Origin of the sequence: Anthropogastromicrobium aceti (assembly GCF_020687335.1) — a bacterium.
GTDB lineage: Bacteria > Bacillota > Clostridia > Lachnospirales > Lachnospiraceae > Anthropogastromicrobium > Anthropogastromicrobium aceti.
In genome coordinates, this window is the sequence record NZ_JAJEQN010000027.1 from 1 (window position 1) to 54,192 (window position 54,192).

47 protein-coding genes, 2 tRNA genes and 1 other RNA gene are annotated in these 54,192 nt (G+C 41.8%); 5 read left to right on the plus strand and 45 right to left on the minus strand.

Annotated elements, in window-relative coordinates; translation table 11 throughout:
- Positions 1-183 (plus strand): hypothetical protein (locus LKD48_RS10640; protein WP_308732017.1); only part of this gene is annotated, 183 nt, incomplete at its 5' end.
- Positions 184-463: 280 nt separating this feature from the next.
- Here the strand turns inward: LKD48_RS10640 and LKD48_RS10645 are convergent.
- Positions 464-1,936 carry an alpha-L-fucosidase gene (locus LKD48_RS10645; RefSeq protein ID WP_308732018.1) on the minus strand — a complete coding sequence of 491 codons (1,473 nt, stop codon included), beginning with the start codon at positions 1,934-1,936 and terminating at the stop codon, positions 464-466.
- A 185-nt stretch (positions 1,937-2,121) separates the two neighbouring features.
- On the opposite strand from LKD48_RS10645, the gene LKD48_RS10650 reads away from it, so the two are divergent.
- Complete coding sequence (locus LKD48_RS10650; protein ID WP_308732019.1) at positions 2,122-3,048, plus strand: helix-turn-helix domain-containing protein; 927 nt, start codon at positions 2,122-2,124, stop codon at positions 3,046-3,048.
- A 23-nt stretch (positions 3,049-3,071) separates the two neighbouring features.
- On the opposite strand, the gene rnpB is transcribed toward LKD48_RS10650, so the two are convergent.
- From rnpB to dnaG, 6 genes are all read right to left on the minus strand, one after another.
- Positions 3,072-3,413: RNase P RNA component class A (gene rnpB / locus LKD48_RS10655), an RNA gene on the minus strand.
- Positions 3,414-3,678: 265 nt separating this feature from the next.
- Positions 3,679-5,364 (minus strand): nucleoside kinase, encoded by a 1,686-nt coding sequence (locus LKD48_RS10660; protein ID WP_308732020.1) that lies wholly within the window; start codon positions 5,362-5,364, stop codon positions 3,679-3,681.
- 2 nt (positions 5,365-5,366) lie between these two features.
- On the minus strand, positions 5,367-6,203 hold the full coding sequence (locus tag LKD48_RS10665) for a Nif3-like dinuclear metal center hexameric protein (RefSeq protein ID WP_066564207.1): 837 nt from the start codon (positions 6,201-6,203) through the stop codon (positions 5,367-5,369).
- 42 nt (positions 6,204-6,245) lie between these two features.
- Positions 6,246-6,962 carry a tRNA (adenine(22)-N(1))-methyltransferase gene (locus LKD48_RS10670; protein ID WP_262537088.1) on the minus strand — a complete coding sequence of 239 codons (717 nt, stop codon included), beginning with the start codon at positions 6,960-6,962 and terminating at the stop codon, positions 6,246-6,248.
- A 54-nt stretch (positions 6,963-7,016) separates the two neighbouring features.
- The gene (gene rpoD / locus LKD48_RS10675; RefSeq protein WP_408628576.1) at positions 7,017-8,069 is read right to left on the minus strand and encodes an RNA polymerase sigma factor RpoD; all 1,053 of its coding nucleotides are present in this window, start codon (positions 8,067-8,069) and stop codon (positions 7,017-7,019) included.
- 88 nt (positions 8,070-8,157) lie between these two features.
- Positions 8,158-9,909: a DNA primase gene (gene dnaG / locus LKD48_RS10680; RefSeq protein ID WP_308732022.1), complete on the minus strand. Its 1,752-nt coding sequence runs from the start codon at positions 9,907-9,909 to the stop codon at positions 8,158-8,160.
- A gap of 198 nt (positions 9,910-10,107) precedes the next feature.
- Here dnaG and LKD48_RS10685 point away from each other — a divergent pair, with 198 nt between their 5' ends.
- The gene (locus LKD48_RS10685) at positions 10,108-11,811 is read left to right on the plus strand and encodes a S8 family peptidase (RefSeq protein ID WP_308732023.1); all 1,704 of its coding nucleotides are present in this window, start codon (positions 10,108-10,110) and stop codon (positions 11,809-11,811) included.
- A gap of 42 nt (positions 11,812-11,853) precedes the next feature.
- On the opposite strand, the gene LKD48_RS10690 is transcribed toward LKD48_RS10685, so the two are convergent.
- The 16 genes from LKD48_RS10690 to LKD48_RS10765 all read right to left on the minus strand — a co-directional run bounded on the left by LKD48_RS10690 (position 11,854) and on the right by LKD48_RS10765 (position 24,966).
- A tRNA-Leu gene (locus tag LKD48_RS10690) sits at positions 11,854-11,937 on the minus strand.
- Positions 11,938-11,977: 40 nt separating this feature from the next.
- Positions 11,978-12,060: transfer RNA gene (locus LKD48_RS10695), tRNA-Leu, on the minus strand.
- Between the two features lie 250 nt (positions 12,061-12,310).
- Positions 12,311-13,153 carry an undecaprenyl-diphosphate phosphatase gene (locus LKD48_RS10700; protein WP_227101347.1) on the minus strand — a complete coding sequence of 281 codons (843 nt, stop codon included), beginning with the start codon at positions 13,151-13,153 and terminating at the stop codon, positions 12,311-12,313.
- Positions 13,154-13,189: 36 nt separating this feature from the next.
- Positions 13,190-13,867, minus strand: coding sequence for a uracil-DNA glycosylase (locus LKD48_RS10705; protein ID WP_308732024.1), 678 nt, complete (start codon positions 13,865-13,867; stop codon positions 13,190-13,192).
- Between the two features lie 16 nt (positions 13,868-13,883).
- Positions 13,884-14,648 (minus strand): imidazole glycerol phosphate synthase subunit HisF, encoded by a 765-nt coding sequence (gene hisF, locus LKD48_RS10710; protein ID WP_066564190.1) that lies wholly within the window; start codon positions 14,646-14,648, stop codon positions 13,884-13,886.
- Positions 14,648-15,265, minus strand: coding sequence for an imidazole glycerol phosphate synthase subunit HisH (gene hisH, locus LKD48_RS10715; protein WP_308732025.1), 618 nt, complete (start codon positions 15,263-15,265; stop codon positions 14,648-14,650). Before hisH ends, hisF begins: the two co-directional genes overlap by 1 nt.
- Before the next feature lie 52 nt (positions 15,266-15,317).
- A complete protein-coding gene (locus LKD48_RS10720) occupies positions 15,318-15,821 on the minus strand; it encodes a hypothetical protein (protein ID WP_262537081.1) in 504 nt (167 codons plus the stop codon).
- On the minus strand, positions 15,799-17,340 hold the full coding sequence (locus LKD48_RS10725) for a sensor histidine kinase (protein ID WP_308732026.1): 1,542 nt from the start codon (positions 17,338-17,340) through the stop codon (positions 15,799-15,801). The genes LKD48_RS10720 and LKD48_RS10725 overlap by 23 nt, the downstream gene beginning before the upstream one ends.
- A complete protein-coding gene (locus LKD48_RS10730; protein WP_118614423.1) occupies positions 17,337-18,011 on the minus strand; it encodes a response regulator transcription factor in 675 nt (224 codons plus the stop codon). The genes LKD48_RS10725 and LKD48_RS10730 overlap by 4 nt, the downstream gene beginning before the upstream one ends.
- Before the next feature lie 140 nt (positions 18,012-18,151).
- Entirely contained in the window at positions 18,152-19,015 is an 864-nt protein-coding gene (kduI, locus tag LKD48_RS10735; RefSeq protein WP_227101325.1) for a 5-dehydro-4-deoxy-D-glucuronate isomerase, read from the minus strand.
- A 58-nt stretch (positions 19,016-19,073) separates the two neighbouring features.
- Positions 19,074-20,909, minus strand: coding sequence for a translational GTPase TypA (gene typA / locus LKD48_RS10740; protein ID WP_262537073.1), 1,836 nt, complete (start codon positions 20,907-20,909; stop codon positions 19,074-19,076).
- Between the two features lie 157 nt (positions 20,910-21,066).
- Positions 21,067-22,026, minus strand: coding sequence for an SPFH domain-containing protein (locus LKD48_RS10745; RefSeq protein ID WP_066563498.1), 960 nt, complete (start codon positions 22,024-22,026; stop codon positions 21,067-21,069).
- 44 nt (positions 22,027-22,070) lie between these two features.
- Positions 22,071-22,538, minus strand: a complete 468-nt coding sequence (locus LKD48_RS10750) for an NfeD family protein (RefSeq protein WP_262537069.1) — start codon at positions 22,536-22,538, stop codon at positions 22,071-22,073.
- Between the two features lie 102 nt (positions 22,539-22,640).
- Positions 22,641-23,561, minus strand: coding sequence for an ATP-binding protein (locus LKD48_RS10755; protein ID WP_308732027.1), 921 nt, complete (start codon positions 23,559-23,561; stop codon positions 22,641-22,643).
- A gap of 26 nt (positions 23,562-23,587) precedes the next feature.
- Positions 23,588-24,304 carry a LytR/AlgR family response regulator transcription factor gene (locus LKD48_RS10760; RefSeq protein WP_227101309.1) on the minus strand — a complete coding sequence of 239 codons (717 nt, stop codon included), beginning with the start codon at positions 24,302-24,304 and terminating at the stop codon, positions 23,588-23,590.
- Positions 24,304-24,966 (minus strand): YigZ family protein, encoded by a 663-nt coding sequence (locus LKD48_RS10765; protein WP_262537063.1) that lies wholly within the window; start codon positions 24,964-24,966, stop codon positions 24,304-24,306. Before LKD48_RS10765 ends, LKD48_RS10760 begins: the two co-directional genes overlap by 1 nt.
- Before the next feature lie 228 nt (positions 24,967-25,194).
- On the opposite strand from LKD48_RS10765, the gene LKD48_RS10770 reads away from it, so the two are divergent.
- Positions 25,195-27,768, plus strand: a complete 2,574-nt coding sequence (locus LKD48_RS10770; RefSeq protein WP_308732028.1) for a transglycosylase domain-containing protein — start codon at positions 25,195-25,197, stop codon at positions 27,766-27,768.
- A 118-nt stretch (positions 27,769-27,886) separates the two neighbouring features.
- On the opposite strand, the gene LKD48_RS10775 is transcribed toward LKD48_RS10770, so the two are convergent.
- The 20 genes from LKD48_RS10775 to LKD48_RS10870 all read right to left on the minus strand — a co-directional run bounded on the left by LKD48_RS10775 (position 27,887) and on the right by LKD48_RS10870 (position 51,124).
- Complete coding sequence (locus LKD48_RS10775; RefSeq protein WP_308732029.1) at positions 27,887-31,639, minus strand: phosphoribosylformylglycinamidine synthase; 3,753 nt, start codon at positions 31,637-31,639, stop codon at positions 27,887-27,889.
- A 227-nt stretch (positions 31,640-31,866) separates the two neighbouring features.
- Positions 31,867-32,223: a 50S ribosomal protein L20 gene (gene rplT, locus LKD48_RS10780; RefSeq protein ID WP_066563479.1), complete on the minus strand. Its 357-nt coding sequence runs from the start codon at positions 32,221-32,223 to the stop codon at positions 31,867-31,869.
- A gap of 81 nt (positions 32,224-32,304) precedes the next feature.
- Positions 32,305-32,502, minus strand: a complete 198-nt coding sequence (gene rpmI / locus LKD48_RS10785) for a 50S ribosomal protein L35 (RefSeq protein ID WP_227101302.1) — start codon at positions 32,500-32,502, stop codon at positions 32,305-32,307.
- A 19-nt stretch (positions 32,503-32,521) separates the two neighbouring features.
- Positions 32,522-33,019, minus strand: coding sequence for a translation initiation factor IF-3 (gene infC / locus LKD48_RS10790; RefSeq protein ID WP_066563474.1), 498 nt, complete (start codon positions 33,017-33,019; stop codon positions 32,522-32,524).
- 217 nt (positions 33,020-33,236) lie between these two features.
- Positions 33,237-34,001 (minus strand): tRNA (guanosine(37)-N1)-methyltransferase TrmD, encoded by a 765-nt coding sequence (gene trmD, locus LKD48_RS10795; protein ID WP_308732030.1) that lies wholly within the window; start codon positions 33,999-34,001, stop codon positions 33,237-33,239.
- A 31-nt stretch (positions 34,002-34,032) separates the two neighbouring features.
- Entirely contained in the window at positions 34,033-34,542 is a 510-nt protein-coding gene (rimM, locus tag LKD48_RS10800) for a ribosome maturation factor RimM (protein WP_118614405.1), read from the minus strand.
- An 89-nt stretch (positions 34,543-34,631) separates the two neighbouring features.
- Positions 34,632-34,859, minus strand: coding sequence for a KH domain-containing protein (locus LKD48_RS10805; protein ID WP_066563466.1), 228 nt, complete (start codon positions 34,857-34,859; stop codon positions 34,632-34,634).
- A 58-nt stretch (positions 34,860-34,917) separates the two neighbouring features.
- Positions 34,918-35,160, minus strand: a complete 243-nt coding sequence (gene rpsP / locus LKD48_RS10810; RefSeq protein WP_066563464.1) for a 30S ribosomal protein S16 — start codon at positions 35,158-35,160, stop codon at positions 34,918-34,920.
- Positions 35,161-35,197: 37 nt separating this feature from the next.
- A complete protein-coding gene (gene ffh, locus LKD48_RS10815) occupies positions 35,198-36,550 on the minus strand; it encodes a signal recognition particle protein (RefSeq protein WP_227101298.1) in 1,353 nt (450 codons plus the stop codon).
- A gap of 33 nt (positions 36,551-36,583) precedes the next feature.
- Positions 36,584-36,928 carry a YlxM family DNA-binding protein gene (gene ylxM, locus LKD48_RS10820; RefSeq protein WP_118614399.1) on the minus strand — a complete coding sequence of 115 codons (345 nt, stop codon included), beginning with the start codon at positions 36,926-36,928 and terminating at the stop codon, positions 36,584-36,586.
- A gap of 322 nt (positions 36,929-37,250) precedes the next feature.
- Positions 37,251-38,750 carry an L-arabinose isomerase gene (gene araA, locus LKD48_RS10825; RefSeq protein WP_066563457.1) on the minus strand — a complete coding sequence of 500 codons (1,500 nt, stop codon included), beginning with the start codon at positions 38,748-38,750 and terminating at the stop codon, positions 37,251-37,253.
- 52 nt (positions 38,751-38,802) lie between these two features.
- Positions 38,803-39,786, minus strand: a complete 984-nt coding sequence (locus LKD48_RS10830) for a family 43 glycosylhydrolase (RefSeq protein ID WP_308732031.1) — start codon at positions 39,784-39,786, stop codon at positions 38,803-38,805.
- Between the two features lie 20 nt (positions 39,787-39,806).
- Positions 39,807-41,312 (minus strand): alpha-N-arabinofuranosidase, encoded by a 1,506-nt coding sequence (locus tag LKD48_RS10835; protein WP_227101295.1) that lies wholly within the window; start codon positions 41,310-41,312, stop codon positions 39,807-39,809.
- A gap of 102 nt (positions 41,313-41,414) precedes the next feature.
- Positions 41,415-41,600 carry a hypothetical protein gene (locus LKD48_RS10840; RefSeq protein WP_308732032.1) on the minus strand — a complete coding sequence of 62 codons (186 nt, stop codon included), beginning with the start codon at positions 41,598-41,600 and terminating at the stop codon, positions 41,415-41,417.
- A gap of 96 nt (positions 41,601-41,696) precedes the next feature.
- On the minus strand, positions 41,697-43,472 hold the full coding sequence (locus tag LKD48_RS10845; protein WP_308732033.1) for an ABC transporter ATP-binding protein: 1,776 nt from the start codon (positions 43,470-43,472) through the stop codon (positions 41,697-41,699).
- Positions 43,469-45,238: an ABC transporter ATP-binding protein gene (locus LKD48_RS10850; RefSeq protein ID WP_308732034.1), complete on the minus strand. Its 1,770-nt coding sequence runs from the start codon at positions 45,236-45,238 to the stop codon at positions 43,469-43,471. Before LKD48_RS10850 ends, LKD48_RS10845 begins: the two co-directional genes overlap by 4 nt.
- A 158-nt stretch (positions 45,239-45,396) precedes the next feature.
- Positions 45,397-46,305, minus strand: a complete 909-nt coding sequence (locus LKD48_RS10855; RefSeq protein ID WP_262537040.1) for a carbohydrate ABC transporter permease — start codon at positions 46,303-46,305, stop codon at positions 45,397-45,399.
- Positions 46,306-46,317: 12 nt separating this feature from the next.
- Positions 46,318-47,256 (minus strand): ABC transporter permease, encoded by a 939-nt coding sequence (locus tag LKD48_RS10860; RefSeq protein ID WP_262537039.1) that lies wholly within the window; start codon positions 47,254-47,256, stop codon positions 46,318-46,320.
- 123 nt (positions 47,257-47,379) lie between these two features.
- Positions 47,380-48,969 carry an extracellular solute-binding protein gene (locus LKD48_RS10865; protein WP_308732035.1) on the minus strand — a complete coding sequence of 530 codons (1,590 nt, stop codon included), beginning with the start codon at positions 48,967-48,969 and terminating at the stop codon, positions 47,380-47,382.
- A 355-nt stretch (positions 48,970-49,324) separates the two neighbouring features.
- On the minus strand, positions 49,325-51,124 hold the full coding sequence (locus tag LKD48_RS10870; protein ID WP_308732036.1) for a beta-L-arabinofuranosidase domain-containing protein: 1,800 nt from the start codon (positions 51,122-51,124) through the stop codon (positions 49,325-49,327).
- A gap of 249 nt (positions 51,125-51,373) precedes the next feature.
- Between LKD48_RS10870 and LKD48_RS10875 the strand changes: the two genes are divergently transcribed.
- Positions 51,374-52,234, plus strand: coding sequence for a helix-turn-helix transcriptional regulator (locus LKD48_RS10875; protein WP_308732037.1), 861 nt, complete (start codon positions 51,374-51,376; stop codon positions 52,232-52,234).
- 58 nt (positions 52,235-52,292) lie between these two features.
- Here the strand turns inward: LKD48_RS10875 and LKD48_RS10880 are convergent, their stop codons facing one another.
- Both LKD48_RS10880 and LKD48_RS10885 read right to left on the minus strand, forming a co-directional pair.
- Positions 52,293-53,060 (minus strand): ATP-binding cassette domain-containing protein, encoded by a 768-nt coding sequence (locus LKD48_RS10880; protein ID WP_308732038.1) that lies wholly within the window; start codon positions 53,058-53,060, stop codon positions 52,293-52,295.
- Positions 53,039-54,085 carry a hypothetical protein gene (locus LKD48_RS10885; RefSeq protein ID WP_308732039.1) on the minus strand — a complete coding sequence of 349 codons (1,047 nt, stop codon included), beginning with the start codon at positions 54,083-54,085 and terminating at the stop codon, positions 53,039-53,041. The genes LKD48_RS10880 and LKD48_RS10885 overlap by 22 nt, the downstream gene beginning before the upstream one ends.
- Positions 54,086-54,192: the final 107 nt, after the last annotated feature.

Sequence of the window (54,192 nt, forward strand, 5' to 3'; positions counted from 1 at the left end):
TGTGTGTCTTACTTAAAAGACTTTACTGTTTTTATAGGTTGTAGTTTATACTACGCTAAAAATTTCACTTGCCTGACTGCTTTCGCAATCTGGCTTTTTAAGAAATCTTCAGGGTTGGTTATACTGTTCAATTATCAAGGTTCTTTTTTATCAGTTTTAGCACTCATTCGTACTGTTCGCTGACAGTTTATTACTTTATCATATCATCTTGTATTTGTCAAGCACTTTTTTCAAACTTTTTTTAGTTTTTTTTGTACTAATCGACTGTCTCACAAGCGACTTTGCTATAATAGCACCTTTCATTCTTCTTGTCAACTGTTTTTTCTTAATTTTTTCATTTTTTTCGATTATTTCTATTCAGACTCCATTTTCCGCGTTTTTCAGTACTTTTGTAATCAATTTGTTTTCTAATATGAAGAAGGGGCACCTAAGCGCCCCTTCCCAAATCTGCGTATTGTTGCCATCAATCAATCGTAATACGGAACACAATTGGCTTATCGCTCTCCACTCCACACTCAATATGAAGACCTTCCTCGTCTCTTGTCCAAGCAAGCTCTCCATCTTTGCCAAGCACCTCTACCTTGCGAATGATTCCGTTAAAGTTTGCCTTCTTACTTGCATCCTGAATACCAAGTGATTTAATACAGTATGTATGGTCTGTGCTGCATTTTAATACAGTTGCATACAGTTTTCCATTTGCAGTTGTGAAACGAAAATCCTGTGAGGTAAAGTTTTTCTTAATACCATCTGAGAACTGGCCTTCCACAATTTCTGTTGGACCCTCTGCTGCTTTTCGCCATATCTGAGCATCATAAATTGCCTCATTATTTACCTTAAGCCAGCTTCCTATCTCTCTTAATACATACTGATCCTCTTTGGATATAGTTCCATCTGATTTTGGTCCCACATTTAAGAGCATACGACCATTCTTACTTACAATATCGACAAGATCACAAATTAAATCTGCCGGATTTTTAAACTGATTATTTTCTGTATAGCACCATGAATTCAATGCAATCGCTGTATCTGTCTGCCACAAATATGGCTTAACTTCTGCAAACTGACCTCTCTCTACATCCGGCACTGCTGTTCCAAATAAAAACGCATCATGCTTATAATTAAGAACTGCACCAGTTCCCCATTCTGCTGCACGATTATAATAATAAGCTGCTAATTTCTTTAAATATGGCTTTGCAGATGAATGCTGGATCCACCAGTCAAAATATAGAATCTGTGGATGATAGCGGTCAATAATTTCACAAGTACGTACCAGCCAATCTTCCAAAAATTCCTTTGTCGGCGTCGGCTCACTGTTAATATCTTGCAGATCTGCCTCCTTCATTGCCGGCCAATAGAAATCACCGCGCTCCATAGGTTCCTTAATGTCACTTTCAAACTCTTTTCCATGACTCATAAAAAACCAATGCTCAATACGGTGTGTAGATGCCCCCATGCGCATTCCTTTTTGGTTACAGCTTCTGCCAAGTTCACCTAATACATCACGCTTTGGTCCCATTTCATAAGCATTCCAATGAGATATCTCACTCTTGTACATTTGGAATCCATCATGATGCTCTGCAACTGGGACAACATATTGTGCACCTGCTTCTTCAAATAATGATGCCCATGCATCTGGATCAAACTTCTCTGCCTTAAACATTGGAATGAAATCCTTGTAGCCAAACTCACTATGCTTTCCATATGTCTTAATATGGTGCTCATATTCTGGAGAACCCTGAATATACATGTTGCGGGAATACCACTCACTTCCAAATGCCGGCACACTATACACACCCCAATGAATAAAAATTCCAAACTTTTTCTTCTGGTACCAATCTGGTGCCTGATACTGTGATAATGATTCCCATGTATCCTTATAAGGACCTTTTTTAATTACCTCATCTATTCTTTTTAAATAAGGTTTCATGTCATACATAAAATATGCCTCCTTTTTGTCCGTTTTGTTTTTATAAGTTGCTGATATCTGCATTATAAAAAAAGTCACCTGTATATTCAAGACAATGCCATGACCTATTTTTTTAATTTATGTCGTGTTTTCGCATTTTTTCATTGACAGAAATCATAATTTCTGACATACTGACGACAAAAGGAGGCTGTTTTATGCATTTAAATCATCTTTCCTACTGTTTTTCAATTGATAATGCGCACTTTCGTGTTTCTATGCTATCAGACGGTGTAATTAATTTTGTTATCCCAGGACACAGTCATGCAAAGGGCTGTTATGAAATTCACTGCATCACAGATGGCAATGGAAGCATTCTTTTAAATAATACACGATTTCCTGTTGCAGCAGGCAGCATATATATAACAGGGCCTCATATTTTTCATGAGCAAACTCCAGACCATGCACATCCCATGACAGAAATGTGTGTCTACATGCAGCTTATCGCATCCCCAGATCAGCATGATGATACACTTTTTGACAAACATCTTGTGCAGTCATTCTTACAGCAGACATGTTGGATTGGGACTGATACTACAGGTATTCTTCCAATTATGAAACAAATCTTTTCGGAAGCAGCTATGCCTGCGCTTGTCGGTCACCAAGCTTACATGTCTGGCCTGTTTATGCAACTTTTTTGTCTTCTTGTTCGCTGCTATCAGACTAATCCGAATACACCTGCTATACCACAGCAGCAAAGACAAATAACGCTAAATGAAGCAGCTCAAGATAAGACAAATTTGCTTCAAAATGCGATGTCTCCTCTTGCCATTGAGGAAGCTTTTTTAAACAATTATAAAAGCATCACACTGTCTGATCTGGCTGCTGTCTCCCATATCTCTACTAGACAGCTGCAGCGCATGATTCAAAAGCAGTATGGAACTACATTTCAGAAAAAAAGGACACAGGCTCGCATCAGCGCTGCCTGCATCCTCTTAAAAACTACATCCTACTCTCTTAGCGAAATTGCTGAACAAACAGGATACTCCTCTCCAGAGCATTTTTCCTATGCCTTTCGTCAGCAGATGGGCTGTACACCAGGCACTTATCGAAGAAGAAACAACACAAAAACCCCGAAGACATAATTGCCTTCGGGGTTTTTGTACACGATTTGACCAGAACGATAAGCCGGGTTATGTCTGGAGTGATCATCTATCTAGTCCTGATGTTGCCACCAGGCTCAAGCGACCTACCCGAAAGCCGGCGGGCAACCGTATGCTTTCTGTTCGGTCTTGCTTCGGATGGGGTTTACACAGCCTTCTCTGTTACCAGACAAGCGGTAGTCTCTTACACTGCCTTTTCACCCTTACCCTTGCGGGCGGTTATTTTCTGTTGCACTTTCCTGGGAGTCACCTCCACCGGACGTTATCCGGCATCCTGCCCTATAAAGCCCGGACTTTCCTCACCTGCAGCCTTTCGTTTCTGCAGCCGCGATCACTTGTCCTGCTCAAACCATGCCTAACTATTTTACCACATTTTTTGAATTTGTAAAGTGTTTTTTTGAACGGGCGTCCCATTATTACAGTTCACGGGACAGTTCACGGGACGCCCATTCGCAAAACCGCACGTCCCGTGCGTCGTTGCTAACCGCAAACAAGGTTTGCGCGCAACTTTGTTTTGCTCATGAACTGGCGTCCACTTCGTCATGCTGATCTGTCAAATCTTCATGCAAGCATGAGATTTATCCAGATCTAGCATGACGTGTGAACTGTAAATTACACATTAAAGCAGCTTCCGCCGATAAACTCTCTTAAAATTGAATTGATCGGAATTTTCTGGCTGTCAATACCAACAAAGTAGTCAAAGAATTTCAGCAGGCGTTTTGCCTCTGAATATTCTGGTGCGTTTCTGTCTATTCCAAATAACAGCGGCTCTGCATATGGCTTTAATACAGCCAGTTCATAAATAAGAGCGGAATTAAACACAACATCTGCTGTTTCCTGATATGGAAAAATATTTTTTTCTTCGCCTTTTCTGACATTATTCCACATTGCAATCGTATCCTGTGCTGATGCACCTCTTGTTCTTGCGTCGCGAACCATACGGCGAATCAGACGCCCATCTGTAGTTGGGATTCTATTGTGCTCATCAATATTTAACTGTGTAAGTGCACTGATATAAATACGGAAAATGGATTCCTTTGGCAGTAACGGATAAAGCTTTTCATTCAGGCAATGGATTCCCTCTATAACAAGAATATCTTCTGGACCGAGTCTCAAGAAATTGCCCTTATATTCGCGGCGTCCTGTAATAAAATTGTAAGTCGGCATGGAAACTGTCTTCCCTTGTAACAAATCTTCCATATCCTGATTAAATTGTGCCACATCAATGCACTCAAGATCTTCATAATTATAATTTCCATCTGCATCTTTTGGGCTTTTTTCGCGATCAACAAAATAGTTGTCCACACCAATTGGATGAGGACGAAGTCCTGCTGCCTTTAACTGCACAGACAAACGATAGGAAAAGGTTGTCTTTCCTGACGAAGACGGACCAGCAATAAGAATGATTTTTTTCTGTGGATCCTTTGCAATTGCATCTGCAATATGCGCCATTCTTTTTTCCATCAGTGCTTCCTGCACTAAAATCAGATCCGTAATATCTCTGCAGGAGGATTTTTTATTTGTCTTTCCTGTAATCAGCTCATTAAGCTCACCTACTGTCGCAACACCAAGCTCCTCTCCCCACTTACCAGTCTCTCTCATAACCTTAAAAAGCTTATGCTGCGGCTCAAATTCAGGAATTACCTCTGGTGCTTCCCTAACTGGCATTTGAAGCACAAAACCATCCTCGTAAGAATACAGCTTAAAATACTTTAAATAGCCTGTAGACGGCACCATATACCCATAATAATAGTCCTCCAAGCCATCAAGTGAATAAATATTAACCTTTGAAGCACGGCGAAAGCGAAACAATCTTTCCTTATCTGTCATTTTTGCTTTTCCAAACTGCTCTATAGCAGCTTCAGTACTAATGCTATATTTCTCAATTGGATAATTAGCTTCACGCAGTATCTCCATGGAAGTCTGAACCTGTTTTAATTCCTCTTCGTCTAAAACAAGGCCTTTATCAAAATGACAGAATAACCCCTTGCTCAGCGAAAATTCCACCTTTACCTGATTGCTGCCAAGGCGCTCCTTTGAAATAGTATCTTTTAATGCTTTTAACAAAAGAAGCACGACGCTTCTTCTGTATGCCATGATTCCAGCCTGACTTTGCGTTGTAAGAAAACTTACACTTGCTCCGTCCTTAATATATTTCCACAGTTCCTGAAGCTTGCCATTCACTGATGCCAGTACAATATCATGTTCAAACTGTGGCTGCAGTGTTCTTGCTAACTCTAAATATTTTGTGCTGTCTGCATATTGATACGGCTTTCCATTGTAATAAACAGTTATCATCCTTACTCCTTTCTGCACTTTAAAAAACGGCTCTTTCTTTGCATTGGAATCGTCAAAATCTCAATTGATGAACTCAATACCTCTGACAGATACTGTTCAACACACGTCTCAAATATATGTGCTGCTGTCTCACCAGGCAATTCCAGCACTGCTCTATGCTCACTGCAAGCCTTCATCGCCTCCTTACTGCTTACGCCGCAGGTAACAATCAATTGAACGCCTCGTTCCATAGCAGCCTCTATACTCTTTTCATCTGCCCATACAACAACTGCTACATCTGAAAACGTCAGTCCATCATCTCTTTTTGAGATATATGCATTGATCCCTTCCAATGAAAATAAATTACAGATCATGTCTGTAAGTTCCTCAAGTGACTTTTTCTTTTTGTAATATCCAATTCGTCCTTTACCACTTTGGCAGACTGTATCTTCCATTCCTGCATATGATGCCTGCGGCTCAGTGATGTACACACCAGAAAGTTCTAATCTTGAGGCAAGCCAATCAGCACTGCCTCCCTTACATTTATCAAAACTGCTTCCTGTCGCGTAACATGCAATATCATGGCGCAGCAGCTGCAGTAAAAGGCGGCCCTGATAATTGGTGCTTCCAATTGTTAAAATAGGCTCCTCAATTATTGGCTCGTAAGAAATAATCATATCTGCCTGTGCAGACACAGCGTAATCTATTGTTTCCTGATCAATGCGATAAGCAACTATAATCGTTGAAACATTTTTATCACTTCTGCCTACTATTAATCCCGTATTTTCTTTTTTATCAGTCTGTGCCAATCCTTTTGGAATAAAAAGTTCCAGCTGTTTTTCAATATCACTGCATTTCATATATGTATCATCCGCCTTTCTTAAATTTGTAACTGATCAAAACTATGCGAAGCAACCACAATCGTATACTAACTGTCTGCGCTTTTTCAGACAGGTGATATCCTGATGCAGCTGTGCAATTCGCTGCGCGGCACGATCGTTTTCTGGTGCCTGCTTCATTTTCTCAAGGATCTGCTCATATTGTCTTTCTTCCTTTTCAAGATATGCCAAAAATGTCTTCATATCGTCCTTACAGATATCTTTTCCATAACGATACTCTTCCTCTGACCACTCTCTTTCATCTTTTTTTACAAGAACATGAAAAATAAAATAATATTTTCCCTCATCACAAAGCATATGCTCATACTCAATCAAATAACCGTTTGATACAAGATAGCGACGCACATCAAAAAGCTCTGACTGCGGTGACAAAATCAATTCTTTAAAGCTTTTTGCTGTATGCTCCTCATCCTGCAGCAGACGCATCATCAAAATGCCGCCAATTCCCGACATAATTAATGAATCTGCCTCACCTGGCTTTATATTTGCCAATCCATCAGACAGCCTTGTCTGTATTTTTTCTTCTAATCTATGCTCTTTTATATGCTCCTTTGCGCGCGAAAGCGGACCTGGACGCACATCTGCCGCAACAGCCAAAGGTGATATACCCGACTCTACAAGAAAAATCGGGACAAAACCATGGTCACAGCCAACATCCGCAGCGCGGTTTCCCTTTGTCACCATGGATGCAACTGTTTCCAATCTCTTTGATAATTTCATACGTATATTTTATTTCCTCTCTATATTGTATTTCATATTATATTTCTTTACAAATCACTCTAAATAATCCCTTAATTTACGACTTCTTGTAGGATGCTTTAGTTTCCTAAGCGCCTTTGCCTCAATTTGACGAATACGTTCTCTTGTCACATGAAAGATCTGACCGACCTCCTCAAGTGTTCTTGCCCTGCCATCTGTCAGTCCATAGCGAAGACGAAGCACCTCCTCCTCTCTGCGTGTAAGTGTGCTAAGTGCTTCAGAAAGCTGCTCATTTAATAAAACACGTGTTGTCTCTTCAAGTGGAATCATTGAACCACAGTCCTGAATAAAATCACCTAGATGTGTTTCTTCCTCTTCTCCAATTGGCATTTCAAGAGACACTGGCTCCATATTCATCCTAATAGCATCACTAACCTTTTCCACAGGAAGATCGAGTGCTTGTGCAACCTCTTTAATGCTGGGCTCTCTTCCAAGCTCCTGCACCATACTTCGCGACTTTCGTATGATGCGGTTCATGTTTTCTACCATATGGACTGGAATCCTGATCGTTCTTGACTGATCGGCAATTGCACGCGTAACTGCCTGACGAATCCACCAGGTAGCATATGTTGAAAATTTATAACCTTTTGTGTAATCAAATTTTTCAACTGCTTTCATCAAGCCAAGATTTCCCTCTTGGATCAGATCAAGAAGTGCGAGCCCACATCCATTATAATGCTTGGCCACACTGACGACAAGGCGAAGGTTAGCCTCTGCAAGCCTTCTTCGTGCCTCTTCATCTCCTAGAGAAGCCTGCTTTGCAAGCTTTGTCTCTTCCTCTGCATCTAATAACGGCACCTTACCAATATCCTTCATATAAAGCTTTATCGGCTCATCCTCATCGTAATAAGTGCTTTCTTGCGTATCTATATCCTCTTCTTCCTCCTGACCAATTGAGATCAGGCTGCGTCCAAGAAGTTCTGTCACATGATCTAATCCCTTCTCTGTACGCATGGCTTCCGGAAATTTTTCCTCAATCTGAGAAAGTGCCACAAAACCTCCCTGCGTCTTTCCCAGATGAATCAATTCCATTACTCTTTTGTCAGATTCTAACTTTTTCATTTCAATGTCTGCCTTCATTTTCATGTCTGCCTTCATTCTGCCCGCAGGCTTTTTTGTTTTACTTGTTATGATATCTGACTATATTGTTGCCTTATTAAAAAGATATATTCAAATGATCCAATCCTTTTAACGCTTCCATTACCTCCTGAAGCCTCTTTATATCATCTGTCGTGTCGGCTTCCTTTTGCAGGCTGTGACGCTTTAAACGAATCACACATTCGCGTATTCCTCTTGTTTTTTCTGATCCGGATGTCTCCTGAACAAGTTCACCATTAAAGATTTTAGCCACTTCCTGATACTGACTTTCATCTTCAATAAAATTTGTTAACAACTCTGCCGGATTTCCTTTTCCCTGCTCGATCTGCTTGTATAAAAGGCGAGCCACCTCTTGATAAAGAGAATCAGAAAAATCTTCTGGCATAATAATATCTGCCAGCTGATTAAGCTGTCCAGGATGATCGCTAAGCCATGTTAAAAGAAGTCTTTGTGCCGCCTTTAACCCCTCATCCTTTTCTCTTTTTTTCTGTACCTGCTTTCTTTCCTGCTGCATAGCCTGAGGTGCTTTGTAGGCATGTTCCTCCACCTTCTGTTTTAAAATTTGATAATCTATGCCGTATGTTCTAGATACTGCCTCTATATAATTATTTCGTTCAAGCACATCCTCAAACGTGCGAAGCTTGTTCGCTGCTTCCTCGAAAAATTCTGTTTTTTTGCTTGGATCTGAAAAATCATAGCCATCTCGCAGCACCTGAATTTCAAACATGAAGGAGGGGATTGCTTCATCAATGCGCTTTTGATATGCCTCAGCTCCCATATTTTTAATAAATTCATCAGGATCCTTATATGGTTTCATCGTCAGCACGCGAGCTGACAGTCCAGCTTCTTTTAGAATCGGTATCGCACGAAGTGCTGCCTTGATACCTGCACCGTCGCTGTCAAATGTAAGCACAACTTCCTTTGTATAGCGCTTAAGCAGCAGACCATGCTGTACTGTAAATGCAGTTCCAAGTGACGCAACTGCATTTGTAAATCCTGCCTGGTGGAGACTGATGACATCCATGTATCCTTCGCAAATCAGAAAATATGATTTTCTGTTTCTCTTTGCAACATGCATGCCGTAAAGATTTCTGTTTTTTTCAAAAATCGGTGTCTCAGGGGAATTTAAATATTTTGGTTCTCCCTCTCCCATAACACGACCACCAAAGCCTATCACCTTGTTATTTATATCCATAATAGGAAACATAACACGATTCCAGAATTTATCATAACAGCCTCTCTCATCAATCTTTACAAGACCAGAATCTTTAAGCTGTGCATCCGAAAACCCCTTCTGCCGCAAAAAGCGATATAAATCGTCTGGGTATTGATTTGCATATCCAAGGCCAAAATTTTTGATTGTCTCATCAGAAAGTCCTCTGCCTCGAAGATAAAGATAGCCTCGTTTTCCATTTTCGCTCATAAGCTGATGGTAAAAATAACGTGCTGCTTCTTTTTGTATGGCAAATAAAATACTTCTATAATCTGCCTGCCTTCTGCTCTCTTCGCTTTCTTCCTCTTGCGGCAGCTCGATTCCAGCTCTTTCTGCCAGCGACGCAACTGCCTCCTGAAAACTTTCATTTTCATAGTCCATGACAAACGTGATAACATTTCCGCCTTTTCCACATCCAAAGCAATAATACATCTGTTTCTGTGGTGACACTGAAAATGACGGTGACTTTTCATTGTGAAACGGACACAGTCCAAAATAGTTGCTTCCTTTTTTCTGCAGATGAATATATCCTCCGATCACATCTACTACGTCATTTCTTGCACGTACTTCCTCTATCACTTCATCTGAATACCGCATGAGCGCCGCTCCTTTCTTTCCCTGTTTTTGTACTTTTAAGTCCTGTTGCATCATACCATATTTTATACAAAAATTCAAGGAAGGGTTAGATAGCTTATAACGGCCCTTTAACTAAAGCCCTTCGGTGTAACATCGTAAATATATATGCAGAAATATAACTTTTCATTCTAAAAAATCAAAAATTTAAGGAGAAAATATATGAATAACCCCAAAGCAGATGCCGCTTTAAATTTATCTTTGTCGCTGCCTGAAAGCTTACATGAAAAGTCGACGTCTTTGTCTGCTGTTTTGACTGGCAGTGTATGGGAAATATTAGTGCTGGCATCACAAGACTTGTCTTTTCTAACAAAACAGTACCCTCAAATCGAGGTCTCAATGCTTCTTGAAAATTTTGCACTGCTTAGGCTGCCGCCGTCACTAATTCCAACAGTTAGCGCACTGCCGCAAATTCTTTATATAGAGATGCCGCACTATATTTCTTTTGAAATTCTTTCTGGAAAACGCTCGTCCTGTATTACACAGGTAACACTACCGCCACTTTCACTGACTGGAAATGGAGTTTTAGTTGGTTTTGTGGATTCCGGCATTGATCTGACACACCCAGATTTTCAAGATTCAAATGGAAACAGCCGCGTTTTATTTTTGTGGGATCAAACTAGAGATGAAGATCCACCAGATGGATATCTGTTTGGCACAGAATATAATAATGAACAAATTAATGAGGCACTGCGGGCTGGGAAAACTTTGTCAAAAGATGAGTCTGGACACGGTACTGCTGCAGCTGGGATTGCCTGCGGTAATGGCAATGCTTCTAAAGGACGCTATCGCGGTATTGCACCTGAGACTGAACTAATTGTAGTGAAAATGCGAAAAAATAAAGGGCTGTACCCTAGAACTACAGAATTAATTAGTGGAATTGATTACTGCATAAGAAAGGCATTAAAATTTAATCGTCCGCTCGTACTAAATATAAGCTTTGGAAATAATTACGGTTCACATACAGGAAACTCACTTTCTGAACTTTATCTAAACCGTGTATCACTGCTTGGCCGCATCAGCATAGTTGCTGCATCTGGAAATGAAGGTGCCTCTCCAATACATACCTTGGGTTTTCTTGATCAGACAGTAAATGTTGATTTTTCTATTTCGGAACGTCAGACTTCTCTTAATATGCAGCTATGGAAAGATTACGCAGATGCTGTGCGTATTAGACTAAGAGCGCCTTCTGGAATAGAATACACGCTTTCTGACAAATTTGGAACAAATATCGAAGTGCTGGATCAAACACAAATAGCTTTTTATAATAGTGCACCTTCTCCGTTTCAGCGTCTGCAGGAATATTATTTTGAGTTTTTTCCAATAGCTGACAGCTTTTATTTAACTTCTGGTGTGTGGAGTCTTATCATTGAACCAATTTCAATAAAAAATGGTACATTCGAGATGTGGCTTCCTGCTGCCTCTAGCTTAAATGGTGCTACACGTTTTCTTTCTCCCGATCCATATAATACACTCACAGTACCATCTTCTGCTAATTCAGTTATTACTGTAGGAGCCTATGATGCAAAAACGAATACTCCAGCAGATTTTTCAGGGCGCGGAGCTGCTTCAATGCCAAATCTTTTAACAAAGCCTGATCTTGTCGCTCCCGGTGTTTCTGTCATAGTACCTTCATTTCCTGGCGGATATCAAACCGTATCTGGTACATCCTTTGCTGCACCATTTGTCACAGGCAGTGCTGCTCTTTTAATGGAATGGGGAATTGTAAAAAGAAACAATTTATTTTTATATGGAGAACAATTAAAGGCATGGCTGATTGCAGGTGCAAAAGAACTTCCAGGCTATCCCGTACCTAATCCTCGCACAGGTTGGGGAGCTCTTTGCCTAGAGGCAGCTTTGCGATAATACAAAAAAGAGAAGATTTTCATCTTCTCTCTTGGCTTGTAATGCAGTTGAGGGGACTTGAACCCCTACCCAAGTACATGGACATGAACCTGAATCATGCGCGTATGCCAATTCCGCCACAACTGCATATTCAATTTTGTTTTTCTAATGATATGCATTAGAAAAATGCAGTTGACGGGACTTGAACCCGTACGAGCTAGGCTCACAAGATCCTTAGTCTTGCGCGTATGCCAATTCCGCCACAACTGCATATTTTGTTTTTGTCTGTTGAGCAACTTCATTTGTTGTTTCTTTGTTTTCTCTGTTACTCACCTGACGATATATATATTATCACATGGGCAATGATTTGTCAACACTTTTTTCAAAAAAAATCAAAAAACTTTTTGTAGGTGCCTTTTTGTGTCTAAAAGCCAAAAAATACTCCCACAAAGCAACCAATAGTTTACTTTGTGGGAGTATTCGTGTTTTTTCGTTCTTTTGTTACAATCTTCTGTGTCAATTACAGGCCAACTGCAAAACCAACAATTAAAACGATAATACCAAGTGCTATACGATAAAGCGCAAAGCTGTTGAAATTGTGACGCTTGATATACTGCATTAAGAACTTAATTACAATCATAGAAACGCCATAAGAAACAACCATTGCCAACAAAACAACAAAGAACTGCTCTGCTGAAAAACCGCCGCCCTTTACAAGGAACTTAACAAGCTTCAGACCGCTAGCACCAAACATAACAGGAATTGCCAGATAGAAGGTATACTCTGCTGCAATAAAGCGAGAACATCCAAACAGCATACCGCCGATGATCGTGATTCCTGAACGAGAAGTTCCCGGGATCAATGACAATAACTGGAATACACCTATAATAAATGCTGTCTTATAGCTAAGCTGTGTAAACTTTACAATTGATGGACGGACCTTTTGATTTCTCATCTCGATTGCAATAAACGCAATTCCGACTACAATAAGCATAATTGCTACTACAAGCCAATTCATCAGGTATTTATCAATAAGATCATTGAACAATATACCAATCACACCAGCAGGGATACAGCCAATAATTACCTTCTTCCACAGTTCAATAGTATTGTGCTTCTGCTCTTTTGTCTTTCTGGCCGAAAATGGATTCAGCTTATAAAAGAACACCGTGACAACCGCTAGGATCGCACCAAGCTGTATAACAACATCAAACATTTCTGTAAATTCAGCAGTAAACACCTCTGGTGCACTTGTCTTCCAGAAGGCATCTACCAAAATCAGATGTCCGGTACTGCTGACAGGAAGCCACTCGGTAATTCCCTCTACAATGCCAAGAAAAATGACTCTCAGCCACTCAATAATATTCATTTTTTGATTTTCCTTTCTGTTATTCCCTCTTTACATACGATTTTCAATCTGCCAGTCAATTGGCGCAAGACCATTTTCTTTTAAGTACTCATTTGTACGGCTAAATGGTCTGCTTCCAAAAAATCCTCGGTATGCAGACAGCGGACTCGGATGCGCTGATTCAATGATCAGATGCTTTGAATTGTAAATCATCGGCTTTTTTGACTGTGCCGGTCTGCCCCACAAAATAAACACCATCGGGCGATCCTGTCTGGCAAGTGCTTCAATAGCAGCATCTGTAAACTGCTCCCAACCAATCCCCTTATGTGAGAACGCCTGATGTGCGCGGACTGTTAAAAGAGTATTTAACATCAAAACACCCTGCTTTGCCCATTTTACCAGATATCCATTGTCTGGAATATAGCAGCCTAAGTCTTCGTGCAGTTCTTTATAAATGTTGACCAGAGAAGGCGGAATTTCTACGCCCGGCTTTACAGAGAAAGACAGACCATGTGCCTGACCTGGCTCATGATACGGATCCTGTCCGAGAATGACTACCTTTACTTTGGAGAGCGGCGTTAAATTAAACGCAGTAAAGATCTCATCGGATGGCGGATACACCACATGTGTGGTATACTCTTCGACTACTTTTTTATAGAGACTGGCATAGTATGGCTTTTTAAACTCTGCGCTAAGCGGCACAAGCCAGTCATTTGCAATTGCCCCCATTGTTTTCCTCCACAAATCAATTGATACGCACGCTGATGCCGCGTTCCTTCAAATATCGTTTTAAATCTGCAATCTCAAGCTCCTTATAATGGAACAAACTTGCCGCAAGCGCGGCATCTGCCTTTCCATCTGTGAGCGCCTGATAAAAATGTTCCTTCGTTCCTGCACCGCCAGATGCAATGACTGGAACACTAACCGCCTCTGATACTTGTCTTGTCAGCGCAATGTCGTAGCCTGTCTTCATACCGTCGCAGTCCATACTTGTTAGAAGAATTTCTCCTGCACCCATTCTTACAGCCTTTGCTGCCCACTCTACTGCATCAAGTCCAGTATCAATACGGCCTCCGTTTTTATAAACATTCCATCCGCTGCCATCTGCTCTTTTTTTTGCATCAATCGCCACAACTACACACTGACTTCCAAATTTATCAGCTGCATCACTTATAAGCTGCGGTGTATTGATAGCAGATGAATTGATTGATATTTTGTCTGCGCCCTCACGAAGAAGCATACGAAAATCCTCTACTGTACGGATTCCGCCGCCTACAGTAAATGGAATAAATACCTTCTGTGCTACCCTGCGCACCATATCAACCACAATGTTTCTGGAATCACTTGACGCTGTAATATCAAGAAATACCAGCTCATCTGCACCTAGTGCATCATAAGCTGCCGCTATCTCAACTGGATCTCCGGCATCCTTTAAATTCACAAAATTAACACCCTTTACAACTCGTCCGTTATGTACATCCAGGCAAGGAATAATTCGCTTTGTAAACATTAGCCTTCCCTCCTTTGCGCCAAGAAATTTTTAAGAATCGCAAGCCCTGTTTTTGAACTCTTCTCTGGGTGAAACTGACATGCAAAAACATTTTCTTTTTCTACCGATGCGTGGATAGTAACACCATATTCTGCTGTTGCTGCTACGATTTTTGGGTCTTTGGCCTGCAGATAATACGAATGCACAAAATACACATAAGGTTCCTTTTCCAATCCCTTAAATAATGACGCTCCCTCGCGTACATTCAGGGAGTTCCATCCCATATGTGGAATTTTAAGACCCGGACCTTCTGGAATGCGCACAATCTTTCCCTTAAGAATACCAAGACCAGCTACGCCTGGTGTCTCCTCACTGCTCTCAAAAAGAAGCTGCATACCCAGACAGATACCTAAAAATGGAATTTTTCTGTTTATTGCCTCATGGATAACATTAATTAATCCAAACTTATTTAAGTTTTCCATCGCATCTCCAAATGATCCCACTCCCGGCAAGATAATATGATCTGACTGAAGAATTACCTCAGGATCTCTTGTCAAAACAGGTGTCTCTCCCATTGACAGAAGTGCCTTTTCTACACTTTTAATGTTTCCTGCATCATAATCAATAATCGCTATCAACGTGCCACCCCCTGATTCATGTGTTTAAAAACAGCTTGATTATATCATATGATTATTCATGTGACAACTGTTCTGCTATTTCTTTTACAAATTGGATGCAATTTTCCTTCACACCAATACCTCTGCCATTTAAATCGGCCGGCACCTGATACAGCATCGGATGTACACGAATCAGCGTTGCCTTCTGATGCATGGACAGCACTTTCTCAAATGGCCAGCGCATAACCATCGGATCAGCAAAGCCCTCACCAAGCTCTAAAATCGTAAGTTCATGCGTCAATGAGCAGCTAAGCCAGTTCATATAGGCTTCCCACTGCTTTTCTTGTCCTTCCACCTTCGGTGCTGCCGTCAAAAACTTAGAAATTCGCCCATCTAACAACTTTTGATCCGTATTTGAGGTAATTACAAAACAATTTCTTCCTTTTGCCAGCTTTGCCAGCGTATCATATACCTCGTCAATTTGTTTTTCATTATCCTCTTTCACTGACAGCTGTGTGCCGATTCCGATTAACAGCATTTCACTGTTTATTATCTTATTCCATACTTCCTGTGTCATTCTCATTCTCCTGTACATCTGTTTCTTCTTTTGGCGCTTTTTTTAAGCAAAACCAGAATGCAACGCCTTCTGCTGTATTATATACACCAAACGGCTGCTTATGAGCATCCATAATGGCTTTTACAATAGAAAGACCGATACCGCTTCCTCCATATTCTCTTGTTCTTGCTTTATCGACCTTATAAAACTTGATCCATACTTTATCAAGGGAATCTTCTGGAATAGGATCGCCCGTATTGGCTACCGTTATCTTTACAGTATCCTCTTGTTCCTCTAGCGTCACACAAATACGCATGTCTCCATTTACATGGTTCATTGCATTGCTTATATAATTAGTACAAACTTCCTCAATTTTAAATTCATCACCAATCACCATACAGGAAGCAGGATACTGTTTTATCACCTTAATTTCCTTCTTTTGCATTTCCAGTGCACTTGAATTGAGAAGCGTTGTAAGCATTTCACAGATATCAAATGGTTCTTCTGTGAGTGCATCCTGTCCAAATTCAAGATGATTGAGTGTAAGAAGCTTTCGCACCATGCGGTTCATTTTTTTTGCTTCATCGACAATTACATCACAATAAAAAGCACGGCTTTCTGGATCGTCACTGATTCCTTCCTGAAGACCTTCCGCATAACCCTGGATCAATGCAATTGGCGTCTTTAACTCATGCGAAACATTTGACAAAAATTCTTTTCGCACTTCGTCAATCTGGATTTTTTCATCAATATCCTTTTTTAACTGTTCATTTGCTGTCTGCAGCTGATTAATTGTACTCTCTAACTGCTCTGACATTGAGTTCATGCTGTTTCCCAAAAGACCAATTTCATTATTCAGATCGCCCGTATATTTGCTCGTAAAATCAAGATTTGCCATATGATCTGCAATCTCAGCAAGCTGCAGAAGCGGTCTTGTCAGACGATTAGATATCACACTGATGACAATAAGTGCAAGCAGCATTCCTCCTAAGCAGGTGAACATAAAAAATTGATTGGAAATCTGTGCACTGTCCTGCACAGCTTCTAACGGCGTAGACATTAAAAAGAAGGTTCCATTGCTCAAAGAACCATAACAGTCCATATAGGAGGTTCCTTCAATAGGATCATAATATTTTAAAATTTTATATCGTTCCCCTTGCTTTAATGTTGTGACTGTGTCCATGCGGTCCCATACCAAAATATACTGCATAAGACGATGACGAAGTTCGCTCGCCTGCATGTTAGATACACAGTTTGCACTCACTTCATCTAGTGACCAGTCTGATGTTGTCTGAATAAAAGAAATATTATCTGCATCACGCATGCTAATCAAAACTGCGCTGACTTTACTATCATTTTCACTTTTATTATTAGTCAGCTGATCAAGCTTTTGATAATAATGAACAACCTTTTCCTGCTTCTTCTGATAATAAAAATCCTTCAGCAGTCCGTTATTTAACCCTATACACAACACCATTGTCAATGTAAGAATTGCAACAAAGGCAGTCATAATCTGTGTTCTTATGGATGATTTCATCATTCTACCTCAAATTTGTAGCCCATGCCCCAGATGGTATGAATATATTCGCCCTTCTCACCCATCTTGCTTCTTAATTTCTTTACGTGAGTATCAATTGTTCTGGCATCGCCAAAATAATCATAATTCCAAACATTATTTAAAATTTTTTCTCTTGACAGTGCCAATCCTCTGTTTTCCATAAAATACGTCAAAAGTTCAAATTCTTTGAAACTAAGCTCAATTTCCTTGCCATCTATTGTTACCTGATGTGCTGCTTTATCTATCACTATTCCGCCGCACTCTAACTTGCTTGATTTTACCTGATTGCTTCTCTTTAATACAGCTCCGACTCTTGCTACTAAAATCTTAGGACTAAATGGCTTGCTTATATACTCATCTACACCAAGATCAAAGCCATGCAGCTCATCCTGTTCCTCACCCTTTGCAGTCAGCATAATAACAGGTACCTGCGAATATTCGCGGATTGTCTTTAACACCTGCCAACCATTCATCTTTGGCATCATAACATCAAGAAGGATTACTGCAATATCCTTATTCTGGAAAAAAATCTCTACTGCTTCCTCTCCATCTCCAGCCTCGATGACTTCATAGCCGTCTCTTGTCAAAAAGTCACTTACAAGCTTTCTCATTCTGCTCTCATCATCTACTACCAATACTTTTATCTTTTCCATTGCGTATTCCATCCTTTCTTTGTCAGCATAATTCGCGTTTGTAAACATTTTATCAAATAAATATGGCAAAGATGTGAACAAAACTGCATGAACAAAAAAAACCGCCCCGGCAAATGCCGGAGCGGAAAATAATGTCTTGATTACATGATATCCTGATTTGCAATACCGTCCATATCATCGAAATCCTGATTCTCGCCAACCATACCCCAGATAAATGTGTATGCCTGAGAACCTGAACCACTGTGAATAGACCAACTTGGAGAAATAACAGCTTCCTCGTTTCTCATAACGATATGACGAGTCTCCTGCGGTTCTCCCATGTAATGCATAACAAATGCATCTTCTGGAATATCAAAGTACAGATAAACCTCCATACGTCTGTCATGTGTATGACATGGCATTGTGTTCCATACGCTGCCTGGCTCAAGCTTTGTCATACCCATTTCAAGCTGACAGCTCTCTACCTGACCTGGAAGGATATACTTGCAGATTGTACGATGATTTGAAAGCTCAAGTGAACCAAGCTCTACCTTGTTCTCATCCTTAACGATGACAACACCTTCCTCTGGTGTACCCTCTGGCTTGATTAAAACAGTTGGGCAGGTACGATGTGCCGGAGCACTGTTTAAATAGAATTTTGCCGGATTAGAAGCATCAGCACTCTCGAATACGATCTTCTGTGTTCCCATTCCGATGTACATACCTTCCTTATAGTCAACGGTATATACCTTTCCATCAACAGTGATAGTTCCCTTGCCGCCGATGTTAATTACACCAAGCTCTCTTCTCTCACAGAAGTACTTTGCACGAAGCTCATCTCCTGCGGTCAACTCAAGTGCACTCTCTGCCGGTGTTGCACTTCCTGTGATAATACGATCGATGTGGCTATATACCAGCTTGATTTCGCCTGGTACAAACAGTCCCTGAATCAGAAATTCCTCTCTGAGCCTCTGTGTGGTATAAGTCTTGACATCTCTTGGACTTACAGCAGTTCTTAACTCCATAAAAATCCTCCTTTGCTGCACGGCGCATACGCGCCGCACACATTCTTTATTTATATGCTTACTGCTGCTTACGCAGTGCTGCACGTTTACGAAGTGTTGGATCAAGAATCTTCTTTCTGATACGAAGGTTCTTTGGTGTTACCTCAAGTAACTCATCAGTATCAATGAAATCCATACACTGCTCAAGGCTCATCACCTTCTTTGGAACAAGGCGAAGTGCATCATCAGAACCTGAAGAACGGGTGTTGGACAAATGCTTTGTCTTGCAGACATTAACTTCTACGTCCTCTGCCTTACCAGTCTGACCAACAACCATACCAGAGTAAACCTTCTCACCAGGTCCAATAAACAATACACCTCTTTCCTGTGCATTGTAAAGACCATAAGTGATACTCTCGCCATCCTCAAATGCAATAATAGAACCCTGCTTACGATACTGGATATCGCCCTTGTACTCCTCATAACCATCAAAGATAGTATTGATGATACCATTTCCCTTTGTATCAGTCATGAATTCACCTCTGAATCCAATCAGACCTCTTGATGGGATAGAAAACTCCAGTCTTGTATAGCCGCCCTGTGCTGTTCCCATTCCGTGAAGTTCACCCTTACGGCTGGAAAGCTTCTGGATAACAGTACCGGAAAACTCCTCTGGAACATCAATATAAACAAGCTCCATTGGCTCTAAAAGACGATTTCTCTCATCTCTCTTTGTTAAAACCTCTGCCTTGCTGACTGCAAACTCGTATCCCTCACGGCGCATGTTCTCAACAAGAACTGAAAGATGAAGCTCACCTCTTCCGGATACCTTAAAGCTATCCATGTTGTCAGTCTCCTCAACGCGCAGGGAAACGTCTGTGTTCAGCTCGCGGAACAGTCTCTCTCTTAAATGTCTTGAAGTAACAAACTTTCCTTCCTGACCAGCAAGAGGACTATCATTTACCATAAAGTTCATTGCGATAGTCGGCTCAGAAATCTTCTGGAACGGAATCGCTACCGGATTCTCCGGTGAACAAATCGTATCACCGATATGAATATCGCTAATACCAGAAATTGCAACAATGGAACCGATATCAGCACGCTGTACCTCTACCTTATTCAGGCCATCAAACTCATACAGCTTACTGATTTTTACGCGGCGCTTCATACTCGGATCATGATGATTTACAATAACACAGTCCTGATTTACCTTTACAAAACCATTGTCAACCTTACCAACACCAATACGACCTACATATTCATTATAATCGATGGTGCTGATCAAAATCTGAGTCGGTGCCTCTGGATCACCTTCCGGTGCCGGAATATGCTCAATAATGGTTTCAAACAATGGAACCATATTCTCTCTAGGATCATCTAAATTTCTAACTGCAAAGCCAGCCTTTGCAGATGCATACAAGAATGGACAGTCTAACTGCTCATCACTTGCATCAAGATCCATCAAAAGCTCTAATACTTCATCTACAACTTCCGCCGGTCTTGCCTCCGGACGGTCAATCTTATTGATACATACAATAACAGACAGGTCAAGCTCAAGTGCCTTGCTTAAAACGAACTTTGTCTGCGGCATTGGTCCCTCAAATGCGTCAACAACAAGAATAACACCATTTACCATTTTCAGTACACGCTCTACCTCGCCACCGAAATCCGCATGTCCTGGTGTATCGATGATATTGATCTTGCAGTCTTTATAAGTAACTGCAGTATTCTTGGACAGGATAGTGATGCCTCTTTCTCTTTCGATATCATTAGAGTCCATGACACGCTCCTGAACTTCCTGATTCTCACGAAATACTCCGCTTTGCTTTAACAGCTCATCTACCAGTGTCGTTTTACCGTGGTCAACATGCGCAATAATCGCTACGTTTCTTACTGTCTCTCTCTTTGTTTTCATATAGAAAAAACTCCTCTTAATGCTAAAAACTTAATTCAGTTACACAAATCCCCCCAAACCAGCATCTGTCTTTTTAAACTTTTCATCAGCAAAAGAGAGCTGCCGGTTGGCAACTCTCTTATTGTAGCACAGATAATATTCATTTTGCAAGTAGTTTTCAAGATTCTGGTGCATCCTTTTGCACAGTTTCAGAAAGTGCAGTCAATGTTCCTGCAATCGAAGCCAGATTTGACGGCACAATGATCTTTGTTGCTTTACCGTCAGCTGCCTTCTCAAAAGCCTCCATACTCTTAATCTGAAGAACGGCTGCATCAGCCTTTGCTTCCTTAATATAAGCAATTCCATCAGCCTTCGCCTGAGAAACGCGGCGAATTGCCTCTGCTTCACCTTCTGCCTCACGAAGCATTGCCTCTTTCTTTGCCTCTGCACGAAGAATTGCTGCCTGCTTTTCAGCCTCTGCATCAAGGATTGCAGACTGCTTCTTACCTTCTGCGCGAAGAATTGCAGACTGCTTTTCACCTTCTGCACTAAGGATCGCTGCACGCTTGTCACGCTCTGCCTTTGCCTGCTTTTCCATAGAATTTTGGATGTCAGACGGCGGTGCGATATTCTTAAGCTCAACACGGTTTACCTTAATTCCCCACGGATCTGTTGCCTCATCAAGACTGCTTCTCATCTTAGTATTGATTGTCTCGCGAGAGGTCAGTGTCTCATCAAGCTCCATTTCACCAATAATATTTCTCAATGTGGTTGCTGTCAGATTTTCAATTGCCATCAGCGGATTTTCTACACCATACGCATAAAGCTTCGGATCTGTAATCTGATAAAATACAACTGTATCAATAAGCATTGTAACATTATCTTTTGTAATAACCGGCTGAGGATCAAAATCTACAACCTGTTCCTTTAAAATAACATTTCTTGCAACGTGATCAACAAATGGCATCTTGATATGAACACCAACTGACCATGTCGTAAGATAACCGCCAAGACGCTCTACGATAACAGCATGTGCCTGTGGCACAATGCGGATACATGAACCAATGATACATAAAATAACAATGACAATAATAACGCCTGCAATAAATTGAGGACTAAGAATAGATGCTGCTAACATACTCATACACTCCTTTTCTCTTAAATGATATACTGCTTATTCTTTTAACTGTTTTCCTGTGCTGTCCTTGACGGCTCAATCTTTGCAACGATCAGTTTGACACCACGTATGCCTGTGACAACAACACGGCTGCCTGCTTCGATGATTTCATCATCCTTCTCGGCAGCTGCTGTCCACTCCTGGCCACGAATTACAGCTTTTCCAAAGCCTTCCTGATTATGTATTCGAGCCGTAACCGTCGCATAATCTCCAATTAAACTATCGACATTTGTCTTGACCGTCTTTGTCTGAAGAAAGCGTCCGGCAATGGGACGAACCAAAATCAATAACAACATCGACACAGCTAAAAAAACAATAAGCTGAATTTCTAACGATGTCGAAAACAGTGAAGTAATAAATGCTGCAACGGCACCGACAGCAAACCAAATGGTTACAAGCTGAAATGTTGCCATCTCAATCGCTGTCAATACGATAAATACGATGAGCCAGACATAAACTTCGATACTGTCCACATCTAATCCTCCTTTCATCTTAGTTTTTCTTATGCTACCACAAAAATGATTAGTATTTTTCCGACTGTCATTTTTGCCAGATATTTTTGTAACCCTTAAATTTTAAATCACATGATAAATCATCACTCTTAGTGTAAATACATGCTCGTCCCACATTGTTTCAACATTTCCGTCTGCATGCTCTAAAAGTTCATGCATGATGCGAAGCCCCATTCCATGCTCCTGTGGATTTTCTTTGCGGCTTATAAGACGTCCATCCTGTGCTTTAAAAATGGTGCCATCATAGCGATTTTTAATTTCAATAAAAAGATTTTTTCGCTCAACCTTCATAAAAATCTTCACAAGACGTTCCTTCTCACTAACTCTGTCGCATGCCTCAATTGCATTGTCAAGCGCATTTCCAAGAACACCGCATAAGACAGAATCTGCCACCTCCATTTCTCTTGGAATGGAAATAGATTCCTCCACTTCAATCTTCTTTTCTCTTGCCACTGCCTTTTCAAAGTCAAGCACCGCATCTACAGTTCTATTTCCTGTTGTTGATGAGTGCGGTGTCATAAGGATCTGCTCCTCGTTCAAGCGGCAGATTAAAGCATCGAAAGCTCCTTTTTGGGCAAGCATCAAAAGCTCCATATTGCGGTTTTTTCGCTCATGGCGCTCCTTTCGCATTGTTTCCTGAAAATGAGAAAGAGCCTCATACTGCTTTGCATAGTACTGAAGCTGACGGCTCGTCATATATTCCCTTCGCCTTGTCTTTTCCTTCCATGCTTCTTCCTTTTGAAACGCAAAAATTGTCTCGAACAGCAAAATAATCGCAGCAACCGCTGCGCTAAATAAGCTTAGAACTCCTTTTGTGCGAATCAGAATCAAACAGCACGTATTTAACACACACCATAAAAGGAAATGCGGCAAAAGGCAGCGCCAAGTTTTTTTCTGTTCTTCTTTTTTCAAAACTGCAAGATATTGTGATGTCGTATATAATGCAAAAAAATTGATCAATAATACAAGCAATAAATCTGTCATGTTTCGATCCCTCTCAATGTTTGTTCTTACTCAGAACCCCATTCCCAGAAGCGGCTGCGCACATTAGCGCGGTGTGCCTCACTTATACTTAAAATCGTGCCATCTCTAAGTGCAAGCTTTTCATACTGAAAGGCCTCAACGTGCTCCATATTCACAAGATACGCCTTGTGAATCCGTACAAAATCTGCACTGATTGCTAAAAGCTCTTCCTCAGCCTCATCAAGCTTATGGTAATACTCGTATTCTCCACGCACAGTATGAACAATTACCTTTCGCTTATTGCTTTCCAGATATACAATATCTCGGCAAAGAAGATTCACCACGTTTTTTCCAAAACGAATCGTAAACAGCTCTCTGTGAAAACGGCTGATTCGCTCAAACGCCTTATCTAACACATTCTCAAGTTCCTCTTGCTTTAATGGTTTTGACAAAAAACGAAATGGCTCTGCCTCAAACAACTGTCGCATATACTGGTCATAACCTGAAACATATATAATAAGTGTCTGGTATGAGCGCTCACGAAGCTTTTTTCCAAGTTCGATTCCATCCATTTTTCGCATCTCAATATCAAGAAACAATATTTCAAAGCCTGCACCGTTTTCAATTTCTTCTAAAAGTTCCTCCGCAGATGCAAATGTTTCAGCCTGCAGCTCCACTCGCTTTTTTTTTGCATAAGCCATTACAAGACTTCTAAGCTGCTCGGCAAATGGCAGTTCATCATCACACATTGCACATGTTATCATTACACTTCCTCCTCAAACAAAAGAAGTTCTTTTCCATTCTTAGCGTAGTACCCATAATCTTCAATCTCTGTCTTAGCACTGCCCTGAAAGCTCTCAAGAAGCTGCTTTTCCATAGATGCGCGCTCAGTAAGAGGTACAAGAAAGCGCACGCTTACATCCTCTGCATATTCGCTTTCTAATTGGCTGTAGCCTCGCTGTCCCAACAGATAAAGAAGTGTTCCTATCTGGTTATATGTCACCTTTACTAAAAACTGTACAGCTGGAATTTTTTCAATAACCTCACTTGCTTCAACACCAGCCTTTGCCGCCGCCGTATAAGCGCGCACCAGGCCGCCCGTTCCCAAAAGAGTACCTCCAAAATAGCGCGTGACAACAACAACCGTGTCGCAAAGACCTGCACCCGTCAGCACATCAAGCATTGGCTTTCCTGCTGTCTGTGAAGGTTCACCGTCATCACTGCAGCGCTTTAGCTCCTGTTTTTTTCCGATGCAGTATGCATAGCAATTATGTCTTGCATCCCAATATTTTTTGCGGATCGTCTCAATATAGGCAAGTGCCTCCTCCTCTGACTCCACATGCTCTAAATTTGCAATAAACCGTGATTTTTTCTCTACGATTTCTGCTGTATCTCCAATATAAACTGTCTTGTAGGCCTCTGACATTTTATTCACCTTATTCCTTTATACTTTTATTTCCATATATTAAAAGCATTTTCTTATTTTTCTCTGCTGCAAAATGCTTTGTAGCTAGTGTATCTTATTTTGCAGCTTCTGTAAAGGTTTGCTTTTTTTCTGGTATTTTTCTCTATTTTTTGATATACTAAAGAATAAATGTCAGTCCATGCTTAGAAAGCGTTTATGCATGAATTTGACGGAAAGGCACTAATCTTTATGATTTTTAATAATGATGCAATAAAAAAGGAGCTGTCAGGTCTTCTTGATACATCAAGGCAGGCCAGACGACACCATCTTATTTTTCTTTTAAAAATAGCACTGGCAATGTTTCTAATTCTTTGTTTCGCCGGCTTTGCTATAGGCATTGGATTTGTCCGTGGGGCAATTGATGCTGCTCCCTCTCTCGATATACTTGATGTACAGCCACAAGGATATGCTTCTCAAATTTACGACGCAGACGGCAATCTAATGCAGACACTTGTAATGGAAGGCAGCAACCGCGAAGAAGTCAGCTTTGACCAGCTTCCTGATGATCTTGTAAACGCTTTTATCGCAATTGAGGACAGCCGCTTTTATGAACATAACGGAATTGATTTAAAAGGAATTTTGCGTGCTGCTTATGTCGGTATTACAAATGGACGATTTTCTGAAGGTGCCAGCACAATCACTCAACAGCTTATTAAAAATAATGTGCTTCAGGGCGGCTACGAGACAAGCATGGCTGACAAACTGCGCCGCAAAATTCAGGAACAATTTCTTGCAGTAAAATTAGAAGATCAGCTAGACAGCAAAGAAACTATTCTTGAATACTATCTTAATACAATTAATCTTGGCGGCAACTGTCTTGGTGTACAGACAGCTGCTCACCGCTATTTTGGCAAAAATGTATGGGAATTAACATTATCTGAATGCACTGTTTTGGCTGCCACCACATCAAACCCATCACGCTATAATCCGCTTACACATCCAAAGGAAAATGCAGTGCGCCGAAAGATCGTTCTTGAAAAAATGTATGAGCAAAATTTTATCACTTATGATCAGAAAAACGATGCACTTGATGATGATGTGTACAGCCGCATTCAGACAGTTGACAATGCCACTTCAGGCAGTACGGTCTTTTCTTATTTTACAGATGCTGTATATAATCAAGTTTGTGATGATCTGCAGTCAAAGCTTGGCTATTCTGCCTCACAAGCTTATAAACTTCTCTACAGCGGCGGCCTGCAGATTTATTCAACAATGGATCCGTCCATTCAGGCTATTGTCGATGAAGAGATCAACAATGCTGACAATTACATCTCTTCAACAGGAAGCAGGCTTTTAGAATATTCACTTAATTATGCGCTTACTGTATGCCATGCAGACGGTTCTGAAAGCACCTATACAGAAAATGATCTGATAAGCTATTTTCAGTCAGAAAAAAAACAGGCAACGTTTGCAAATATTTATGCTTCAAAAGAAGATATTTATCGCTCTGTCCGTGAATTTAAAGCATCACTGCTTATTTCTGGTGACTCAGTTACAAACGAAACCATTACTCCTATTCTCGAACCGCAGGAATCTGTCGTTGTCATGAATCAGTCAAATGGTCAGGTTGCTGCCATATCCGGCGGCCGCGGTGAAAAAGAAGGAAGCCTCACCTTAAATCGTGCTCTGCACTGCCACAGGCAGCCAGGTTCTGCTTCAATGATAATCAGCACATTTGCACCTGCTATCGACTCGTGTGGTGCCACTCTTGCCTCCACATATTATGACGCTCCTTATTCATCCGGAAATCAGCAGGTCTTAAACTGGTGGGGAAATCCGTATCTTGGCTACAACAATATACGTCAGGCTATCACATATTCCATGAATGTCATTGGTGCCAGGTGCCTGACTTCTCTTGTATCTGATTCTACTGCTTATGATTATCTAGAGCTTTTTGGTTTAGGCGATGCTAACGTGTTTGAATCTACAGCCTCTCTTGCCTCCGCAAGCCAGTCATATACTGTCACAAACGAAATGCTTACTGCTGCCTTTGCTTCCATTGCAAATGATGGAATTTACCAAAAGCCAACCTACTACACAAAGGTTTTAGACCGCCAGGGTAATATCCTTCTTGAAAGTGTTCCTTCTCAGACAAGAATTATCAAAAGTTCCTCTGCTGCTCTTTTAACAAATGCAATGGAGGATGTGATTTCATCTGATTCCTCTTATTACTATCAATACGGAATCACACCAACTGGTAAACTTTGTCAAGTTGATTCAATGACACTTGCTGGAAAGTCTGGAACAACGACAAGCGGAAGCGACGTATGGTTCATAGGCTACTCTCCTTACTACACCTGCGGCATATGGTCTGGATATGATGACTCAAAGGTACTTTCAAACGGAACTGAATACCACAAAACAATATGGCAGAAAATTATGGCTCGCATTCATACTGATCTTGATAATAAAGATTTCGTCTTTACAGATGAATTAGAATCTGCAAAAATCTGCAGCAAATCTGGTCTTCTTGCAGTTGACGGCGTATGCAACAGCAGTTCAAGCAACGCTTGTGTATACACAGAATATTTTGCACCTGGCACAGCACCAACAAGCTATTGTGACCGCCACTATGCACTTCGTATCTGCACAGAATCAGGCAAAAGCGCAACAAAATACTGCCCCGGTGATTCAGTCGTGCAGCGCGTTTATCTTCATATCGATGACAATGATCTTTCAAGCGGCACTACGACAGACTCAGATTATCTGGCACCATCGAACCTTCAAAGCTGCGACATTCATACGGGAGATTCTACCCGGTAAGTTTACAAGCGGGCTCCGGTGAAGTTTTTGTCGGCGCCTATTTGCTTTAAACATATGAAAACGGCCATACCATTTTAGGTATGACCGTTTTTTTATACTTTTAATAAAGCCGCCAAAATTACTTAAAGTACTTAACACCTGACTCAAACAGCTTCAGATCCTGCTCACCATAGATGTTGATTGCTACAGAATCTCCGATACGCTCTGAATGTGCCATCTTTCCATATACACGTCCATCTGGGCTTGTGATACCTTCGATTGCTGCATAGGAACCGTTCATATTCCACTCTTCGTCCTGTGCAAGATTGCCATTGTAATCAACATACTGAGTTGCAACCTGTCCGTTTGCGAACAGCTTATCAAGCCACTCCTTGCTTGCTACGAAACGTCCCTCGCCGTGAGAAACCGGGTTGCAGTAAACACCGCCGAGTGTTGCCTGTGCCAGCCATGGAGACTTATTGGATACTACCTTTAAGTATGCCATCTTGGAAACATGACGTCCAATGGTGTTTGTTGTCAGTGTCGGAGAATCAGACAGCTGGCTGTCAATAATCTCACCATACGGAACAAGTCCTAACTTTACAAGTGTCTGGAAGCCGTTGCAGATACCAAGTACAAGACCATCTCTGTTGTTTAACAGATCCATAACTGCTTCTTTGAGCTTCTCGTTTCTAAATGCTGTTGCAAAGAACTTTGCAGAACCATCTGGCTCATCACCTGCTGAGAATCCGCCTGGGAACATGATGATCTGAGACTCGCGGATTGCCTTTGTAAAGATATCAACAGACTCACGAATTTCTTCTGCTGTCTGGTTGCGAACAACCTTAACAATAGCCTCTGCGCCTGCGCGCTCAAATGCCTTTGCGCTGTCATACTCACAGTTTGTTCCTGGGAATACTGGAATAAATACCTTTGGCTTTGCAACCTTATTCTTGCATACATAGATTGAATCTGCCTTGTAGATACCTGTATCAACCTTTGGCTGTGCCTTTCCAGATACAGACGGGAATACCTTCTCAAGAGTAGACTTCCAACTCTTTACAGCCTCATCCATGGAAATTACAATTTCACCATAAGTGAAGGTTGGCTCTGCACTTACTTCACCGATAACCTCACATGGAACCTCTAAATCTGCGATGCATTCTGCCGGAACTTCTGCGAGAATATTTCCGTATAATGGAGCAAAGAGGAGATTCTTATCAAGCTGTGCATTGATAACTGCACCAAGGCCATTACCAAATGCCATCTTACTGACTGCCTCTGCGATACCGCCTGCGCCAATTGCATAGGAGGATACGATCTGACCATTACGAACAGCCTCGTGAATCTGACCGTACAGTTTCTTCACCTGCTCATAATTTGGAAGGTCATATTCATCCTTCTCAATAGCAAACAGAACAAGCTTATTTCCTGCCTTCTTAAATTCTGGTGTTACAACATCATTTTCAGATGCCACATCAACTGCAAAGGAAACAAGTGTTGGCGGTACATTTAACTCATCAAAACTTCCTGACATGGAATCCTTTCCACCAATTGACGGAAGACCAAATCCCATCTGTGCTGCATATGCACCAAGCAAGGAAGCAAACGGAAGTCCCCATGTATGAGAATCCTCTGTCATTCTGCGGAAGTACTCCTGGAATGTCATACGAATCTTACTGTAGTCACCGCCGGCTGCCGTAATTTTAGCAATAGACTCTGTTACGGCATAAACAGCACCATGATATGGACTCCATGAGGACAGATATGGATTAAAACCATAGCTCATCATGGTAACAGCATCAGTATTTCCCTTTGCTACAGGAACCTTTGCTACCATTGTCTGAACCTCAGTCAGCTGATTCTTTCCACCATACGGCATTACAACGCTTCCTGCACCGATGGAGCTGTCGAACATCTCAACAAGACCCTTCTGTGAGCAAACATTTAAATCAGCAAGCATAGAAAGCCATTTTTCCTTTACATCAGTAACTTCCTTTGATGCGAAGAAGCTTTCTTCCTTCTTTGGCATACTTACAGTAACATCTGTCTCCTGATGAGCACCGTTTGTATCAAGGAATGCACGGCTAATATTAACAATTTCTTTTCCTCTCCAGCGAAGAACAAGTCTAGGATCTTCACTCACAACTGCAACCTTTGTTGCCTCCAGATTCTCCTCAGCTGCATAAGCTAAAAACTGGTCTGCATCCTTTGGATCTACTACAACTGCCATACGCTCCTGAGACTCAGAAATCGCAATCTCTGTGCCGTCAAGACCTGCATACTTCTTTGGAACCTTATCAAGCTCAACAACAAGACCATCTGCCAGCTCTCCAATTGCTACAGATACACCGCCGGCACCAAAGTCGTTACATTTCTTAATCAGATGGCTGACTTCCTCACGACGGAACAGTCTTTGTAACTTTCTCTCAGTCGGTGCATTACCCTTTTGAACCTCTGCACCACATGTTTCGATAGAAGACTGTGTGTGAGCCTTAGAAGAACCAGTTGCACCACCGCAGCCATCTCTTCCTGTACGTCCGCCAAGCAGAATAATGATATCGCCTGGATCAGAATTTTTACGGATTACTGCACGTCTTGGAGCAGCACCCATAACAGCACCGATCTCCATACGCTTTGCCACATAATTTGGATGATAAATTTCCTTTACATAACCAGTTGCAAGACCAATCTGATTTCCATAAGAGCTATAACCAGCAGCTGCTGTACGAACAAGCTTCTTCTGAGGAAGTTTTCCAGGAAGTGTCTCAGAAAGCGGACGTGTCGGGTCTGCAGCACCAGTCACACGCATTGCCTGATAAACATAGGTACGACCTGACAGCGGGTCACGGATTGCACCGCCAAGACATGTTGCAGCGCCTCCAAATGGCTCAATCTCAGTAGGATGGTTATGTGTCTCATTCTTAAAGTTGATCAGCCACTCTTCTTCCTTGCCATCTACCTTAATAGGTACTACGATAGAACATGCATTGATCTCATCACTTTCTTCCTGATCCTGAAGCTTTCCCTGCTTCTTCAACTGACGCATACCCATAAGAGCCAGATCCATCAGACTGATAAATTTGTCATTTCTGCCTTCAAACAATGTTTTATGAGCAGTCTCATACTCATCGTATGTCTTCTCGATTACCGGACGATAATATCCTTCCTCAAATGTAACGTTCTTTAACTCTGTCTGGAAGGTTGTATGACGGCAATGATCAGACCAGTATGTATCAAGTACACGAATTTCAGTCATGGACGGATCACGCTTTTCCTCATCGTGGAAATACTTCTGGATGTGAAGGAAATCCTTAAAGGTCATAGCAAGACCAAAGGAATCATAGAGCGCCTTCAGATCCTTCTCATTCATCTTGGAAAAGCCTTCCAGAATTTTTACATCTTCTGGCTCTGGATGTACCATGTTCAGTGTCTGCGGAATTTCCTCCGATGCTTCTCTTGAATCAACTGGGTTAATACAGTGATTCTTCAGCTTAGCAACTTCCTCACTTGTAAGTGCACCGCTGATCACATATGTGGTTGCTGAACGGATAATCGGCTGTTCATCTTCCTTTAACAGCTTTACACACTGCTCTGCCGAGTCTGCTCTCTGATCAAACTGTCCCGGAAGATACTCTACTGAAAAAATAATATCATCCTTCTCATGAGGGAAGGTGCCCTCATAAAGATCATCGACCGGCGGCTCCGAAAAAATAGTTCCCTTACTCTTTTCATAAGTCTCATCCGAAAGGTTTTCAACATCATAACGGATCAGCACACGCACCTTCTTGGCATCGTGAATGTCAAGATAGCTGCTCATCTCTTCCATAAGCTCCTGTGCTTTTACTGCATAAGGTTCCTTCTTCTCCGCGAAGATTCTTCTGACGCTCATATCATTCTCCTTTGATTTGTAATTACCCTTCACAAAACGCGTGAATTGTAAGTATATTCAATAGAAGTATATCATAGCTTTGGATTTGAAATCAACCTTTCATATTCCACAAATAATATAAAAAAACGAGCGAAAAGTAAGTAATTTTCACAAAAGCATCACAAAAAGGGAGAGCCAAAGCTCTCCCTGAATTTTTATACACAATATGCGGTTTGATCAACTGCTAATTAAGCAAGCTTGCTCTTTGCAGTCTCAGCCAGCTTTGCAAATCCAGCTGGATCATTAACAGCCATATCAGCCAGAATCTTTCTGTCTAACTGGATGTCAGCGCTCTTTAAACCATACATAAACTTGCTGTAAGACAGACCGTTCATTCTAGCTGCTGCGTTGATACGGGTGATCCACAGCTGTCTGAACTGTCTCTTTCTCTGCTTTCTTCCTGCGTAAGAGCTTGTTAATGCTCTCATAACAGACTGCTTTGCTACTCTATACTGCTTAGATCTGGCTCCTCTGTAACCCTTTGCCAGCTTTAACACTTTGTTGTGCTTTCTCTTAGCGTTCATACCGCCTTTAATTCTTGCCATATCTATCTCCTCCTAAACGATGAGGATTCTCGCGAATCCTGTGCAGAAATGTTTCCCAAACTTACTTATAAAATCACAAAATTATAAATAAGGTAAAATCTTCTTCATGTTCTTTACGTTGGTACTATCTGTCATAGTAGCCTTTCTAAGATTTCTCTTTCTCTTAGTAGACTTCTTTGTTAAGATATGGCTCTTGTATGCCTTCATTCTCTTTAACTCGCCTGTACCTGTTTTCTTAAAACGCTTTGCAGCTGCTCTGCTTGTTTTTACCTTTGGCATTATAATTTCCTCCTGTCAATCACTTGATATTTTTTGCCAATACCAGACTCATGCTCTTACCCTCTAACTTCGGCGGTTTCTCAACCGATGCGATATCCTTGAGGTTTTCAGCAAAGTCATCCAGTATATGTTTGGAAGCACCCATATGGGCCATCTCTCTGCCGCGGAAACGTAAGGTAACTTTTACCTTATCGCCCTTTTCCAGGAACTTTCGCGCATTGTTCACCTTTGTATTCAGATCATTTGTATCGATGTTCGGAGACAATCTCAGTTCCTTTACTTCAATGACTTTCTGCTTCTTCTTGGCTTCCTTTTCTCTTCTGGCCTGCTCATAACGGAACTTGCCATAATCAACAATCTTGCATACCGGCGGCTTAGCCGTTGGTGCAATCTTTACCAAATCTAAACCGGCATCCTTTGCCAGCTTCATGGCATCTCTGGAGGACATAATTCCAAGCTGCTGTCCTTCCTCACCAATTACCCGGACTTCTTTGTCACGGATCTGCTCATTAATCATTAAACTGCTAATTGTTTTGTACCCCCATCGAAAAATGTTGTGAACTGCTTTACGCAAAAAAATGATGGACCGCGACGATCCACCATTAAGATACACAAATATGCAAAATACGATATGTGAACTTAAATATCAACCCGAGACGCCTTTGCGCTAAGGTGAGAGTGAATCCTCTGCTTTCCTGTTTATTGACAACGTCGATAGTATACCGCACTTTGTATCAGTTGTCAAGTGTTTTTTCAGTTTTTTTATTTTTTTTAATTAGCTGTTCCCGAAGCCAATTCTTCTCTTTTTGTGTAAGCTCAGCATTCTTAAGGAGATCTGGGCGTTTTTTTGCTGTCCGAAGAATTGACTGCTCACGTCTCCATTTATCAATATTGCCATGATGACCTGATAGAAGTACAGGCGGAACTGACTCGCCCATGAAAACTTCTGGTCTTGTATATTGTGGATACTCCAGCAAATTTCCTTCAAATGACTCATCCTGCGCAGATGCTTCATTATTCAGTACACCTGGCACAAGACGCGAAATACAGTCAATCATCATCATCGCTGGAAGTTCACCGCCTGTAAGCACAAAATCGCCTGCTGAAACTTCATCCGTTACAATGAGATCAAGCACACGCTGGTCAATTCCCTCGTAATGACCGCAAAGGAATATCAAATCTTCTTCCTTTGCATATTCTTCTGCCAGCTTTTGAGAAAATGGTTTTCCCTGAGGTGTCATAAACAGCACACGCGGCTTTTTTCCAATGCGCTCTGTCAGATCCTTCCAGGCATCGTACACTGGCATAGGCTGCATTACCATTCCAGCGCCGCCGCCATATGGATAATCATCGACACGGTTATGTTTATTTGTGGAATAGTCACGTATATTGATGGCCTCCACTGAAATCAATCCTTTTTGGGATGCGCGTCCAAGAATACTCTCGCCGCAGGCGTTTGTAATCATCTCTGGAAACAACGTCAGCACATAATAATGCATGGAATTACCTCTTTCTTTTCATATTCACAGCTTAGTCAATTAGTCCAGCCATAACATGAACTGTCATTATGCCTTTTTCCAAGTCAACATCTAAGATACAGGAAGGAATAGCCGGGAAAAGCACCTTTCTTCCATCTAAAAGCTCTATCTCATAGACATCATTTGCGCCCGTCTGAAACACATCAGTACACTTACCAAGCTCTTCTTTATTTTCATCAACTACGCGAAGTCCAATTAAATCAGTAATAAAATTCTCATTTTCACCACATGGAGTTGCCTGATCTCTTGTTATATAAAGCTCTGCCTGACGCAAAAGCTCCGCCTGATTTCGGTCTGCAATCTCCTCAAGAGAAAGAATGACCATGTTTTTAAAATACTTTGCACCGCGCACATGAATCAGACGGCTTTGTTTCTTTTCAACCAGACGCAGTGTCTTCCAATGTGCAAACATTTCCGGCTCATCAGTTGTCGGGAATACATTAACTTCTCCCTTAATTCCATGAGCAGAGGAAATCACACCTACACGCAATAAATCTTCCATATTTTCTCCTATGATAGCATTACAGCTCATATAACTCATACATTTTAAAAATAAAACGTGCACCCCATCTCTGAAGTACACGTTTTTGATTACTCAATCTCTACACTAACCTGCTTGTTTTCTCTTGATGCCGCGGCTTTTACCACAGAACGGATTGCTTTTGCGATCCTGCCCTGCTTACCGATAACTTTGCCCATATCACTAGGCGCTACCTTCAGCTCAAGCACAAGTCCCTTCTCGGTTTCCTTCTCAGTAACCACAACTTCATCTGGGTTGTCAACAAGCGACTTAGCGATAACTTCTAATAGTCCCTTCATACATCTCTCTCATTCTGCTGCGCCCGCAACATTTGATAAAAGGATTCGGCACTCTTAATTATTTCTCAATACCAGCAACCTTTAATAACTTTGCAACTGTATCTGTCGGCTGAGCACCGTTTGCAAGCCACTGCTTAGCAGCCTCTTCGTCAAACTTGATTACGCTTGGTTCCTTAGTTGGATCATAGTAACCGATCTCTGCGATGAATCTTCCGTCTCTTGGAGATCTCTGATCTGCAACTACTACTCTGTAGAAAGGAGCCTTCTTCTGTCCCATTCTCTTTAATCTAATCTTTACCATTGTAAAATTCCTCCAATTATTTAAAATTAATTATTTATTAAAAAGGCAGTTTAAATCTTCCTTTTTTTGCCTGCTTGCCCATCATGCCGGGCATCTGCTTCATGAGCTTGCGGCTCTGGTCAAACTGCTTTAACAGTCTATTGACCTCTACAACATCGACTCCTGCACCTTTTGCAATGCGGTTTTTTCTGGATGCATTGATGATATCTGGATTGGTTCGCTCCTTCATAGTCATGGAACGAATGATTGCCTGGATTTTTTCCATCTGCTTCTCACTCTCATCCATGTCCGGCATATTTTTTGCATTTAAATTCATGCCCATGCCCGGAAGCATCTCCATGATCTTGCTAAGACCACCCATACTTTTCATCTGTTCCATCTGATCCAGATAGTCGTTTAAATCAAAGGATGCTTTGCGAAGCTTCTGCTCCATCTCCTTTGCTTTCTCAGCATCGACCTGTGCCTCAACCTTTTCAATAAGGCTCATGACATCTCCCATGCCAAGGATACGTGATGCCATGCGATCTGGATAAAACTGTTCCAAATCGGAGAGCTTTTCGCCCATACCAATATAAAGAATCGGCTTTCCCGTCACCTGACGAATAGAAAGCGCTGCACCACCTCTGGTGTCGCCATCAAGCTTTGTCAGGATTACTCCGTCTACACCGATACGGTCATTGAAGGTAGTTGCCACGTTAACTGCTTCCTGTCCAGTCATCGCATCTACGACGAGCAACGTCTGCGTAACGCCAGCTGCCTCTTTCACATCTACAAGCTCCTGCATCATGGATTCATCAATCTGCAGACGGCCTGCGGTATCAAGGATGACCACGTTTTGTCCGTTATTCTTTGCATGTTCGATTGCTGCCTTTGCAATGTCAACCGGACTGTGATTTGTCCCCATCGAGAACACCTCAACACCCTGTTTTTCACCGTTAACTTCCAACTGCTTGATTGCCGCCGGACGATAAATATCACAAGCAACCAAAAGTGGCTGTCTGCCTTTCATCTTCAGCTTTCCTGCAATCTTTGCTGCGGTAGTTGTCTTACCAGCACCCTGAAGACCAATCATCATGATGACTGTCACCTGATTTCCAGGCATCAGTGCAATCTCTGTTGTCTCAGATCCCATCAGGGAAACAAGCTCTTCGTTTACAATCTTTATTACCATCTGTCCAGGATTTAAACCATTCATAACATCCTGTCCGATTGCGCGTTCTTGGACTGACTTTACGAAGTTTTTTACTACCTTGAAGTTAACGTCCGCCTCGAGGAGCGCGATCTTTACTTCCTTCAAAGCAGCCTTTACATCCGCTTCTGTCAGACGGCCCTTGCCGCGCAGATTTTTAAATACGTTCTGAAGCTTTTCAGATAAGCTCTCAAATGCCACTTTTGCAGCTCCTTTCTGCCTTTAACTTTACAGTTACAGCTCTTCGAGTATTGTCTGGCAAAGCCTGTCAATCTGTCCAAACAGCTTATCGTCTCTGCTCTTCTCATATGCTTTTGTAAGTTCTCTTAATTCGCTTACAGAAGATTTGAGTGTCACAAAGCGCTCTACCAGATGCAGTTTGTTTTCATAACCTTCCAGCAGCTTGTCACAGCGCCTTACCAGATCATGAACTCCCTGCCTGCTGATGCCGTGGATCTCTGCCACTTCACTCAGCGACAGATCCTGAAAAATAATGCTTTCGTAGATTTCCTGCTGATGCGGCGTAAGCAACTCACCATAGAAATCATACAGCATATTGCGTTCTACAATCTTTTCCATCAAACATCACCTTCGCTACTATACACGAAAAAAGAAGAGCTGTCAAGTGTTTTTTCTTGACAGCCCGAAAGTTTTTCTATATTTGTTTCTGTTCACGGGACTATATTTCTAAAGCCCTTCGGTGTAATGGTTTCGTCGACGGACCAAATTCCGCAGGTTCCTGTTATATTCTTTCTCATTATACATTATTTTGAAAGACCTGCTTCAAGTGTCCGTCTCGTGAAATCCATTCACCTTCGAGCTTGGCCGTGAATATTGGATTATCCGCAAACTATTTCTTATTCACAGGGCTAGGTTACGACCCATGAACCCTTAATCATATTTACTTTCTATATACAAGATTTCCCAGCATCAGATCCTTCTTCAGATTGCGAATGGTTGTCTCGTTGTCGATGTAGACAGGCTCGATTCCCATTGCTTCTGCCCAGTCGCCCATCTGCTCTGCTGTGAGGTCGTAGGTGAATGCTGTATGATGAGCACCGCCTGCTAAGATCCATGCCTCTGCTCCTGTAATAAGGTCTGGCTGTGGTGTCCAGAAGTTTGTTGCTACTGGAAGCTTTGGCATCGGCTTTTCTACCTTCTTGCAGTCAACTGTGTTGATTAACAAGCGGAAGCGATCTCCTAAGTCTACTAAGGAAGTTGCAATACCTGTTCCTTCCTTAGAAGTAAATACAAGACGCGCCGGATCTTCTCTGTCGCCCATGGACAGCGGCTGGCACTTGATGCTGATCGGACCGTCTGCGATAGATGGGCAGATCTCAAGCATATGAGCCTCTAAGATGCCTTCCTTGCCTGGAACAAGGTTGTAGGTGTAATCCTCAAGCATGGAGGTTCCCTTTGCATCCTTCATTCCAGAAGTCATGATCTTCATCAGGCGTACCATTGCGGCAACCTTCCAGTCACCCTCTGCACCAAAGCCATATCCTTTTTCCATAAGTCTTTGAATTGCAAGACCTGGCAGCTGCTTTAAAGCACCCAGATCACCAAAGTGAGTTACAATTGCCTGATAATTTTTTTCCTCAAGGAATCGCTCAAAACCAAGCTCAATCTGTGCCTGAACTGCTACATGCTTTCTAAATTCTGCCGGATCTCTTCCCTCCAGAAGAATATTGTACTTGCTATAATATTCATCCACCAGTGCATTTGTGTCTGATTCGGATACAGCAGCTACAGATTCTGCAATCTCGTTTACTGGATAAGCATCAATCTCCCAGCCAAACTTTAACTGAGCCTCTACCTTATCACCCTCTGTTACTGCAACATTTCTCATGTTATCAGCAACACGCATAACGCGGATATGACTGCTCTCTACAACACCAATTGCTGTGCGCATCCAGCTGCCGATCTTCTTTTGAAGCTTCTCGTCAGACCAGTGACCAACTACAACCTTACGCTCAATGCCCATACGTGTTACCATATGACCAAACTCTCTGTCACCATGTGCGGACTGGTTCTCGTTCATGAAATCCATATCGATTGTGTCATATGGAATTTCCATGTTAAACTGAGTATGAAGATGAAGCAATGGCTTTCTGTACTCCTGAAGACCAAGAATCCAAGACTTTGCCGGAGAGAATGTGTGCATCCAAACGATCACACCTGCGCACTCATCATCGATATTTGCCTCGTTAAAGGTACGACGAATCAGCTCGTTTGTAATCAGTGTTGGCTTCCAGACAACCTCAAATGGAAGATTTCCAGACTCATTTAACTTCTCTACAATAATCTTGGAATGCTCTGCTACCTTCTGTAAGCACTCGTCACCATACAGATCCTGAGATCCGGTGCAAAACCAAAACTTATAATTTTTTCCTGTTTTCATTTAAAAACCAGTCCTTTCTAGTAACGTATTCTGTCTTTTTACTAATTTTTAATTAATGCTTCTGATAATCAAAGATTGGACGTCCATTTTCGTCGTACTGCACCTTTAACAGATGAGCATGACGATTTGGATCATACAGCGGATCCTTTGTCTTGATGCCATCATATGTTCTTGCATGGTAGACCATGATATCATTGCCATCTTCATCAGTTGTAAAGCTGTTATGTCCTGGTCCATACAGACCCTTCTTTTGATCTGTTTTAAGTACTGGCATACGCTCCTTTGTCCAGGAAGCCGGATCAAGCAGATCTGCATTTTCATCAGCGCTTAAAAGACCAACACAATAGCAGGAGCCTGTTCCGCTGGCAGAAAATGTAAGCCAGATCTTTCCACCATGCTTTAACACTGCCGGTCCTTCATTTACCCAAAACAAAATGCGCTCCCAATCATAATCTGGCGTTGTAATCATCTCCATTACAGTTGCTAACTTATTTGGTGCTGCCATTTTTGCAATATAAAGATTGGAAATGTTAGATGCCTTCTGTGCCCAAACATAATAATAATCACCCTTGTGCTCAAAGATTGTTGCATCCAGTGAAAAATCTGTAAAGGAAAATGGATCATCATCACAGCCCTTCATAGAACCAAGCTCGCTCCACTCGCCTGTCATCGGATCACCATCGCACTCAAGTACATATGGACGAATCTTCCACACATCCTCTGCCTCACCTGCTGCAAAATAGATATACCATTTTCCATAGACAAAATGAAGCTCTGGCGCCCAGATATGGCAGCTCATAAGACCATGCTCATGCTTTACCCAAATCTGACGCTCCTTTGCATTCTTTAAACCATTTAAAGTCTTGCTACTTCGAAGTAGAATACGGTCATAAGCCGGGTAGGATGCAGTAAAATAATAGGTGCCATCGGCAGCCTTGCACACAAATGGATCAGCACGCTGCTCAATGAAAGGTTCATTATACTCGGTGATAGGTCCATTTTTTTCAAGTGACTGCCAGTTTGTTTTCTCATCCATTACTGATACCCCGCTTTGACTTATTTTACAGTTACAGTAAGATGAAGAACACTGCACTTTGGAAGTGTAAGCTTAAGTCCATCATCTGCCAGCTTAACATCATCGAATGATGTGCACTTTACCTGCTCTGGATTATCAAAGGTGTTATGTTCATGCATCTCACCAGTTAAGATCATACCCTCAACTGCTGCTGCCTTGCCACTGTCTAAGATTACATCAATTGGGTAATCCTCGCTTACAGACTCGTTTGTCAGTGTGATGTGCATCTTTCCATCCTTGCCCATTGATACAGACTCTGTCATGTTAGGTGCCTGATGACCCTCTGGTCCAACCATTGCTGTCTCAAGTGTACTGTCAAGAAGCTCAGCATCCTGATGAGCCTGATACAGATAAAATACAAACCAGGTTGGTGTCTTAATCATACGCTCACCATCTGTGAGAATTACAGACTGAAGTACATTAACCATCTGTGCGATATTTGCCATCTTAACGCGGTCACAATGTTTATTGAAGATATTTAAGTTAATTCCTGCAACAAGTGCATCACGCATTGTATTCTGCTGATATAAGAAGCCTGGGTTTGTGCCTGGCTCTACATCAAACCAGCAGCCCCACTCATCAACGATCATGCCGACTTTCTTTTCTGGGTCGTACTTATCCATGATTGCACCGTGACGTGTCACAAGCTCCTCCATGTAATATGTACGCTTCATTGTTTCATACCACTCGGTCTCAGTGAAGTCTGTTGCACTTCCCTTATTCTCCCATCCGCCTGGATGTGTATAATAATGAAGAGACAGACCATCCATTGCACCGTGAGCTTCTTTTGGCATGCGGCGATTTGTTGTCTCTAATACCTTCTCTGTCCACTCATAATCATCAACATTGGAACCGCAGGCAATCTTTGCAACTGGTGCTGCATTATTATAATTTCTCACATATGTCTGGTAACGGCGATACATCATACCATACTGCTCTGGCAGCATATTTCCGCCGCAGCCCCAGTTCTCGTTGCCGACACCAAAATAGTCAACCTTCCATGGCTTTTCATGACCGTTCTTTGCACGAAGGTCTGCCATTGGTGATACACCATCAAATGTCATATATTCAACCCATTCAGACATTTCCTGAACAGTACCGCTTCCTACATTTCCGTTGATGTAAGTCTTGCATCCAAGCTGGCGGCACAGTTCCATAAACTCGTGTGTACCAAAGCTGTTGTCCTCAACAACACCACCCCAGTGGGTATTAATCATTTTCTTTCTATTTTCCTTTGGTCCAATACCATCCTTCCAATGATATTCGTCTGCAAAGCAGCCGCCCGGCCAGCGAAGTACAGGAATATGAATCTCCTTAAGCGCTTCAACTACGTCATTTCTCATTCCGTTTGTGTTTGGAATCGGAGAATTTTCTCCTACGTAAAGACCCTCATAAATGCAGCGTCCAAGATGCTCAGAAAAATGTCCCTGAATTTCAGGATTGATATGTCCCTTAACAACGTCTGGACGGATATGTAATTTTGCCATAACAAGCCTCCCTTGTATTTCTATTTGTTATCTCAATTTTACAACTTGTACCCTCGTATTGACAAGTTGTTTCTTAAAGAAATACAAGTTTTTCACCGTAACCTATATTAGTGTCAACACTTCCTGATATCCTGCCATCTTTTCAATGCGCATACGCGCCACTGTACCAAGCAAACGGCTGTCTGTTATCCTATCTAGCTGTTTTAGTCGTGTATCGGAAATAGGTTCTTTTGACAGACATTTTAGTAATCTGGCGGTTCCATGAGTCCGGTAATTGACTTTTATCATGAAGGAGCTATGCACCGCATGGGCGTGGAGATTTCATTTACTATTATACTTCATTTTTTCAAATCTATGAAGACTGCTCTTTACTTGGAATGCAAATTATTCCTGTGCATACAGTCCTGCCTGCAAATGATACATTGCCGCATACTTTCCGTTTGCCTTCATAAGTTCTTCGTGCGTGCCTTCTTCTGCGATTTTTCCGTTTTCGATGTAGCAAATGCGATCTGCTTTTCTCGTGGAATAAAGGCGATGCGATATTAAAATAAGTGTGCGGTCTTTTCCTGCTGCAAACATGCGCTCATACATCTCGGCTTCTGCTATCGGATCTAAACTGTTTGCAGGTTCATCAAGAATTAGTACACCCGCATCCTCGTATAAGGCACGCGCAATCGCAAGCTTCTGGCTCTCGCCGCCGGAAAGCTCGATTCCTTCCTCATCAAACTCTTTTCCGAGTACACTATCCATTCCCTTTGGAAGATGACTCACTCGCTCCCAAAGACCGCTCTCCTCAAGCACCTTTTGAACACGTCTGCGGTCGGTATCATTTTGTACTTCTCTTAACAGGATATTTTCTGCGATTGTGAAGGAATAATGTACTGGCTTTTGCATGACGGTGGCGATGCTGCCCCGAAGTGATTTTCCGTCAAATGTTTCAATTGGCATTTTGTCAATTAAAATGCTTCCGGCTGTCTGGCGATATAAGCCCTCGATCAGCTTGATTAATGTCGTCTTTCCAGCTCCGTTTTCACCCACTAATGCAATCTTCTCGCCACTTTTAATATGCAGGCTGATTCCATCGGTTACCTCGCGTGCAACGTTTGCACTGTAATGGAAATGGACATCCTGCAATGTGATTTCATGCATACCTGGTGCAACAGACACAGTTCCTTTTGCTTCTTGTGTCTTGTTTAAAAAATCCTGTAATTTTTCGATGTAAAGTGCATGTTTTTTCATCTCACTCAACTCATTGCTGACCCAGCCCACAGAACCGCTCATCGTCGAGCATGCAAACATAACACTTGTAAAAGCCGATGCACTGACTGTACCCGCTGCGATGTCTCGTGCCATAAGAAGTGCGCTGAGTCCAAAATTCAGCGTAAAAATTTGCAGAATATTCAAATCGTTCCAGTGCGCGATGGTAGGCTGGTGACTGCGAAGCACCTGCTTGATATCACTGACACTCTCATCATATTTCTGGAGTAAAAATGAATTGGCATTGGTCAGACGAGTCATCTCATTATATTCCGGAACATAGAAGATGCGCTTAATATAATCACGCTTTCGCTCATGACGAATCAGTTCTTCACGCTTTTGTACTTCCTTCTGTGCGATTTTATTTCCTGCAACTGCACCAATGACTGCTGACAGCGCTGCAATCAAAATAAAACGAATGTCAATAGTAAGAACAAAGATCATTGTGACGGCGATATTGCAGATTCCAGTTAATAAATTTTCGGTGCTCTGAAGAAAACTTCCACTTCTGCTTCCGATTTCCTCCAGCACAATCTTGTACTGGTCATACATCTCTGTATGGTCAAGCCGTTCAAGCGATAGTGCTTCTGCCTGACGAAACATTTCTGCGCCAAGCTGCTTTTTGATGGTATTATTTTGAATTTCTTTGTCAAGCCAATCAATTTTACATTCAATTAACGCAAGTAAACTGGACACAATACGCTCCGCTGCAACAAAACCCGCCAGATACCAGAAGGAATGATACGTCACGATGCAGTCCAACGCCACCTTAATTGTGATTACACTAAGCAGTGTTTTGATTGCACGAATAAGAATCAGCGCCGCCATACTGCCAAAGCGTTTTTTGTCATACTGATAAAGCTTTTTCAAAAACCATAAATTCATCTTCATCGTCTTTTTCATTGTGCCGCCCCCTTTGCATATAAGCTGACCTGCAGATGATACATTGCCGCATACTTTCCGTTTGCTTTCATAAGTTCTTCGTGCGTGCCTTCTTCTGCAATTTTTCCGTTTTCGATGTAGCAGATGCGATCCGCTTTTCTCGTAGAATAAAGGCGATGCGAGATTAAAATAAGTGTGCGGTCTTTTCCTGCTGCAAACATGCGCTCATACATCTCGGCTTCTGCTATCGGATCTAAGCTATTTGCAGGTTCATCAAGAATTAACACACCTGCATTTTCATACAATGCTCGTGCAATGGCTAGCTTTTGGCTTTCTCCTCCCGAAAGCTCAATTCCATCCTCGTCAAATTCCTTTCCTAGCACACTGTCCATTCCTTTTGGAAACTTTGACACTCGATCCCATAGTCCACTCTCTTCGAGCACCTGCTGAACCTGCTCTCGATCTGCATCACTTTGGATTTCTCTCATTAAGATATTTTCTGCAATTGTGAATGAATAGTGGACTGGTTTTTGCATGACAGTAGCAATGTTACATCGTAGCGACTGTTTATCTAGCTGCTCAATTGGCGTACCATCAATCAATATTTCACCCTCTGTCGGATGATACAGACCTTCAATCAACTTAACTAATGTCGTCTTTCCAGCTCCGTTTTCACCCACGAATGCAATCTTCTCGCCTTTTTTGATATGCAGGCTGATTCCATCGGTTACTTCTCGCACAGTGTTTGCGCTGTAGTGAAAATGAACATCCTGCAACGTAATTTCATGCATGCCAAATGCAAGTGTATGCTCGCCTGTAGTTTCTTTTTGTACGGATAAAAATGTTCGAAGATTTTCGATATAAAGAGACTGTTCCCGAATTCCTGGAATGATACACCAGATGCCAAATAAACTACTGCTCAAGTTTGACACACCGATCACGCCCGTTGAAAACTCACCTATTGTTGTAATTCCCTGAAAAACCTGCCAACCTAACACAAGCATCGGAATTCCATAATTAATTAAAGAAAACAAATTTGCACCCGATGCCGATATCAAAACAATTTTTGGCATCTGCGCTTTTGTTTGGCTACTCACCTCGTCCACGGCATCATGGTAACGCTTCTGCAAAAGTGCATTATCATGAAGGCGAATCTCCTCACGATATTCTGGTTGATAAAATAATCTTGTGATGTACTCTACCATACGGTTTGGCTTCACACAGGACATGTTGTACTGATATCTCATTTTCACGATCTTCAAATTTACCAGTGCAGATGTGCAGACTGGAATGATGGCAAGCAGCACTAAAATCCAGTTCATTGATGCGATAACCGCAATGATTCCAAATATGGAAAATAAATTTCCAAACACTGCCTGAATGGTGTTTAACACAGCTTCCGTTCTCATATCTGATTCATCGAGTGCCTTTTTATATGCATCGTAGAACTTCGGATCTTGCACCGTATCCGCCGACAATGACTGATACTGCTCATAAATTTCCTTTGATAGTGATTGCTTAATCGTCTCATTCCAAACTGGGTATTTTACCTGCGTCAGATAGTTGTTTACTACGCTATGAATGACATGTACTGCCAGATAGATGCCTACCACAATCGCCATTTGCTTTAATACTTCCTCCTGATACAGCGCCTGCACCGCATATTTATAAAACAAAATGATGTTCACAGCATTCACGGCATCTAACAGCGTCACTAGCAGCATGGCCGGCAATCGCTGCGGACACGCCTTTGCGCTCTTTTGTAAAAGCCAAATACAATTTTTCATTCGCTCACGCCCTTTCATACGACTACTTTTTTTAATTTGTAGTCGTTTTTCTTTATAAAAAATATGGTATTTGATTTCATTTTCTCTTGTTTTCAAATACCATATTTTCATGTTCATCTATTCTATTTTCTTCTCGCCTTTTTTGCCTTCTTGGCCCATTAACCCTTAACGGCTCCGATCATGACACCCTTTTCAAAATACTTCTGTACGAACGGATATACACATAAGATCGGGACTGTGGATACTATGATAACCGCGTATTTAACCTGATCAGCTGAAGACTGACCATAACCACCCTGTACACCACCGTTTCCATTTGCATATGACTCATTCAGAAGAAGAATTTGACGCAGAACTGTCTGTAATGGCTGAATCTTTGCAACATTATTGGTATACATCAATGCAGTAAAATAATCATTCCAATGATAAACTGCATAGTAAAGAACTTCTACTGAAATAATTGCCTTAGAAAGTGGAAGGACAACCTTTCCTAAGAATGTAAAGTGACTGCAGCCATCTAGCTGTGCTGCCTCATACAAATCGTTTGGTATTGTATTCTGAATAAAGGTTCTTGCAATAATCAAGTTATAGGTATTGACAAGTACCATCAGAATCATAATCCATCTGTTTCCAATAAAACCAATGCTCTTGATCGTCATGTACAACGGAACAAGACCACCAGAGAAATACATCGTAAAAACGAAATACATCATGACCGCATTACGAGCCTTAAAGTCCGGTCTGGACAGCGCATACGCTGCTGGAAGTGTTACCACCAGATTCAGAACGGTTCCGACTATTACATAAATCAATGTATTCAGATAGCCAGTCCAGATACGGGAATCTTCCCAAATCTGCTGATAACCGTAAAAACGAATATCTACTGGCCACAAAATAACCTTTCCCTGATTAACCATGTTTGAATTACTGATTGACGCAATCACGATAAACCAAAGTGGATAGGCAATTACAATAAATGTCGTAATACTTAAAATAATTACTGCTGCATTGAAAATTCGGTCCGAAGCATGACGCTCACGAATCTCTTTTCCTTTTTTTGCTGCCATACTCACACCTCCTTACATCAGACCTGTACCGGTCAGTTTCTTACCCAGCCAGTTTGTCAACATTAAGAATGCAAAGTTGATTACATTTGTGAACAATCCTACTGCTGAACCAAACGAGAACTGAGATGATTTAATACCAACCGTATATACATATGTTGAAATAACCTCTGAGGTCTTTTTATTTAGTGTGTTCTGCATCAGATAAATCTTATCAAAGCCGACATTTAAAATACCACCCATGTTCATGATAAGCAAAATAACAATTGTTGGAATAAGTGCCGGGAAGTCGATGTGTACGATTATCTGCCAACGGTTTGCTCCATCTATCTTACATGCATCATACAGCTGTGTATCAACAGAAGAAAGAGCTGCTATGTAAATGATACTGTTCCATCCCATGCTCTGCCAGACACCGGAGAATACATATACCCATACAAAGTAATCATTACTGAACAAATTAGCTTTTTTGGGAATCAGGTGAATTGCCTTCATTGCTTCACTGATTACGCCACCCTTGCTTGCTAACATAATATTTAAGATAGAAACCATAACAACCGTTGAAATAAAGTATGGAATATAAACCGTTGTCTGAACAATTCTCTTCCATTTCTGCTGACGAATTTGGTTTATAATCATTGCAAGCACAATCGGAGCTGGAAATCCTAAAACAATACTGAGTGCTGCCGTTACAAATGTGTTGCGCAGTGTTGTTCCGAACATTGCACTATCAAAAAACTGTTTAAAATATTTAAATCCAACCCACTTTCCACCGTAAATACCAGACTTGAAATCGTACTCACGAAATGCCAGCTGTACACCGTACATAGGAACATAGCAGAAAATAAATATATAAATAATTGCCGGAAGCAGCATGACCCACAGCTGCCAATCATGGGCTAAATACCAGCCAATACTTTTTTTCTTTCCGGTTGCCACTTTTTTCCTTGCCATGATGTTCCTCCCTTCCATTGTTCTGAACCAATTTGTTTTTTTAAAAGAGGCGGTGCGGATTGCTCCGCCCCCGCCCTTTTTACCATCTGATTTTATTGCTTATTTTTTCAATCAAGCCTTCAATTATTGAGCCTTCCAAGAATCATAAGATGCCTGACGAATAGCAAGGATATCCTGCAGACCTGCTGCATTTACTTCCTCTACATAAGAATCCCAATCATCTTCAATATTAGACTCACCAGTCAGCCACAGACCCCAGTAAGCTTCAGTAACGTTGCTAACATTTGCCTGTGTAACTGCCATGTTGTTCTGATCTTCAGATGTGTACTTCATCAGCATCTGCGGATAGTATTCCTTATCCATGTCGATTCTTGCAATAGCTTCCTTATACTGCTCTCTTTCTTCCAGTGCATAAGTCATATCCTGTGCCATATCGATGGTAGTTGATCTTCTGATGTACATCGGGCCATTATCAGCCATGCTGCTGGTCCACTTCCATGTACCTGAGTCGGTATCTGGATCAAGCGGATCAAGAACCTTATAGGAATTGTCGCCAGTCTTCTCAAGACAACCATCACTGATACCACCAAACAGAACCTCTACAGAAACTTCTGAATCATAAAACTCGTTCATGAACTTCATTGCTGCTTCTGGATTTGCGCAGTTTGCACTCATACAGATACGATTAGAGCTCATATTCAGACCAGAGTAATCATAAGTCCAACGTGGTTCGTCTGTTCCAAGATCATCCACATCGTCTGCGAACGGTCCGCATGGAACATACTGATCATGTAAGGTCGGTCCAAACTTATCAGTTTCTTCCCATCCTAATACAACACCAACAAGTGCATCACCATTCTCATCACCTCTTGACAGAGACTGGAACATGGAGTAGTCATTTGTGATTGCATTCTCATTGATCAGACCTTCGGAATACAGATCAGCCAGATAAGAAATTAATGCCTTATATCTCTCATCTACTGCGTAGTTTTTAACCTGTCCATCTTCTACAAAGTAACCATCAGTACCCCAGTTGGTTAACTGAATGCCATAGGAACCGATCAAGTTTGTAAGAGAGTAAGCGGCGCCGAACCAGTCGTTGAAGTCCATCGGAATCTCATCAGAAGCATCACCGTTGCCGTTTGCATCGTTGTCACGGAATGCAACTAAAACGTCCTTTAACTCGCCGAGAGTAGTCGGAACCTCAAGTCCTAAGTTGTCCAGCCAAGTCTTGTTAATGAACATAACACCATTACAATCCGGCCACTTGCCCTGGAACTTAGGCAGTGCATAAATCTCACCCTCATAGGTCTTTGCAAGTGCAAGTGTATCAGGCTCTTCCTCGAACATTGCCTGTACGTTTGGTGCATACTGATCAATCAAATCAGTCAGTTCCATGAACAGACCCTCATAAGTTGCATAATCTGAATCATCTGTTGCATTGATCAGGATATCCGGAATATCTCCAGATGCAAATCTGGTAGACTTTGTCTGATCCCAATCGGTGTAGATCTGCTCCCACTCGACCTCAACACCTGCCTTCTCCTCAATCTCCTGCAGCCACTGCATATCGTTTAAACTCTTGGTAAGCGAATGTGAGATAAACAGACCAGTCAGCTTAACTGGCTCCTCTGCGGAATCTGCAAATGCAGTACATGTCGGCAGTGCCATTGCTCCTGCCATTGCCATTGCCATCAGTTTTCTTGTTTTCATAAACAATTCCCACCTTTCTTTTTGATCACTTTCTTGGTAAAAGTATCTTTTTACAAGTTTTTTTTGCCAAACAGCATATGTATATAATATACATATTTTCGAGTTGCTCAGCTCTTTGTGTTGGCTATATTGTAAACGATTTGCCACCCAAAAGTAAATATCACTTTCCTAGATTTGGTGTCATTTTCACACTTTTTTTATTTGTTAATCATGATTTTTTTATAGTTTTCGGTGTTACTTTTCTCTTTTTGCTGATTGAACTGTGCATAAATTTTCTTTTTGCAGAAAAAAATATCGGACTAGCTATGCTTTTTGCACAACCAGCCCGATATGAAATTATCTTCAATCGTTACTATTATTTTGTAAATCGACTGTACATGTAATACCACTGCATCTGTGGAATCTCGTAATATGGATAAAATTCTCTTGTCAAATGCTCATACGGCTTTACATGACCTGGCTTTGTTCGAAATGCAAACGAATAACCATCCTTTTGAATTGGCTCGATCCACTCCTCTGGGTTCTCACGATCCCCGTCAAAAAGAGTCATCTTGTTGCAGGCAAGAACAATCGGTCCATACACAAGTGCTGCTACCTCTGGCGCATATGAGTCCACAGATTCAAAGCGAAGCACAAACTCAAATGAAATTGTAATCTCGTCGCCCTCTTTCCACTCGCGCTCTAATGTCAGCCAAGTGTCAGGAAGGATACTGGTATTCACTTTTTCTTTGTTTATGCAGACAGTATTGCTTCCGGTTGCCCAAGACGGCACACGAAAATGAAGTGCTGTTGTAACCGGTGTCTCTGCGTGAACAACAAATCGAAGCTCTTTTTCCTTTGGATAAAAACTTGTATTTTCTAGGCGTACCTGCTTATCTCCAATAGAGAAAGTTACATCTGACGGCAGATACTGGCTGACAAACAGTCCCTTTTCTGAATAATAATATAAAAGATTTGCATACTCAGCCACATCCTGAGGAAATGTTCCAGTACAGCACTGCCACTCAAAAGAAGCGCCATTATCCTGAAGACGTCCATCTTCTGTTGACTTCAAACCACCGTTGATGAAATAGTCAGCATAATACATGACCTTTCCATCCTGTGTGATCGAAGGCTGACCACCGCATCCATTATATAGAAGCTTCTCTGCCCAGCCGCCATAGCGTGCCTCACCTGTCAGCTCCATCAGATAACGTGTCAGCTTAAATACCGCCCAACTGCAGCAGGACACCTCACAGCTGCCCCATCGATCATCTCTCTGGCGAATTGAATTGCCAAAGTCACGATAGTGAATATGACGCTTATCTGCATCCCAGCTAGCCTTGATGGAATCACCCAGATACCCTTCCTCATCAGCAAACAGACACTCTGCCGGACCATAACCGCCAGTTGCGAAGGTGTGGTGATCCAAAATCTCTTTATAGGCAATCTCGATTGCACGCAGATACTCCTCGTTCTTTGTCGTCTCGTAAGCCATCGCTGCACTTGAAAGACTGTTGACATGACTGTAGGCGTGTCTTGGACCTATCTTAAAATCTCCAGCAAGAAGCTTATCCCAAAAATAGTCGTAATCCCACACCTTTGCAAAATCAAGATAGAGCTGTTCGCCTGTAAGTTGATATGCGCGGTAAATCTGTTCTGGAAGCGTATACCACTCAATCATATCGCCGCTCATGATCTGCAAACCATCACGGCAAACTTCCTTGTCAAGTCTTGCATCTGCGCTCTTCGTCAGCGCACGCACATATTCTTTCGCCGGTTCATAGCCAAGATACTCATACAGATCAAGAAAGCCGCCCATCAATTTATCGTAATTATATGTACCATTGCAATCAGCAACACTGTCAGATGCTGCCAGACATTCACCCCAGCCGTCTGCCAGTCGAATCGCCTTTTCCTTTAAACGGATATCTCCTGTCACTAGATACAGCTTGGCAAACGCTCCTAACTTCTGTCCAAATGTAGATGCTCCGCTTCCATACCAACCAACAAGACCATGTCCTTTATTTGGAAGATTTGCCAGCTTGCGAAATGGGTGAAGCAGGTCATCATCCTCGATTTTTAGATAAGTCTCAATCAGCTCATCTCTCTGTTTCTTCCAATGACCTTCCTTTAAGGCGACATTTTGATAGTAAAAATTTTGAAGTTTACTCACGTTTCTCTCTCCTTTTCTTGTATTAATATCTAATTATTCAGCGTTTTTCTTTTTTCAATAGTATAATATTGACAGTAAAAAAATGGAATATCGAAAAGATAGAAAGTGTGTCAAAAGGTTATCCTTTTCTTTTAAATTTTATTGTGATATACTCAAGTTATGTGTGTTTATTATTGCAGAAAGGAAACGGAACGACCATGAAAAATTCATTGATACAGATCCCTTTAAATGCCCCCCCTAGACTATCATATGAGCGGTAAATTTGAAGCTCCATCTGATATCTGGATGCATGAAGATTTTGATCTGACTGATTTTGAACTGATTTTAATGACTGATGACGTCTTATATTTGGAATACAACCATATCCCATTTACGGTTCATCCAGGCGAATATCTGCTTCTCCCACCACTTGCTGCACCAGATAACAGGCGCAAAGGTCTAAAGGCTTCTAATTGTTCATTTTATTGGATTCATTTTTCATCCTGTGTGCCACATACGTTGCTGTCATCAGACGAAATAATTAAAATGGTTGAAAAATCAAATGACACAAACACAACTGACAGCTTAGGCACTGACACAAATTCAATTTGCATTCCTGTTCAGGGAACTGCTCCAAATCCTGCAAAGTTGATTGCCTTGATGAAACAGCTGCAAAGCAATGTACGTGATGGTCACTGTCATCTTGCCTTGAATTATGAGACAACATCACTTGTATGTGAGCTATATTCTCAGCTGACAAAAGAAGAAACAGATACAAATAAGCTTGCGCAGAAGCAAATCTACTCCGATATGCTTGACTACATAAAACTAAACCGCGCCAACAACCTACGTGTTTCAGATATTGCGCTCCATTTTGGCTACAATGAGAAATATTTATCACACCTTTTCCGTAAGCTTTCTGGTGTGCCGTTAAAGCAATTTATCTTAAAATCAAAGATGGATGAGGCAAATTATCTTTTGACCGATACCAATTTGAGCATCGGTGAGATTGCCGTAAAGCTTGGTTACACCGATGCCCATAATTTTGCCCGCACCTATAAGAAATGTACCGGATTGTCACCGTCCGCATACCGGGAATCCTATGCGAAGCGGTTGTTGTACCATGTTTGATAAATATATGATACTAGTTGCTTTACAAACATTTTCTTTAACGCTGACCTTTTGTTGATTATGTATAATACTGCGCCTGTGCCTGCCAAAGCTGATCGTACACCGTACCTTTTTGCTGTACCAACTCGTCATGATGACCTTCCTGGATAATATGTCCATCATCGAACACGAGAATGCGGTCACTAAAGCGACAGGCAGAAAGGCGATGTGAGATATAGACCGCACTGGTTGATCCGGTGATCTTTCGGCATTTCTTAAAAACCTCTGACTCTGCCACAGTCGGCTCATCCAAAAGAAGAATCGGTGCATTCTTATATAATGCTCGCGCCAATAACAACTTCTGTGACTGACCACCTGACAGATTCACAGCGCCCTCTTCTAGCTCCTGTACCAGCTTTGTGTTCTCCTTTTCCTTAAGGGAAGACACCCACTCATCCAGATCAGCCTGCTCCAAGCACTGGGCAAAGCAAGCTTCATCGACCTGTCCATCCCAGACAATATTGTCCTTTATCGAAACTGGAAAGATATGCAGATCCTGAAAAACAGTGGAGAATAGTTTATAGCATTCCGTTCGCTCCATTGATGTGATATCGACACCATTAATCCGAATATAACCGCTAGTTGGGCGAATTAATCCACACAAAAGTTTAATCAGTGTACTCTTTCCTGCGCCGTTCATACCAACTAGCCCAATCTTCTCTCCCGCTTTTATCTTGAAGGACAATTCTTTTAAGGTATCTTTTTCATTATTTGGATAGCGATAGCTGATACGATCAAACTCGACCTCACACGGATCACCCTTCTTTAAGACATCCGCTGCACCCATCCACCAGATGGTATCGACTGTCCCTGTTCCTCTTCACGACTGTCCGTATCAAGGAAGGTTCGAACACATGAAAGATCACCGTTCACCTTCCAGACGCGCTGCAAAAGTCCTGTCACCTGACGCACCCACGCGGTGAATCCAGTCGCTGCACCAATATACAGCACACACTCCGCGATAGTGATTTTCCCTTGCATGGCAAATGCAGTAAGGCACAGATACACAACAGCATCGGCTGCAAATGACAGCACAGTTCCAATCGAGTCTGAAATAAAATTCCACTTTGCGATATGACCATACTCACGATTCAGTTTTTTGTTATAAATATTGTAATAGTGATTAACCCACGGATGCATCTGATAGAGGCATACATCCTTGCCCTTTGCGGCATCCGACATCTCACTTGATAACCCTAGCAAACGACTTACGTTCTCACCAAAATAATCGTTGCGCTTCTGTCGTATCTTTTCGCCAAAGCCTGATGTCAGAAAGCTCACGACCGTCGCCGCGATCAAAAGAAGGATTACCCAAAATGGAAGCTTTGACAACACCGCAAGATACACGACCACACCTGCCACTGCGGAAAAGAAAGCAACCGTATTCTCACCTGCGTTAACCAAAAATCCTGTGTTAGACCAGATACGCTGCGATGCCTGGCTCAGGCTTTGCATTACCTTTTTGTCACCAAGCATGTCATAGCTGCAATCCATCAGATGGTCATTCAGCATATCCGTCAGCTTCATGCGCACATACGCCGACTCCGCACTCACGATTCCTTTGCCATACTGATTCACTAACGACAACACGACTAACAGTCCTCCGAGAATAGCTGCCTGTGTAAACAAATGTGTCCTATTTACACTTTCCTCAATTGCCCGCACGATCAAATTCGGAAACCAAATTCCAATATACGGAATGATGACCTCGAGCGGAATGCGCAACAGCACAAACACAAAGGAAGCTTTGGATGCCTGACGCATCACAGATGCCAAAAAGCTAATATTATCTGTTAATTTATATTTTTTCATGCCAACTTGTCCCCTCTTTAAATTTGTAGTACTGACTTAACCCAGCGGCAAGCCACTGGGGTTCCATTGACGGAGTTCTAGTGTCTGCGTACATCGCAAGGACTTTG

Coding starts and splice junctions, on each gene's coding strand:
- LKD48_RS10645 (WP_308732018.1), bottom strand. CDS start 1,936: ATGTATGACATGAAACCTTATTTAAAAAGAATAGATGAGGTAATTAAA.
- LKD48_RS10650 (WP_308732019.1), top strand. CDS start 2,122: ATGCATTTAAATCATCTTTCCTACTGTTTTTCAATTGATAATGCGCAC.
- LKD48_RS10660 (WP_308732020.1), bottom strand. CDS start 5,364: ATGATAACTGTTTATTACAATGGAAAGCCGTATCAATATGCAGACAGC.
- LKD48_RS10665 (WP_066564207.1), bottom strand. CDS start 6,203: ATGAAATGCAGTGATATTGAAAAACAGCTGGAACTTTTTATTCCAAAA.
- LKD48_RS10670 (WP_262537088.1), bottom strand. CDS start 6,962: ATGAAATTATCAAAGAGATTGGAAACAGTTGCATCCATGGTGACAAAG.
- dnaG (WP_308732022.1), bottom strand. CDS start 9,909: ATGCGGTATTCAGATGAAGTGATAGAGGAAGTACGTGCAAGAAATGAC.
- LKD48_RS10685 (WP_308732023.1), top strand. CDS start 10,108: ATGAATAACCCCAAAGCAGATGCCGCTTTAAATTTATCTTTGTCGCTG.
- LKD48_RS10705 (WP_308732024.1), bottom strand. CDS start 13,867: ATGGGGGCAATTGCAAATGACTGGCTTGTGCCGCTTAGCGCAGAGTTT.
- hisF (WP_066564190.1), bottom strand. CDS start 14,648: ATGTTTACAAAGCGAATTATTCCTTGCCTGGATGTACATAACGGACGA.
- LKD48_RS10720 (WP_262537081.1), bottom strand. CDS start 15,821: ATGACACAGGAAGTATGGAATAAGATAATAAACAGTGAAATGCTGTTA.
- LKD48_RS10725 (WP_308732026.1), bottom strand. CDS start 17,340: ATGATGAAATCATCCATAAGAACACAGATTATGACTGCCTTTGTTGCA.
- LKD48_RS10730 (WP_118614423.1), bottom strand. CDS start 18,011: ATGGAAAAGATAAAAGTATTGGTAGTAGATGATGAGAGCAGAATGAGA.
- kduI (WP_227101325.1), bottom strand. CDS start 19,015: ATGGAGTTAAGAACTGCTGTAAGTCCAAGAGATGTCAAGACTTATACC.
- typA (WP_262537073.1), bottom strand. CDS start 20,909: ATGAAAACAAAGAGAGAGACAGTAAGAAACGTAGCGATTATTGCGCAT.
- LKD48_RS10745 (WP_066563498.1), bottom strand. CDS start 22,026: ATGTTAGCAGCATCTATTCTTAGTCCTCAATTTATTGCAGGCGTTATT.
- LKD48_RS10755 (WP_308732027.1), bottom strand. CDS start 23,561: ATGACAGATTTATTGCTTGTATTATTGATCAATTTTTTTGCATTATAT.
- LKD48_RS10760 (WP_227101309.1), bottom strand. CDS start 24,304: ATGATAACATGTGCAATGTGTGATGATGAACTGCCATTTGCCGAGCAG.
- LKD48_RS10765 (WP_262537063.1), bottom strand. CDS start 24,966: ATGTCAGAGGCCTACAAGACAGTTTATATTGGAGATACAGCAGAAATC.
- LKD48_RS10770 (WP_308732028.1), top strand. CDS start 25,195: ATGATTTTTAATAATGATGCAATAAAAAAGGAGCTGTCAGGTCTTCTT.
- LKD48_RS10775 (WP_308732029.1), bottom strand. CDS start 31,639: ATGAGCGTCAGAAGAATCTTCGCGGAGAAGAAGGAACCTTATGCAGTA.
- rplT (WP_066563479.1), bottom strand. CDS start 32,223: ATGGCAAGAATTAAAGGCGGTATGAACGCTAAGAGAAAGCACAACAAA.
- rpmI (WP_227101302.1), bottom strand. CDS start 32,502: ATGCCAAAGGTAAAAACAAGCAGAGCAGCTGCAAAGCGTTTTAAGAAA.
- infC (WP_066563474.1), bottom strand. CDS start 33,019: ATGATTAATGAGCAGATCCGTGACAAAGAAGTCCGGGTAATTGGTGAG.
- trmD (WP_308732030.1), bottom strand. CDS start 34,001: ATGCATTATTATGTGCTGACGTTGTTTCCAGAGATGATTACAAACGCC.
- rimM (WP_118614405.1), bottom strand. CDS start 34,542: ATGGAAGATTTATTGCGTGTAGGTGTGATTTCCTCTGCTCATGGAATT.
- LKD48_RS10805 (WP_066563466.1), bottom strand. CDS start 34,859: ATGAAGGGACTATTAGAAGTTATCGCTAAGTCGCTTGTTGACAACCCA.
- rpsP (WP_066563464.1), bottom strand. CDS start 35,160: ATGGTAAAGATTAGATTAAAGAGAATGGGACAGAAGAAGGCTCCTTTC.
- ylxM (WP_118614399.1), bottom strand. CDS start 36,928: ATGGAAAAGATTGTAGAACGCAATATGCTGTATGATTTCTATGGTGAG.
- araA (WP_066563457.1), bottom strand. CDS start 38,750: ATGAAAACAGGAAAAAATTATAAGTTTTGGTTTTGCACCGGATCTCAG.
- LKD48_RS10830 (WP_308732031.1), bottom strand. CDS start 39,786: ATGGATGAGAAAACAAACTGGCAGTCACTTGAAAAAAATGGACCTATC.
- LKD48_RS10835 (WP_227101295.1), bottom strand. CDS start 41,312: ATGGCAAAATTACATATCCGTCCAGACGTTGTTAAGGGACATATCAAT.
- LKD48_RS10840 (WP_308732032.1), bottom strand. CDS start 41,600: ATGATAAAAGTCAATTACCGGACTCATGGAACCGCCAGATTACTAAAA.
- LKD48_RS10845 (WP_308732033.1), bottom strand. CDS start 43,472: ATGAAAAAGACGATGAAGATGAATTTATGGTTTTTGAAAAAGCTTTAT.
- LKD48_RS10850 (WP_308732034.1), bottom strand. CDS start 45,238: ATGAAAAATTGTATTTGGCTTTTACAAAAGAGCGCAAAGGCGTGTCCG.
- LKD48_RS10855 (WP_262537040.1), bottom strand. CDS start 46,305: ATGGCAGCAAAAAAAGGAAAAGAGATTCGTGAGCGTCATGCTTCGGAC.
- LKD48_RS10860 (WP_262537039.1), bottom strand. CDS start 47,256: ATGGCAAGGAAAAAAGTGGCAACCGGAAAGAAAAAAAGTATTGGCTGG.
- LKD48_RS10865 (WP_308732035.1), bottom strand. CDS start 48,969: ATGAAAACAAGAAAACTGATGGCAATGGCAATGGCAGGAGCAATGGCA.
- LKD48_RS10875 (WP_308732037.1), top strand. CDS start 51,374: ATGAGCGGTAAATTTGAAGCTCCATCTGATATCTGGATGCATGAAGAT.
- LKD48_RS10880 (WP_308732038.1), bottom strand. CDS start 53,060: ATGGGTGCAGCGGATGTCTTAAAGAAGGGTGATCCGTGTGAGGTCGAG.
- LKD48_RS10885 (WP_308732039.1), bottom strand. CDS start 54,085: ATGAAAAAATATAAATTAACAGATAATATTAGCTTTTTGGCATCTGTG.